Genomic DNA, 52,602 nt, shown 5'->3' on the forward strand with positions numbered 1-52,602 from the left:
GAGTTCGAGCATGCCTTCGCTTGGTCGAATCTCAGCTACATCCAACCCGACGCCTCCAACTGCGGCGGGGTCACAGGCTGGCTGCGCGTGGCGGCGCTCTCACGCAAGGCTGGCATTCCGGTCTGCAGTCACGGGATGCAGGAACTTCATGTCAGTCTCGTTGCAGGTCAGACAAATGCCGGCTGGGTGGAGGCGCATAGTTTCGATATTGACCTTTACACCACCGAGCCGCTTAGGCTTCAGGATGGTTTGGCGATAGCACCCGACGAGCCTGGAGTGGGCGTTGTCTTCGACTGGCGCAAATTGGCGGATTTTCGCCAATAGCGCCCCCTGAACGGCGGCACGGCCGCATGCATTTTGTCCGGATCCTGATTCCTCGTTCCGGCAACGCGGAGAGCCCTTCGACAGGAAGACTTCGACCGTCTGAAGAACGAATTCGCCGCCGCCGCAACCAGCGGGCATACCGCTTATCGGATGCCACACTTACATTTGTAATTGCAGCGACGCTTCACCGGCTTTAACTCACGCGATCATAGCAGCGACACGACAAATGCAGGCGGCCGCCCGAACACCGGCAGAAGCTGCAAGCATTGGGTGCGCCTGCAGGGAGGCGGCGATGGTTGCAACGCGTACGGACACTGCGCATGCGGTTATGGAGGACTTCATTCTATCGCGGCACCGCTCACTGGTCCGCGAAGTTGGATTTTACGAGGCTATGAGTCAAACCCGACAAGCGATCGCCGCATCGCGCGAGGTGCTGAGGCGCTTTCGCGAACGTCAGGGCGACGACACTGCTCGAGCAAAGAATGCAGACCGTGGTCCTGTCGCCGTGTCAGCCTTCGATGCCGACATCATACGCGCTGCATGCCGAGATCTGATCGCGGAGATGAACGTGCCCGAGTGTCAATGGCGCGAGCTGGCGCGAAGTCTGGTGCGCGAATTCGTGGCCTGCGAGGAGACCGAAGCCGGTTTGGTGGATTGGATCGTCCGCCGGCCAGCGATGACGAAGACGGACGAGGCCGGCCGACCGGAGCCAGCCGGCGAGGCGGCGAATGAGCCAGGAGTCAGTCGACCGCAATCAACGCGAGCAAGCAGATCTCCCGGCGACTTGTTGCGCCGAACTGCGGTGGTCCCAGGATCGGAAACTTTGGCGAGCGGCTTGGACACATCTGATCCTCCTCGTTTTTAGGCGTCCGGCCCCGTGTCCGCATTCGGAGACGAATGCGTCCAGCCGACTGTCTAAGGCAGACGGCGACGGCCATGTCGCGTTGCTCCCGGCCTTCGCTCACAAAGGAGCCCAAGCCGGACGCCAACCAGGCTGCATTAGGCCAATGGGAACAATTTGCGCGGGCCGAGCTTGGGCTAGCGTCGTACAGAGGTGCAAGTATGCAAGATAATTTTGACCGAGCTTCATCCGTCGCGGAGGTTGCGGAATCATTCGTGAGATCCCGGAGGCCGTTCTCTGTCGTATCGACCCGGGATGCGGTCACGATTGTCAGGAAACAGGCAGCTTTTTGCGAGCATACGGATGGCGAGCTTGCGGAGTTGGTGGCGGCAATTGCGGTCAGGCATGGTCGATTGGTCGCGTTCGATCTTGATCTCGACGACACAGGCTTGGAGATCGGTCGCGCAGCATAGCCAACGCCTCACGCAATGAGATAGCCACCGTCAACCGGCAGAATTGCCCCAGTGATGAACCCCGCGAGCGGAGAACACAAGAACAAGGCGGGGCCGGTCAGGTCGCCCGGCGTACCCCAGCGACCCATCGGAGTGCGTTTCATCAATTCCGCGTTGCGAACTGGATCGGCCCGTGGCGCGGCGGTCATGGCGGTCTCGATCCAGCCAGGCGCCAATGCGTTTACGCGGATGCCATCCCCGGCATAGGCGATGGCGAGCGACTTGGTAAGTTGCACGATGGCGCCCTTGGATGCGGCGTAAGCCGGGGCATGAGCCGCGCCGAAAAACGCGAACATCGAGGCGATGTTGACGATGGCGCCCCCGTTCGAGAGTGCCCCTCGGAACGCGCTCGCACTCCGCATGGAGCCGGTGAGATTGATATCGACCACCGTTTCGAAACCCTGGACAGTGAATTCGGCGGCGCGCAGGTTTACCCCTGCGCAATTTACGAGCGCTGCAACGGATGTGAACTGACTGGAATATCCTTCGACCGCAGTCATGTCCCGGACGTCGAGTACTGAATACGAGACGGCGGTGCCGTATGCACGAGCGGCCGCTACCTCGGCGGCCGTGGCCCCCGTCGCGTGGACAATTGCCCCGGCCTCGGCGAACGCCATGGCGATGCCGTTTCCGATACCTGTCGTGCCTCCGGTAATGACGACGGTCTTGCCCGCGAAGAAGGGCATGGCCCATATGGAGTCGGTCACCAATATCTCCTCGTTTCGCCTCTGTGGCGGACCGCGAACTCACCGCAGCGGAAGGCAAACGGGCGGATGTCTACCGTACGAATTGATCGACGAAATCGTCACCGAGACCCACGCTCGCATAGTGATTTCTGCACATGTCGATCTTGGTGAAAACGTCCTCGAAACCAATCTGCTTGTTATCCTTGTCCAGGTAAACCATGCAGCCGGAAATGTTGAAGAAGGTGATCATCTCGGGCACGTCGCTTGGAACTGTGAGCGTGTGGATTTCACCGGGCGGCTCGAAAACGTAAGATCCCGTCTCTGCCACCCAGTCGTGTTCAAGATAGTGCCAACGCCCCTTGATCACATAGCCATGCACGGGGGCCGGATGCAGATGACGGCTTAATATCCCGGCCCGGCGTACGCGGAGCAGATTGCACCACTGCCCTTGCATTGTGTTGAGCATAAGTGGTCGGAACCAGACGCCCTTAGCCTGTGGGACCCAGACACGCTCGTCTTCGGGGACGGCAGCGATCGCGATCTCTTTCGGTGCCAGGGGATGGGCGGAGCCGTTGAAGGATTGATACATAGGAACCTCTGTCGCCAATTCATTGGAGCGTCCATATCAGCGCGATCCTAACAACTGGGCCGAGTTCTGCCGAGGCGCAATCGGGCGCCCACGCATTGGGAAAGTTGTCGGCGCGCGCCCGCCCGCTGCCGCGACCGCAAGCGGGAAGGGTTTCGGGATGGTCCGTTGGGCGTCGAAGACGATCAGTGGGTTCCTTCTTGCCTCATCATGCGGCTATCCGGGAGTGCACCGGGCTGGTCCTGGTCTGGAAGCCCCGGTTTCGGGCTTCCAAGGCCAGCAAAGCGAGTTGGACCTCGTCCAATCGCGACGGGCGTGCATTTTCCGGCATGCCTTCGGCGGTGGCCAGGTCGATCAGGTACTCGTTCCAGGCCCAGTTCTTGAGCACAGCGCGTTTCTCGTCGGGTGCGAGCACCGGGTCATCCACAACCTCCATCGGAGAGGCGTAGAATGTCTCCGGCTCGGAAAGCGCCGTCTGTATGTGCGCTGCCTGTGCGCCGGCGCCATAGCCGTGGCTTGCCTGGAGCTAAGCCAACTGCAGCCGCTGCCAAACCAGGTCGGAAAAGGCCTGTTTCTCCTCCGATGCATGCTGGCGCGTGACCTTGGCCTGGGAAGCAGGAGGTGCAGCCTGCACGACATAGTTGAGGCCTTGACGCTCGGCATAACGGATCGCCGCTTCCAGCGTCGGAAAGTTCAGTTCAACCTGGGTCAGGGTGTCCCGGCCACCGGTATAGCCCATCAGCGGCTCGATGAACGGGGCTGTGCGGCGTTCGAAGACCAATCGCCAGGCCTTGCGGGGCTTTGCCGAGGTCATGGCCGGGCGGCATGGCTGGTAGATCCGCGCCGTTTGCCGTCCGGAAACACTGACCGTCCCATTGACAAAGCCGGCCCGTCTAGACGAGGCCGATTGTCATTGTCCGGCCGGACGGACGTCTTGGTTAGGTTTCTGTTGTCGCTGCTTTGAACTGTCTCCATTGCCTGTCCTTCCCGTTATGAAGGGTCGCACGGGCAGCGGCCGTAAGGGCCGCCACCCATACTGCATCCGTCAGTTCTTCCCGTTGATTGCGATCCGCTTAGCCTTCGCCTGCGCCCGCTCGGTCTTGGGCAACGTCACGGTCAGCACCCCGTTCTTGAAGGCGGCGTTGACCTTGTCTTCTTCAACCTCGTAGCCGAGCGGAATGAGGCGCTCGAAGCGACCGTAGAAGCGCTCGGAGAACTGCCGGTCCTTGTCCTCGGTCTCGGAACGCTTCTCGCCTTTAAGCTTGAGCGCCCCATTTTCCAGCAGGACTTCTATGTCGCTCTCGTCCAGGCCAGGTATTTCCGCCGTGACGCGGACTTCCTTGTCCGTGTCGGAGATTTCGACACTCGGCCAACTGGCGGCGAAAGAGGGACCGAAGGCCGGCAGTCTGGCGCCAAAGCTGCGGAAGGCGTCATCGAACAGCCGGTTTACCTCCCGGTGGAGGGAGACGAAGGGGTCTCGATCTCCGTCGGGGAAGAGACTGGGCGCCGAGTTTCCGTTGCCCCGGCCCCATGGGATCAAGTCACGTACGCTCATTGTCTTTCTCCTTTTGTAGGTCTCTGAGTCGGGCGGGACGCCCGGCTCAAGCGAAAGCCTTCATGGTGGATTGCTCAGGCGGCCAGCTTGTCGGTCTCGACCTTGGGCGCCTCGATCTTCGGCATGGGAGCCCCGCTGGAGATTTCGATCTTGCGCGGTTTCATCTCCTGGGGAACCTCGCGCTTGAGATCGATGCTCAGCAGCCCGTTCTCAAGGCTGGCGCCCTCGACCTTGACATGATCGGCCAGTTCGAACCGACGCTCGAAAGCGCGCCCGTTGATGCCGCGGTACAGATACCGGCCGTTCTCATCGCCGGATTGCGACCCGCTCACAACCAGCATGTTGGGCTGGTGGGTGACGGTCAACTGGTCCTGCGAGAAACCGGCGACCGCCATCGTGATGCGATACTGATCATCATCAACCTTGGCGATATCGTAGGGCGGCCAGTTGTCGAACGAGGCCACACGGCTCGCACTTTCAAGCATGTCGACCATGCGGTCGAAGCCGATGCTGGACCGGTATAGAGGGGTAAAATCGAGGTTTGTCTTCATAGCCACATCCTCCTTGAGCAACATGGACAACAGAAGGCGCCAAGAGCCTTGCCGCCTCCTGGTGTTGCCGGCCCCATTGGGCGGCCGGCGACCATCATTTAGAATCGCGACGTGCACCTTCAAGAGGAAGAATAGGAAAATTTTCATCGGCAATCTGGGCGAACGCACCGATGCCACACCCCTCCCGCCGGCGGGGTCACTCGCCGACGGGTCCATGGTGCAAGAACAACTACGTCGCCCTTAAATCCGATCGACGAATGGTACGAACGCGGCCACTGCCGCGCTGTCACTGCAGTCAGGACCGGCACGCTCATCCGATTGATCCAACTGTTGCAACGCATCCATGATCGTGTCGAAGCTGACCGGTTCACCCGCTCCCGGCAGCATGCGAAGCGCTGGCACGGATTCTACGGCGCAGGCATCCGACGCCCATGACGAAAGAATGGCGCGCTACTCCTGAACAGCCAGGGCAACGTCGGCCAAAACGTCGTGGGGATGTTTGAAATGCCGCGCCGGATGCAGCAAGCGGTCCAGAAAACGTCGGGGGCCACGGGTTCAATCGATGCAAAATAGGTCGAAATGGGTCCTTCCATGGATGGTCCTCCGCTTCAGACAATCTCATGCGAGTTTGGCGGCTCTCGCCAGCGGCTGTCGCGATCACGACCAGGCAGATCATCCAGGAACGACGCTCAACGACTTTCCCTAGGTGATGTCGATACCGAGACTCATCGTCCGGCACCCTGGGCGGCTCGATCACGACCGAAGCGAACGAGCCGTTCGCGATCGAGGGTGGCGATGCTGCACTTCCCCAGATGTTCGGAGCATAGCGAGGGCTGCGGCCTTGGAGCGGCGAGGGGACTTGCCTACATCGCACATGTCGTCGATATGGAGGTCGATGAGTTCGCCGAAGGCTTCAGGCGCGCTAACAGGGCTTTGTCGGCGTCTCACTGCGATCGACTTGGTGTCGGTGCCCCGGCGCCGCGCAACGTCGCGTTGCAGGAAGGTCTTGCTGACGCAGCGTGTGCGGCAGGTTCTAAGGTTCTGATGTTAAACAGATGCTGAAAATCAAATCAAATGTTTATGAGGGTTCGTGTGCAAATACTGCACACGCAAGTTCCGCTTCTCTTCTTTTTTCGTTCCTACGAGGGAGCTGCCGAAAGGCCTTTTCGGACCCTCTTTTGCCGACGATACTATCCGCTCCAATGCGAATGCTCACCAGGATGTCCGTGAACCTGATTGTTGTCTGCGGCGTCCAGTTTGCGTCGTTTGCGTCGTCCAGTTTGCTGGGGTTCCTGGAAGCTTTTCGAACTTTCTGCGTCGCGGGTCAGCCCGAATTGCGCTTGCTTATGGACTCGTTAAGCCTGTGGTCGGGAGGCTCGGACCTCACCGGCCCACGATATCGCGTCGGCGGCGCCGCACCTATTAGATCGCTTATGGCTGGCTGCTGCTCAACAGGGCGAACGTCTACGACGCCCGCCTTCCGCATGAGCCAGGCAGGACACAGTTCCTTCAGTACCGATTTGAGATAGTCGACCATGCAAAGGCAACGCGCGTTGCCGCCTGCCGGTTCCGCCGCCGACTTGGCGCTCACATACCGAGCGTTTGAGTGCTTCCGACAGGTCGAGCCGCCTCAGCGAACAACTCAGCCGCTGCTTGCACCTTATCGGCAGCCTCTTCGACCCGATCGAAGCGCGTCAACACACGACATTGGAGCATCGACAACCGCGCCGCATGGTAAAGCTCGCTGCGCTTGTGACCGTCCAAGTCCAAGGATTGAAACAGCATCGTCATGGCGAAACCCCTCCCTCCGGTGCCCGGCTCTCGTCGAAGGCCGGGCGGTTAGACTGCGATCAATAGTCGGTGTCATAATCGCTGTTGTCGTCCTGCTGAATGACGACGTGACGGCGGTGATGCATCGGACGGTTGATCGATCCGGTGACCACAAAGTCGCTGGACCGGTGATGATGCCGGCGCCAGGCGCGCTCGCCATTGTCGTAAAACGCCTGCTCGCCATGATGGCGGCGATGGAGACGGTGTCCGTTCCGATAGATGACCACACGGTCGTTATTGTTGTCGTCCCAATAATGGCGGTGGTGATGTCGCTGGGTCTGGACGACGATGCCTTCTTCTGCGGACGCGACCGCAGGCGCAGCCAAGCAAAGCGCCAATGCGCCAAGGATGATGGTCTTCATTTCGAGTTCTCCAAAAACCTAAAACGCCCTTCGGTAAGGAAACTTTGCTCAACGACTTTGGTTCCGGCATCGGTCGAGACGTGCCCATGAGCACCGTGCGCAAACTCGCAGCGATCAGACGCCAACTCGCGCAAATAGCGGCGCTCGTCGCTGAGATCGAAACGGAGTTCGAGGATCGGAGTTCTGGAGATTGGGTCGAGACGGCGGTTGCCGCCGAGGCTCTCGGCCAGAAGATCGGAAAGGTTTCGGCCGGCGCGTCGGCGGCAGATGGAAAGCCGAGGTAGCGGCTAGGCGGGAATATTTTCGGCAAACGTGACAAACGCGACGGGACGCATCGCGTTTGCGATGGACATAATGCCTACCGCAAAGAACCGACGCTCGGCGGAGTCTGAGCGGCAGGCTCGAAGCACTGAAGATCGAAGCCAACATCGACAACCCTTCCACGGCGAAGATTCCGACGCCCGGCACCGATTCCTTCAAGGACCAGACCGGCGGCGGCCGGCACTTCGAGAAGATTGGGGTCACCAGTGCGCAGCCGGCCGTTACAACTGCAGGTCCAATCAGCCGGACATGCGCCGATTTCAACGGCATCACCAGCCAACTGATAGGCGCGAGCATCTCCAATTTCGTGAGGCTGTCGTCCGGCTTTGTGATCTGTTCGGGCTACATCGATGCCATCAACACCAACAACACCAACAACACTGGCGCAGGCAACGCCGCTAACAATGACATCCTGTGGGGTGACGACGCTGGTTATTTGCAAATGGCACTTCTATCCCGGGGCCCATTGGCCAAGGATCGAATTTCGTGTCGTACCCTTGGCAGGTTCCCAGTACTGCCATTTCGACCGGCGTGCCTGTGGTGACGACATGGCGCCACGAAGGCGGGAGCCTCTATTCTCCGTCTATGGCGGCATCGAGGCGTCCGTTGCGTCGGGTAATACCATCAACGATTTGACGACGCGCAAGATGTGCCTCGGCAAATCGGTTGGCGGCTATCTCGACCGCAAAATTTTTGAGCTTGCAACGTTCTCGACGGTACCGAGCGCACCCGAGAGGGACACCGTCATTGCCGATTTCATGGCCCAGATCGGTGCAGTCTGATGGTTGCGGCAACCTTCTGGCCATGATGTGCAACCAATCGCGATGCGCTAGTTTATGAGTTTGAAGCCTGCGACTAGACCCACGCTGCGTTCAATCTGGGCAGTGTACAGCCCTTTGTTCGCCACGTTGTCCCAGATGTAGAACACGGCGACAGCGGCAAGGATCAACAGAAATATTCGCATGATCTGCGCCTCGGTAACGTGGTTTGCCCACGGCGCCTTAGGCGAGTTGAAGGTTTCGGCCTGAGTCCGCGCGCATCCTCAACACCAGCAGGCGCCTCGCTGCGAATGGCGTCAAAACAATAAGCGCCATCGTGGTGTTGACTAAGAGCGACAGCAAACAGATCGAGCTTTGGGCGTAGCAAACGGATTCCATGACGTTCCCCTTTTCCATCGTTACTGGTGGCCTCCGTGCGGCAAGAATGATCCTGGTTCATGAGAAATACAAGCAGTTGCTAATACGTTGATATTTCCCCTAGGGTTGGGGCAACGATGCGAAATCGACGCCGGTCAGTTGTTTGGATAGCGATTGCCCTTGTCCTGGCGGCGTTGGCGATCACGGCGGCGATCATTGGCTTTCAGAATTTACAGCGCTCGTCACCGATCATGGTCTCGGCTGTCTCGGCCTTTAATAGTGGGGGGCTCGTCCCTGGCCCCACGGTTAAGGCGCCCTCGAAAAACCTTGGTGCTGTTGCTACCGGTAGGGATATCTGGCTCGAAGTCTCATGGAAGTTTTTCGGGGAGTTGCGGACGCTGGATACCGTAACTGTCGGCGACCTTCGGGCAAGGCGCCTGGTGCGCAGTCATGATGTGCCCTCAAGCGCCAATTCCGAGATCTGGTTCATATCAGCCGGCAGCGGCGACATATTGGAAAACACAACGTCGACCGACATCGGGTTCACTTTTGATGGCGGCAACCCGTCTGTCACGGCGCAGATTTACAGAGTGGTTGGAGCTTCTGAGATACCTGCCGCGATAGCTGCAGAAAGCGGCGACAGGATTACCATCACCATTCCAGCCGATGGCATCGCTTTTATCTCGCTCATCGCTTCCGGCACCACCTCCGGGTCCATGAGCAATGTCACCGAAGATTTTAGTGCCCTTTGTGGAAAGGATTTCCTTGGCATCCATGCATCAACAAGTTCGACCTCCGCTGAATCAGAGACTGCTACGTTTTCGGGAAACTCAACGGCAGATTTTGCTGCTGTCGCACTTCAGTCGGCCGCAGCGAGATAGCTAACCAGCCAGCGCCATTCCAAAGCAAACGCCTAGGCCGACAGCGAGGCCAAGGAACAGCTTGGCGGCAAGATCGAGGGCGAAGGCGCGGACTGGGCGCCACACGTCTGAGCGGGGCTCTCTGAGGGCGTTGGCGATATCATCGAACACCGTTTCCATGGAATGATTCTAGATCGGAACTCCGGGAATGTGAATCCCCTGTTTGTTCCACTTTCGCCCCATTGGGCAACCTGCACGGTTCGCCCGAAACCGTGCAGGCAGCAAAGGTGGCTTAACGCACCACTCTTAAGCCACTCGACTCCAGCCACGCTAGTGCCGTCTCTGCAAAGGTCGCGCAATTGTCCAAAGGATCATTGTTTTCATAGAGCGTGGCTTGATAGGCTGCTGCTATGCCTTCAAAAATGGCGGTTAGAACTTGGTCGCGGCCTCTGGCAGCGTCAGCGGCCGGTTCAACAGTCATCTTTGGTGTTTCTGGGTGTTTGCCTTCCATGAGGAAGTCGAGGAGCGCCGACACCAGCCACTCGGCGCTGTCCCTGTCCAGTTCGAGGAAGGTTGTGTGGTCGTCATCGGTCACCAGTTCCAGTGCGCCTCGCAACGGATTCCGCGATACCACCGTCACGTCACTATCCTGATATTCGACAATTTTGGTCATCACTTTGCTCCATGTTTTTTAGTGGCCGCAACGCCGCCATGGGCGCGGAAGCCGGATTGTTGTTGTTTGGAGTTGTGCTTGGGCAGCCGTGCTGCTCGTTGTCTACGACGTAAGGGCTCCCCCATCGTCGGTTATCACGCGGCTTGATTTCCAAAGGTGCCCGGGCCGCTTCTCTCAAGGCACGCAGTGAAGGTACCTAACCCACTCGGGCAGTCAAGAGGGCGGAGGGGGCAAGCCATGCGGCTGGCACCAACCGCTAGCTAGGCTGCCTCGTTATTCTCACCCTTGGAACATTGTGGCCTCGAACACTTCGGGCGTTGCACTGCCCCATCAGTGCACGTTCCCTTGTTCTGTTGGAACTGGCCGGCTGCCGAAAGGAGGCCGGCTTTTTTGTATATAAGCGGAACCTGAAATTTGGGGGCTTTGTTGATAGAACGGCAGCGAGTGGGTGTTCGCTGCTGGTCGAGGTCCCGCAAGACTCGGCCGGGCTCGCGTCACCTCGCCGGGCGGTGCGAGCCCACAATCGCGGGCCATCCGGTCCGCTGCTTCAGCTTGGGCTTCATCAGAATGAAGGGCGACATGGTTCATCCGAATGTAGAAATTTGCGTTGGGGGGAGGTGAGAATGAGGCTACCAGGAAATGTGTTGGCTGGGAGAACGCCGAGGTGCAGTGCGGTCCGCGAAAGCGATCAATGAGGTTGAATACACAGAACGTGCCGCCAAGACAGCCAGGTTGAAATCGCTACGCTTGGCTCAGATCTTGCCAGAGGCCGACCCGCACTTTTCGTTCAACGAGGAACTCGACTGCTCGGTACTTGTCGCCGTGCTGGCTCGGGAACCGCATAATAATCCAAAGCGGCCCGAATCCCATTCTTTCCGGCGGCTGCCCCTGCGACGAGGCCTTTGATCTCCTCAAGCAGCGCCGTTAGGCTTTGTCAACAATCGGCTTTTTTCGCCGTGGCGACCCCACATGGCTCTCAACAACGCGCACGTGCTCGGCGTCGACAGTCACCAGTGGCCGCAGGCTGACGGTTACCTTGTCGCCGTCGATGCGCGTGACCGGGCCGACTAATTCCATATGCTGGCCGATCACGGCCTTCGAAGTCGAATCGACAACCGAATGCGGGAAGTCATAGGAGGGAATCGTCACGCTTATGCGATCGGGTATCACCCGGCCCGGGGCGGGTGCGGCGTCAAGGATGAGAGGTTGCTAATAAATGAGCGTCCGTGGCCTGAAGTTTCTCGACAAGTGGGTAGCCAAACAACTGCCCATTGTGGGGCGGGGAGACCCCATCTCGGTTGGCCACTTGAAAGACCAGTTGATGACAGCTGCCGAGAAGGCCGGCATTCCTGCCGACCAGATCAACCGCGAGCTTGAAAGCGTCTTCGAATTGATTATCGAAGTGAATCGTCGTGGCGCCGAAAGGGCGGACTTAGCCTGAAGGCTTCCCCGACGTGCCGGTCATGTTCTACATGCCGGACTGCCTGACAAGGGGCTCGCTTACCTAACCGGCCAGCGCCACGCCAATGCCATCTCAGAGCAAATGTAGATCGAAACCGCGAATCCGTGAATCCCCGGTTTGTTCTGGTCATGGCTTCTGCGCCGGTCCGGTCACACAGCGCTGGTGCGTTCACCCCTCCGGCTGGGTAGGTCCGGTTCTTGGTGCCGCTCTCGTTCTTTTTCGAGGAACAGCTTGGCGAGTTCGCCCCACTCAGGATGATCCGTGGTTTTATGCTCTTCTACGAACTCGAGGAAAGCCTTGCGCAAAGCGTCAAGGTCGAAAACCCCAAGATGCTCGCCCATACCGTCGTCCATGCCCGCGACTCTCAACGGTATTAGCTTGTCCTCTCGTTTGAGCCTTCAAGAGGGATTCCCTGCGTTTTGGCTTGGGAGCGCCTACATGGTTAATGGCGTGATTGCTAATATGACTATATCTAGGCAGCGCGGGGGCTCTATCTTCGCGCGCGGTGGCCGGTGCGGCCCCACACCCGAAGACTGCAGCGACCATTTCTGTGGATGGGTAGTGCTAGCCGATGCGACATCATGCTGCAGCGATATTTTAGAATCGGCTAATTGCGCAATCGCTAAATTAATGAAACGCGGAGGAATGTATTTTCCACAGTTTCTGGTCGGCATGTCTGCCACTGCGATCATTGTGGCGATCTGGACCTACATCGAAGCCGGTTCAATTTGGACCGCGCTCGGCTGTGCGGTCCTTGCGCTGATCGTTCTGCAAGTCGGGTACGCCGGGCTGGTCGTTTGCTTGATATACTGGCGATCATCGGAAGCGGCTGACTCGACTAGCCGAATTTCGGTCGCGGCTCAAGAGAACGTCGACGGCATCTGATAGCCCGCGATCGTCTCGGCACGGTCACGTGACCCTGGGGCAGCAGTTTTGCCTCGCAGTGCCGCCAGCAAGTGGGCCTACAACGTGTTTGCGGTGACAGACACCTACCCCGAGCTTCGGGCTGAAAGCCTTATCATTGATCCAGACGCGGAACTGGAGGACGGGTGCGTTGTGGTCGCCATGTTTGGAGGCGGTCATCCGCAAACCATGAGCTGGCGCAACAATCACGGGCGAGGCTATGGGGGCCGCTTTGCCGCCAAGGGAAGTCTGCACGAGACGTTCCTTCTCGATTCCATGGTGTGCGGACGAGGGCCATCTTCTTGCATTCGCATCCTCGGCCGGGTGTTCGGCTACCGGCGGCGCTTCCCGCGCTACAGAACCTGGAACGATCCAGTTTGCTTCTCGAATAATTTGGCTCGCTCCCTCACGGTGGCGGGCTTTTTTGTTGCTCAGCCCCAACGTCTCGACGCCGGGCTGCGGAACGCAAACGTCGTGATGTCGTCACGGGAAATCCCGATGTCGCTGAGCATGTCGTCTGGTGACTTGCTCAACTCGTCCGTCGCCTTCAACAGCGCCTTCTGCTCGGCTCGATGACGGACCCAATCGGCAAGGGGACCAACTGCGACAAGACGAAGATTCACAAGCATAGGAAGGTTCACAAGCATCGGGACCACTCCCTTTACCCCTGCAGGAAACTGCACGTAGCCTACGCCGATACGTCGATTCGTCCGTGACAAACCTCACAGTCCGATCCGACGGGGCAAAAACTCCCCGGATGCCTGACGGTGGCGGGCCTTTTATATATTAGCAATGCATAAAATTCGAGAAGGTTCATGGCATGGTTGTTAGCAAACTCGCTGCTATCGTGCGACGCAGGTCTCGGTGGATGGTGTGCTGGAATGCGCGGGGCTGGATGGATCAGGGGTCTGATGGAAGCTGACGCTCGCGATCTGCGGAGCGAGATCAGTCGGCTCCAAATAGACTTGATCGCTGCCGCCAACTCTCAGGGTAAATCCAGGCTGCATGACGTCGCGCACACACTGCGATGCCAGAAGGCGCGGCTGGAACGTCTGGAAGAGTGCCTCGCTTCAATGACGTCGAATGTCCGGCCAGAGGCATCTGCAACCCCGCCCCATGAAGGCCGGCCGTAAAAGGCAGCTCATCATTTCCGAAAGAGAACCCGCTGCCTCACGGTGGCGGGCTTTTTATTGCTCAGCCCCTTGCCGGCAGCGTCTTGTCCGTGTTGCGGCGGAAGGTCATGCGAAGCCGGAAATTTTTTTGCCAGGAATGGTCGCCTCCGCGCCGATCGCCGGCTCCCGAGGCAGATCATCACCAGCCGACTCCTGCAAAAGCAGATAGTTTGGGAGACTGTGTGCAGAAAGCGCACACGAAACTTCTTCTTCTCTTCCTTTTTTCGGTCTGGAACCTGCCATTAAAGCAACCTTCGATGATCGTGCCAATGTCGTTAGGAGCGCTGGGGAACGCATGGCACGCTGTGCAGGCGCGAACTGAGGCGGGGCGGCGGGCGCGGCCGCGAGCAGGAGACCCTGGCGGTCTTCGCCGCACGGGTCGGCGAAACCATGCCGCGTTATGAACTCGCCGGTGACGATTCCGAAGTCGGTGAGCGCACCATCGACTCCAGATCAACCCCCTGCACCGCAGGATCGAGCGCGATCCGTCCAATCCGGCCTGGCTGCAGACGGTGCGCGGTATTGGGGACAGGCACCACTGATCGCTATGTACGGCGCCATTTTCGGACGAACGTCTTTTTGATGATTGGGAGCGGTGGCGGTTCGGCGCTGATAATTGTTGGTGTCGCCGGTTTGTTGACGACAGCCGCAAACGGGAACGCCACGGCACCAACAATCAATCCAGCCGCCAACCAGGCAACTGTCGACCGGTAATCCTGTATCATAGCGCACCCTCAATAGGCAGATAGACTGCCAGTTCGGCACTAAGCAAAGATTACGTCGGTGCGCGCTTCGTGCAGCAAAGCGGACTGCCGAGGTTCAATTAAGCTGATCCAGGATTCCTGAGCTGCTCGCCACCACCCAACTCCCGTAAATCTGGAAACCGATAGCGCCAATCGCAGCTGCCGAAATTGGCACGCCAAAAGGAACGACGCCCTTCCTGTCCATATGCTGGACATAGACGCGAAACGCGCCCGCCGGCAGCAGGAACGGGTTTTTCATGACCGCCACCGTGGCGACGGCGAAAACCAATAGGAGCACCGAGAACATGGCGAGACCGCTTCCACCGGTCAGAAACGGGACGACCGCAATCAGCTTGACGTCTCCGGCTCCGACCTTGCGCAAAATCCAGAACGGGAAGAGCGCGACGAACAGCAAAATTCCGGCGATCACGCTCAATCCCATATCCCACCACGATCGGCTTGCTATGGAAACAAGCTGAAGCGATCCCAGCCCGAGACACAAAAGCAGCAGCACATGACGGTTGGATATCTTCTGGGACGAGAAGTCTATCCAGGCGACCCATGCCAGCAGAGGGATCGCAAACGCCTTCAGCAGCAGCGAAGCGGCAAACAACATACAGGCGCTCTACCGTTCGACGTTCTGCACGCTGGACGATAGCAGCTTCAGATTGTTGACCACGGTCGGATCATTGGGCGCCAGTTCGTAGGCCTTGAGGAAATTGCTGCGCGCGTCCTGCAGCTTGCCGCGCAGCAGATAGGAATAGCCGATATTGTTGTAATATTCGGGCGTCGCACCCAACAGCTTGAAGGCCCGGCCATAGGCCCGATCGGCAAGGTCGAAGCGATGGATCCGGTCGCAGGAGGCGGCCAGTCCCATCCAGGCGCCACCATCATTGCGGGCAAGCTGCGTCGCCTTGAAGAACAGGGCGCCGGCATTGCCGTAATTTTCCGCGCGGAACTGGTTCTTGGCCTCGGCAACAGCCTGATCCGAGGCATAATATTCGACGTCACCAACTGTCTTCAATCCGTCGAAAGCGTCGCCAAATGACGTCAAGTCGCCTTTCGACGGCTCGTTGGTTCGAACGACACCGTCCGCCCCGTTCGTCTGGCAGCCGGCAAGTGCCGCCATGAACAGGCAGGCCACGACTGCAATTGGCCTTTTCATACAATCTCCCCGTGAGTCCCCCGACCCATATTAGGACCAAAGCATGTGCGCAACTAGAAGAAAATCCCCTTCATGCGAATGACCACCGGCAGCATGATTACCATCATCACCACAGGAAAGATGCAGAGTCCCAGTGGGATCATCATTTTGACAGGCAAGGAATTGGCGCGCTCTTCCGCCTGCAGAATCCTCTGGCTGCGCATCTCCGCGCTGTAGACGCGCAGGGCGTCGGTAAGGCTGGTGCCGAGTTCTTCCGATTGACGGAACAGGACAGCCAGTGCCCGCGCCTCGTCAAGTCCGATGCGATCGGAGAGTTCGCGTAGCGCTTCCCGCAAGGGTTTGCCGGCGCGCAGTTGCAAATTCATGATCGACAGCTGTATTCCCAGCCATTTGTGGGTGGCGGCCATTTCATGGCTGACGCGTTCGACCGCCCCCTCCAGGCTCATGCCGGCATCGGCGCAGGTGATCATCATATCCATGAAGTCGGGGAAGGCTCGACGATAGATCTGTTTCTGGCTGTTCTCGAAACGGTCGAGCAGAATGGCGGGAATTACCATGCAGGCCAGGCCGAAGAGGGCAGAGCCAGCAAGGGTGATAAAACCTGGCAGGTGCGGCGGCAGAACCCGTGACAGGAGTGCATACATTGCCAGAAAACCGACGCAGACTGCGACAAGACGGGATAGCGTATAAATCAGCGGCGCGCTTGATTGGTAAAAGCCGGCGCGAAACAGCTTCGCTTCCAAGGCGTTTGGCTCTTCCCGCTCCCTCTCGATCGATTTGAAGTAGGCATCGACCGGCCGTTGCGCCGCAAGCTTGGCAAGCTGGTCTTGTCCGAGCATCGATCGGCGGTCTGTAATCCTTTCGCCCATCAGGCTCTGCGCAACGAGCTTTCGTGTCTGCAGAGCCGGCAAGAAGACAAGCGCACCGAACAGGAAGAAGGACACCGCCGCCACAAAGACGGCAATAGACACCAAGAAGCCCAGGTCCTGAATGTTCGAAAACAATTTCTTTCGTCGCCCCCAGTCAAAAATCGAAAGTAACCATCCGGTACATGATGAAGTCGCCAAGCAGCGCCCACAACCCAAAAAGCAGGAATACCGGGAAGATGAGCGGGTCGCCCCAGACGGCGCCGTAATAGGCTGGGGAAAGGATTTGAAGCGTGAAGAACATCACAATAGGAAACAAGGAGATGATCCACGCGGAGACACGACCTTCGGCCGAAAGCGCCCTGATTTTCATTCGCAATTTCTGCCGTTCACGCATAACCGAGGAAAGATTGGCCAGAATTTCAGTAAGATTGCCACCCGTCTTGGCCTGGATCGACAGCGATACCGACAGCAGCTGAAGGCCCTCGAAGCCCACACGCTGCGAAAGCTTTCGCACGGCCTGCTCGATGCTGAGACCAAAGGTGATCTCGTCGGAGACGATGCCGAACTCGGTGCCGAGCGGATCGGGCATTTCGCGCGCGACCAGACCGATCGCGACCGAAGCAGGGTGTCCGGCCCGCAGCGAGCGAACAATCATGTCGAGTGCATCCGGCAGCTGTTTAGCGAACTTCCGGATTCGTTTGTTGCGGGCACGCCGGAGGACGAGAAGCGGCAGGACAAGCCCTATGACCAGAAAGATAATGAGCGATGCCAAGGCGGAAAAATTGAAGAGAACCAGCAGCAACGCCATCGCCAGCCCTGCAAGCAGAAATGTTGCGGCGAAGGTCAACGGATTTCCGGTAATGCCGGACTGGGTATAGAGCCTGTTCAGCCAGACCATTCCAAAAAGAAAGTCGCCGGATTCAGTGAGACCGCGCTCTCGCAGCAACCCCTGTAGCGTTTGTTCGGCCGGAACGTCGCCAGCGAGTCGCTTCAGCCGGCGATTGACTGCCATAGACCGGGAGCGGCGGCCGGCAAAGGAAAGATAAAGGGCTTCACCGGCGAGAATGACCGAGGCCGCCGCCAGCATATAGATGAAATACAGCAGAGCTTGACCCGTTAGCATCAGAGGGCAACCTGCGGGTTGAAGGCGTCCTTGGCAAAATGGTACCCCAGGGTTGCGGCCTCCGGAGCGAACCGCGGGCGGACGCCGGTTGCGCGAAAGTCTCCGATGACCTTGCCCTCGGCTGTGACCTCACGGCGGACGAAATGATAGATTTCCTGAAGCTGGACGACATTACCCTCCATGCCAGTCAGCTCCGATATGGAGGTGACACGCCGGCCGCCGTCCGAAAGACGCTGTGTCTGGACGATGATGTCAATGGCGGAGGCAATCTGCGCCCGGATTGAATCATGCGTCATCGGCATGCCGGCCATGCCGACCATCTGTTCAAGCCGCGAGATCGCGTCGCGCGGCGTGTTGGCATGGATGGTGGTCATCGACCCCTCATGGCCGGTGTTCATCGCCTGCAGCATGTCGAAGGCTTCCTCGCCGCGCACCTCGCCGACGATGATGCGGTCCGGCCGCATGCGCAACGCGTTCTTCAGCAATTCGCGCTGGCGCACCTCGCCCTTGCCCTCGACATTGGGGGGGCGCGTCTCCAGCCGGCCGACATGCGGCTGCTGCAGCTGCAACTCGGCCGCATCCTCGATGGTGATCAGTCGTTCCTTCGATGGTATGTAACTCGACAGCGCATTGAGCAAGGTGGTCTTGCCGCTGCCGGTGCCGCCCGAAACCAGGATCGATTTGCGCGCCTGGACGGCGATCCGTAGCAGCTCGATCATCGGCGGCCGGATCGAATTAAATGCCATCAAACGCTCGAGCGAATAAGGGTTCTTGGAGAATTTGCGGATCGATACCAGCGGACCGTCCACCGAGATCGGCCGCACCGCGATGTTGACGCGCGAGCCGTCCGCCAGGCGGGCGTCAACCATCGGCGACGATTCATCGACACGCCTGCCGATAGCCGAAACGATCTTGTTGATGACGCGCAGCAGATGCGCCTCGTCACGAAACCGGATGGCCGTCTCTTCAACCAGGCCACGCCGCTCAATGAAGACACGCTTGTGGGTATTGATCAGGATGTCGGTAATGGAGTCGTCCTTGAGCAGCGGCTCGATCGGCCCGAGCCCGAGCATCTCGTCGGCCGTGTCACTGGTCAACTGGTCGAGTTCACGCGCATTCAGCGGCACACTTCGGCCGCGCACGAATTCGCGCACAATCGGCCGAATTTCGTTCAGGATCTCATCTTTCGATGCCGTTTCAAGCGCGGCAAGATTGAACCGGTCGATCAGGTGACTGTGGATCTCGACCTTGAGCGTCAGGAAATCGTCGCCGCGGGATTCAACATCAGCGGCCGGCGAAAGGGCCGGAGCGGCAGGCAGCACCGTCGGCTGCTCCGCCCTTACCGCGGCCTGCTGCTCGCTTGGTCCCTTGATAAACCGCCCCAGCATAATCCCTTATACCCCGCTAGCCCTTATTAGCGGAAACTAACCGTTAACCAAGCGAGGCACAAGCGCTGGAGGGTCTCACGTGAGGCCAATGCTTTCAACATAGTTAAGGAGGACGCCAGAAAAATATCGTTTTATTTCGACGCCGCGCGCTTAGCCCTCTCCCAAACTTCCGGCTCACGGGACCTTTCAATACCGCAACAAATGAGATGCGGGTGAAAGATCCCCGTAAACCGTTAGATATAAAGGAATATGCAGTTTTGCTAATACGACTGTCGTTTTGCGTTGGCTGCGGCCAAATTGTGAACGAATGGTTAAGGACGGTTGAAAATCCAGCCGAATCAAGCTCTTGTTATAATTCAAATGGCTCTTGCGTTCGCAAGTTCAGGTATTGGAAGGTTAAGGAACCGTTAATCCGTTTGACTCTGCTTTTTCGTGCGACCTAGGATCGAGGTGACGGGGGATGCTTGGGTATGGGGTTCATCCTTGGCTCTGTCTCGTCGGGTTCCAACCTCCACAGGGAGAAATTGACATGAAGAAGCTCATGACGATGACCCGGCAGTTCCGCGACGACGAAAACGGCGCTGCCATGGTCGAATATTCCATCCTCATCGGCATCATCGCCGTGGCATCGATCCTGACTGTCCTCGCCATCGGCGGATGGGTGAACGGTCGTTTCTCGGCGCTCTGCACCGCCCTCGACGGGCACCCGACTGGCACCTGCAACGCGGCCGCCGGCACAGGCAGCTGATCGCCTGACTACATTCAGGCCCGGATCGTTCGAGCCGGGCCTGAATCCGATCGCAGCGGGCGAATCCCGCATCGGGGCTTGGGGCTTGGGACATGCGCGCCAACACGCTTATCATGATCGTACTCGCTGGCGTATTCGGCGTGCTGGCGGTGGTTCTTGTAAACTTCTGGCTGGCCAGTCAGCGTAGCGCGCTGGCTGAGGCTAATGGCCTGCAGCGCGACACTGTGGTGGTAGCCGCAGTGTCTTTGAAATTCGGCGATACGCTGTCGGCTGACAAGTTGCGCGAAATCGCGTGGCCGGCTGGCGCGGTTCCGGCCGGTGCCTTCAGGACAACGAAAGAGATTTTGGCCGGCGAAGCTCCGAAGCAGGCACTGCAGGCGATCGGCGCCAACGAGCCCGTACTTTCCTCCAAGGTCACCGGCCCAGGCCAGCGCGCCACACTTTCGGCGGTGCTTGGTGAGGGCATGAAAGCCGTTTCCATCAGGGTCAATGATGTGCTCGGGGTAGCTGGTTTCGTTTTCCCCGGAGACCGGGTCGATGTGCTGCTGACGCGCACGGTGCGCGGCGATGGCGGCGCGGACCAGAGTTTTGTCGACGTGCTGCTGCAGAGCATGAAGGTGCTCGCCATCGACCAGGTGGCGGATGAAAGCAAGGACAGCCCGACGGTTGTGAAGTCGGTGACGCTAGAGGCCAGCACCAAGGACGCCCAGAAGCTGACATTAGCGGCCGGGGCAGGCCAATTGTCGCTGGCCCTTCGCCAGGCTGCCGCAAGCAAAGGCGAGGCGACCGAACGCGTGACATTGTCTGACCTGAGCGGCGAGACGCCTGCGGATGTCGCGAAGAGGCAGGCCGAACTCGATAAGCAGGCGGCGGTCGACGCTGCGGCCGCGGCTGAGCGCAAGCGCGCCGACGACACGATTGCCGGATTGACCCAGGCGGTGGACAGAGTGGGAAGCCGCCTCGACGAGTTGGGCAAAGTGAAGCCGGCTCCGGCCGTGGCGTCCGCGCCGGAAGTCCGGGAAGTCGTTAAGGAAGTGGTAAAATACGTACAGCCGGAACCGCCGAAGAATGTTACAGTGGGCGTGTTTCGCGGCGTGAAGCTCGAATCCTACGATGTGCCGCGACAACCATAGCAGACACGCGGCAATCGAGGGCTGCCGGCGGCAGTGATTGGGGAGATAGGATGCAGGGGATTTGGGCTAGGATGGGGGCGGCCGCGTTGTCCGGTCTGGCTGCGCTGGTGCTATCGGGCCTTGCGGCCGATGCGGCTGACCGTTTCATCGACGTGTCGAACCCCAGCGTCCATCGCGTCTTCCTGCCGATGTCACAGTCGGTGACGCTCCAGGTGAGCGCCAATCTCGGCGATATCGTCGTCGGCGACGAAAAGATCGCCGATGCCCAGCCGATGACCGACCGGACGCTTTATGTCATAGGCAAGAGCGCCGGCACCACCACGGTCAATCTCTTCTCCCCGGAAAAGCGTTCGCTGGGCGTCGTCCAGATCGAAGTCGGTGTCGATGTCAGCGACATGGCGCAGGCGATCCGTCAGGTGGCGCCTCGGGCGCGCATCGAGATCGGTTCGATCAACGGCAAGGTGAGGCTTGGCGGCCATGTCAAGGACGGCGCCACGCTGGCATCGATCCTTGAGGTGGTGCAGCAATATGGCCCCGACGCCATCATAAATTCCGTCATCGTCGACGACAGCCAGCAGGTGAATCTCGAGGTGCGTGTGCTCGAGGCAAAGCGCAATACCGGGCGCGACCTCGGTGTGTCGATCAGGAGCACAAACGGTAGCGGCACGTCACGCACCGGAACCGGCATTGCCGCTGTCGACGAAGACGATGTGGTGCTTGGACCGGGCGGTCTGCTTAGCGGTCTACTGTCGAACAGTAGTCCCTTCGCGGCGCTGATCACCCGCGTCATCGACAGCAACATCAAGGTCGACCTGATCATTGAAGCGCTTGAGGCCAAGGGGGCTGTGCGCACGCTGGCTGAGCCCAATCTCACCACGCTGTCCGGTGAGCCGGCCAGCTTCAACGCCGGGGGCGAAGTGCCTATCCGTGTCGTCGGCACCGATGGTGAGGTAACCATCACGTACAAGCAATTCGGCGTCAATCTGCTGTTCACGCCGGTCGTACTCGACGACGGCAAGATCCATATGAAGCTGGCGCCGGAGGTGAGCGACCTGACCGGTTTCACCACCGCCGGCGACCCGATCTTCACCAACCGCAAGCTGGCGACCGTCGTCGAACTGCGCGACGGCCAGAGTTTCGCTGTCGGCGGGTTGTTGTCCAGCAAGACCACCAAGCTGCAGAACCAGGTGCCGTGGCTCGGCCAGGTTCCGGTCATCGGCTCACTGTTCCGCAATTCGAGCAACCAGAAGGAAGAGACCGAACTCGTCGTGATCGTCACGCCGCATATCGTCCGGCCGGTGAAACCCGGCGAGCAACTGGCGACGCCTTTCGACAAGACGAGGCCGGCCAACGATCCGGAGTTCTTCATCCTCGGTCAGCTCGAGGTGAACAAGGATATGATCCGCAAATATGAAACAGGAGACGGTGTGACCGGCCCCTATGGCCACATGCTGGACTTCAAATCGAAGGACAAGATGCTCTATGTCAAGAAATAGCGCCTTGGTCCTGTTGCTGTGCGCCGGTGCGCTATCGGGCTGCGCCGCCGACTATCTGAACCACTACGATTCGGTGACCCTGGCCGCCGGCGATACGCAGAAATACAATTCGCTGCTGCAGGCGGTCGATCCGTTCAATCCGAACGCGAAGAACACACATATCGAAGGCGACGGCGCCCGAGCAGCCGCTGTTGCACAGGGCTACAAATTTCCACCGCCACCACCGCCACCGCCTGCGATAACGGTGAATGTCGGCGGGCCGGGTGTGACCAACGGAGCGAATTGAACAGAAGGATGCGGTCGCACTGCGCCGGGTGAGCGAGGGACCTGGTGCAAGGAAGCAGAGAGTAAGGTCATGTTGGGGACCATTAGGGCGTTCTGGGACGATCAACGCGGCATAGCGATGATCCTTGTCGCAATCATGCTGCCTGTGATCGTTGGTTTTGCGTTGCTTGTGATCGACATGAGCCGGGCGAACAGTCTGCACAACGACTTGCAGAAGGGCGCCGATGCTTTCGCGTTGGCCACCGCAGCGGAGCTCGATGGCAAGTCGGACGCGATCACCCGCGGCAATAACGCCCTCGCAACGCTTGTCTTCAACACGTACCGTTTCGCTGAGCCAGCTGCCGGCGATCCGCCTGGCGCGGAAGCGCTAGCAGCAGCTGGAGTGACATGGCGCTACCTGAGTAGCCTCCCAACTAATGACAGCGATCCCATCGTTCCCGCGAATGTGACTACCGATCCGACCGCAGCCAAATTCGTTGAGGTGACCGTCACACCGGTTGGTTTCGCGGCAATGTTCCCCGCCACTTTTGTCGGTAGCTCAACAAACGGCTTCGATATCGGTGCGGTTTCGGTCGCAGGCTTCAAGAGTGCCGTATGCCACTTCACCCCAGTATTTATGTGCAACCCGTACGAACTCGCACCGGGCGGCGTAACCCTGCAGCAAGCCGCAGCCGATCGGAACCTGCGCCGCCGACTGATCGAACTCCGCAAAGTCGGGAATGGCGCCGCCGCCGGGCCGGGCAATTTCGGTTTCCTGGAGCCTCCCCAAGGCATCGGCAACGGTGCGCAGGCGCTCGCCCAAACCATTGCGACATCAAATCCGATAGGCTGCTACGGAAACAACAACGTCACCACCAAAACCGGGCAGAACGCTGGCCCAGTACAGGACGCATTCAACGTCCGGTTTGGCATAAGGACGACCGGCGGTCACTTCAACACTGCAGAATACGGTCCTGCCGCCAACGTCCGAAAGGGCGCCCTAAAGACTCAGGGAGGCGCGGGCCAGTGCCCCAGCTTTAACCAGTTGACCTTCAATCTGCCCGGCACTCAGGGGCTGCCTCGGGATGCCGGGCAGATCAATTCTCGGCTAGGTGACGGGAACTGGGATCTAAACACTTACTGGAGCACCAATTTCGGAGCCGCCGCCAAGCCGGCCAGTTGGGCAACAACCAAGCCGACACGCTATGAGGTCTATCGCTACGAGATTTCGGCAGGCCTTGTTGGAACCGCATCGACCGGAGGGGAGAGGGGAACGCCTGTGAATTCGTGTCAAGCCCCGATAACGACAGTCGACCGCAGGTTACTCTATGGGGCAATTCTCAACTGCCAAGCTCTTTCAGCATTGGGCAATGACCTGTCTGGCCACAGCGAGAATCTTCCCGTCGAATCGTTCGCCAGCTTCTTCCTGACCGAGCCTGTCCTATCGGCATCGGACGATGCCTCCGTCATGGTCGAGTTGGTCGACATCGCCGCAGGCGGACAGGGAACGCTCGACAATTTCGTGCGTGACGAACCGCAGCTTTACAGGTGATGTGATGCTGACTTCGCTGAGGTCTATTTTACGCAGTTTTGGCCTCGAGGAGCGAGGCACGGTTCTCGTCGAAATGACCTTGATCACGCCATTGATGATCAGCCTTTCGGCGGGCGTCTTCGAGTTCGGCAATCTTCTCCATCAAAAGCTGCTAATCGAAGCTGGCCTCAATGACGGGGCTCGCTACGCCGCACGCTGTAATCAAACGTTTAACACGGCGCTCAACTGTGTCACCTATGCGCGGAACATCGCCGCCACAGGATCGTACAACTGTGGTGGAAATTGCAATGTTGCAAGCCGGGTCACCGGTTGGCTGCCGGCGGCTGTCACGGTCGATCTCAATCACCTCGTCATACCGGTGACTATCGACCCCAATACTGGCTTGGCCAACTACCACAGCGCGACAGCCAATGTCCGGGTAGTGCGACTTGAGACCTCTTTCACATATACCGGCGCCTCCCTTCTCACTTTTCTCGGCCTGGGGCCTGTTACCTTTTCCGCCGCCCACGAAGAACGTTACAACGGGTGGTGAAATGCGCGCATTAGCCCTGTTCAGGAAAGATGAGACTGGCGCTGTGATGGTGGAGTTCGCCATCAGCATGACCCTGCTCCTGACACTTACCCTCGGCTTCGTAGACTTTGGATATGCATGGTACCAATGGAATGCCGCGACCAAAGCCGTCGAGATCGGCGCACGCCTAGCGTCGATTTCGACGCCGATTGCGCCAACGATTGCGGCAGCAGGAACCGCGACGACGCCAGGCGATCCGATTCCCGTCGGCAACTACGACTACACGTGCAATGGCGCCACCAGCGTGTGCAGTTGCTCCGGTTCGGGATGCGTGGCCGGAACTTTTACTGCCGCCAACTTCAATCGCATTTTTCGAGGCGACGCGACGGGCGCGGGCACCTGCCCGCCGCTTAGTGCGGGACGACGGCCAGGCATGTGTCATTTCTTTCCAATGCTCCAGCCAGCCAATGTGATCGTCAGATATACGGCCACCGGGCTTGGTTACCAGACCCGCCCAGGCGGACCGGTACCGACAATCACCGTCAGCTTGCAGAACGTGACCTTCCAGTTCTTCTTCCTCGGCGGACTGCTAGGTTTCGACAATCTCACCATGCCCTCGATGCTGAGCACGGTTACGGGCGAAGACATGAAGAGTAGCTACCCATGAACGCCATCAACACCAAGGTTACACCGACCAAACGCAAGCAGGTCGCCCTGTTCTCGTCGGATGCGAATTTCAAGCGCGATGTGGCGACGCGGCTCGACGCGCTGGCGATCTATGATGTCCGGATTTCCGAGACCGGTGACTTCCTTAAAGGGCCGCCCGCGGACACGCGCCCCGGCATCGTCATCCTCGACCTCGGCAATGGCGAGTTGCTCGGCAGGCCGGGCATCGTCGAACTGCGCGCCCTTTGGGCAACCGTGCCGCTTATCGCGGTCTCGGACGAACTGTCGTCGGAGCAGACGCGTGTGCTGGTGCGCATGAACGCTTCGGACTGGCTGCACAAGCCGCTCGACGGCAAGGAACTGCTCAATGCGGTGACCTTCCACGACACCGGCAACCAGGGAACCAAAAGCCGTATCATCACCTTCATCAGTGCGAGCGGCGGCGCCGGCGCGACGACGCTCGCTCTCTCGGCGGCCGAATTCCTGTCATCGAAGTCGAAAGAGCGGGCGGCTTCCACCTGTCTGGTCGACCTAGATTTCCAGAGCGCCAATTGCGGCGCCTATCTCAACCAGTTCAACCAGTTCGACCTCGGCGGCATCATCGGCCAGCCGGAGAGGCTCGACGTCGAGCTGATGGATGTCATCAAGCTCTCGCGCCCGTCCGGGCTGACGCTCTATTCCTTCGAGAGGCCGCAATTGCCTTTCGAACCGCAGGGCAGTGATTTTGTCTTCCGGCTGCTGGACCTCGTCGCCTACCGGTTTGACGACATCGTCATCGACCTGCCGAACATCGAGACGCCTTGGCACAATTCCGTGCTGTCGACGAGCGATGAGATATTCATCGTCTTCGAACTCAACGTCGCCTCGCTGCGGCAAGGCAAACGGCTCTACAAGAAGATCCGTGAGTTGCGCGGCAATGCTGTCAGCATCACGCTGGTCGCCAACAAGCACAAGCGCAAATGGTTCGGCAACCATTTTTCGCGCAGCGAACTCGAAAAGATCTTCAAGGCGCCTCACATCAAGTCGGTCGCGCTGGACAATGCGCTTCTCACCGATGCGTTGAACCGTGCTATCCTGCCTGCCGAGGTGGATGGGCGTGCGCGCTTCAACAAGGACCTCAAGCGGATGTTCAAAGAGCGGCTCGATGACGCTGCCAAATAGGGGGCGGCCAAATAGGTATCGGATTGGCCCGGGATTGGCCGTCATGAGCATTGCGCTGATGATGTTGGTCCAGGATTTCGCCAGCGCACGATCGGCACTTTCGGATCGGCCGCCGCTGCCGGCAATGGGACCCAGCCTGCGCAAGACTGTTGCCTTCGAGACGACAGAACAGCCCGGAACAATCGTTATCCGCAAGGGCGAGAAAGCGCTTTATCTGGTGACCCGACAAGGCCAGGCGCTTCGCTATCAGATCAGCGTCGGACGCGACGGATTTGGCTGGACCGGGGTCGTCAAGGTGGGGGCGAAGACCGAATGGCCGGAATGGCGCCCACCCCGCGAAATGCGCGCCCGCCAGCCGGACCTGCCGCAAATGGTGCCTGCCGGTCCATACAATCCACTCGGCGCCAGGGCGCTCTATCTGCTTCGGAACGGGCGTGACACGCTCTATCGGATACACGGAACCAACGATCCCAAGGGTGTTGGCTTCGATGGAACATCGGGGTGTTTTCGCCTTACCAACACCGATGTGATCGATCTCTTCAGGCGCGTCGCGATCGGCGCAAAGGTGGTGGTTCAATGACGATGATCAGCGAACCGGACATGCCGGCAATCGAGATTGGGACAGCAACCCACATTGGAGAGCAAGCTGCCGTTGTGAAACCGAGCGACAAAAGCATTGTCGGCGCCGTCATCATCGGCACGTCCCTGCTCACCTTGGTGAACATAATAGCCGCGGTCTATCTCTACCGCGGCATCAGCGATATGCGCTTTCTGGAAGGGCGCCTGGAACAACTCGGGACGTTTGAACAACGAATCGGCAGCCAGTTGGATACGGTCAACAACGGTTTTCAGAGCCGATTTGAAAAACTGGACAGTCAGCTGCAGAGCAGCTTTGGCGAAATCAACCGGAGCATGGCCCGGCTGGCACAGAACCAGCCTCTTGCACGTGACGAAGTCATGTCGAGCCCAACGGAACCTTCGATGGTCGCGACCGGCAGCATGGCGGAGGCGCCTGCTGTTCTCGATGGTGAAGACGCGACCGAGCCCAGCGTCGTCGATACACCGCGTCCGCCCAAAAGGAGGATTGCAGCTGCAGCGCCTGCCCCAAGCCCCGACTACCAGCGCATAGAGCAGGCCGACGGCAAGGTTTACTACCGGAAGATCAACTAACGCCGGAAAAAGGTGGGGCTATCCTAGAGATCTCGCTGCAGAGCAACGAGCCTAGCGGCCAGCGCTTCGGACCGCTCTCGGGTTTCGCTGAGGAAGATGACATGGCAGTAGGCGCATGCCGTCAGGCCCAGAAACAGCACAAGACTGTTCTTCAAGGTGAAATCGACCGTTAGTTGGAACGGAAGGCCGCCGGGTACCGTGAAAGAGGCGATCGTGCTGGCTGTTTCGGAATGGCTGGTGACAGCGATCATCAACCCGGCGAAAAGCAGGGCGACGTGGTTGGCAAGGAAGAAGAACGCGGCCGACCTTCTTGTGCGGCACGCCATCCAGCAAGCGGTCGACGCGGCGGCCAGCATCAAGGCATCAAGGACCATCGATGACCCGAGATAAAGATCGACCTGTTGCCAGAACATCGTCGACAGCGGCCTTAGTTCAAGCCAGATCCGCCACATTGCGGGACTGGCCGGATATGCTCCCAGCAAGAAAGTCGCCATGCGCTCCCCTGCCAAGATCAGCAGGATCAGAGCTGGGAAGGCAAAGAGCATTATCGACTTGCGCTTCATGTCACCTCGACAAACTGGCGACAAGATAGCTTGCAGAGATTGAGCGAGGCTTAACGGAGCGTTGGTGGTGCCGCGGCAGCGCAGCCAGCGGCGCAAGCCAGCTGCATATCAGAAAGCGCCATGCGCCATTAGTTGTTTTGGCTGAGCACGAGCGTCACCACCTTCGGCTCGACCCGGTGCAAACATCGTTCAGGAATATTGGGCCACATCGCCTTGGCACATCCCTCGTCGTCCTTTGGCGTTAAGGCAATCCAGCGTTTTGAGTTACGGGCTTCCTCGCCGGTCGTAAGGAAGACCTGTGTAGCCAGCGCGGTCGCCATGGATACCTGGACGAGGATAAGAGCGTAAGCGAAACTTCTGATCATCCGCTCGCAACGCCGAATTCGCGAACTGGTTCCAATGGCCTGGCCACCGGGTAACCACGATCGCGATTCTTGGCTCCTCGCAGTGAATTTTGCCATTCAATACCGGCGGATGTTGAACGAAGTACGCGTCTTGTCCTTGGCCGCCTTTCCAGAATACGACGCGTACTCGCGAAAGGTGCCGATGCTCGTCCCTTTTTCGCGAAGGTTGACGCTAGCCGCGCATTGATGGCCAGCAGTCGGGGTCGGTTCCGGTAGCGCGCGCGCCGGCATTCATCGCTGATCCGGTGCCGCTTGAACGTCCGCTCTTGACACCCTTGAAACTAGAGGCCCCCGAATTCGCCTCCGAATGTCAGTAATTACGAGAGCGCTTCGGGCAATCCCGGAAAGAGCAATCCCACTTCAATCGCGATTACCGCGAGGACTTGGAGCAGGACGATGCGAGCGAGGCTGGAGCGGAACGGCTCCTTGCGCGTCTTGTGCCGGATCGTCTTTTGCGCGATCACAGTCCCGATGCTACCGCCAATGATGGCGAGTGTAAGAAGCGTCGACTCTGGAATGCGTTGGGCACCGTTTCTGGCCATAGCCTTGTCGAACGACATGGTGGCGTAAGCCAGCAAGTTTACCGCGACAGCGTAGCCGATGACCCCGATTGCAAACTGCCCCGGCATGCGCTCCTCCACCTTCGGGCCAGTATAACCTAAGCCCGCTAAATCATCGGATGGCAACGGGCCCATCTAAATGGGCTATCTGAGACGTCGTCATGGTGACACGAAGTGACCGATGAGCCTGTCGAGTTCATCCTGCGTCGGGCGCCTGTCGCGCTGATGGCCTTTCCAACCACGCGAAGCCTCTTCAGGGCAATACGCGCGAGATCAACCGGTTCGACCTTGACGGGCAGACCGTGCACCGCAGCGGCATGAGCCAGAATGAGTGTTACAAAGCCAATGTCGATGCCGAGCGTCATCGGTCCGGCACCTTGGGCGGCCCGGTCGCGACCAAAACGAATGAGCCGTTCGCGATCAAGGGCAGCTAGGTTGCACTTCCCAAATGCCGTTGGAGCATATCGAGGGCCGCGGCCTTGGAGCGGCGAGGGGACTTGCCTACATCGCACATGTCGTCGATATGAAGGTTTATCAGTTCGCCGAAGGTTTTAAGGCGCGCTATGCGGGACTTGGTCGGCGTCTCACCTCGATCGACCTGGCGCTCGGTTTCGGTGGCCCAACGCCGGGCGTCGTCTCGGCGCAGGAAGGTCTCGCTGACGTAGCGACCTTTGCGGCGGACTTGCACACGCCAGGAGCCGGACGAGAGTTTTGTGTAGGTGGCCATTTTTTCGTGTGCGCTCCGTGTGCACTGAGAGATCGAAACGTGGCGAAAAGGGTCGTATTCTGGCGTAAATTCGCGTGCACTCGGGCTGCTCTAACGATTTGATGTTAAAGAAAAAATGCTGAAAAATCAAGATCATAGACTGGCTATTGCACCCATGATGGACTGGACCGACCGGCATTGCCGGTTCTTCCACCGCCAGTTGACGCAGCGTGCGCTGCTCTACACCGAAATGGTGGTGGCGGACGCTGTCATCCATGGCGCGCGCGAGCGGCTGCTTGGTTTTGACGAGACCGAACATCCGGTGGCACTGCAGCTCGGCGGCTCCGATCCGCAAAAGCTGGCCGAGGCGGCGCGCATCGGCGAGGGCTTCGGTTACGACGAAATCAATCTCAATGTCGGCTGTCCGTCCGACCGCGTCCAGTCCGGCACGTTCGGCGCCTGCCTGATGAAAGTGCCTGACCTCGTCGCCAATTGTGTGGCGGCGATGAAGGCGGCGGTGAAAATCCCGGTGACGGTCAAATGCCGCATCGGCGTCGACGAGCAGGATCCGGAGCCCGCGCTCGACGCGCTGGCCGACGGCGTTTTCGCGGCCGGCGCCGACGCGCTGTGGGTGCATGCGCGCAAGGCCTGGCTGGAGGGGCTGAGCCCGAAGGAAAATCGCGACATCCCGCCGCTCGACTATGACAGGGTCTATCGCCTCAAGGCGGGAAAATCGAACAAATTCATCGGCATCAATGGCGGCGTTCAATCGCTCGAAGAGGCGGCTCGCCACCTCGATCATGTCGATGGCGCCATGCTTGGCCGCGCCGCCTACCACACGCCAGGCATCCTGGCCGGCATCGACGCGGCATTCTACGGCGGCAAGGCCGGCACCTACGATTTTGCCGCGCTGATCGACGCGATGGCCGACTATGCGGCGCGGCATATCGAGCAGGGCGGGCGGCTCGGCCACGTCACTCGCCACATGGTCGGGCTGTTCCACGGCCTGCCCGGCGCGCGCCGCTTCCGGCAGATACTGTCCACCGACGCGACGAAACCCGGCGCCGGACCGGATGTGCTGAAGGCAGCGTTCGCTGCCGTCGATTTCGACCGTGTTGAAAAGGCCGCTTAAGCAGTTCAGTCGCGCAGAATCATCCGGTCGCCGCGCACGTCGAAACCCGACAGGGAACCGATGAAGTTCATGCCGAGCAGGCTCTGGCTGAGCGCGCCGGGCGCGGCGACCATCACCTGCATGTTCTTGCGCACGATGCCGCCGATCGCCAGTTCGTCGGTGCGCACCGAAGCGGCGCGTGCCATGCCATTGGCGGTCGAGACCGGGACGGTGAAGCTCAGCGCGGCCGGATTGAAGCCGGCCGCCTGCGCGTCTTCGGCGGTGAGCACTGTACTGGTCGCGCCGGTATCGACGACGGTGCGGATCGGCGCGCCGTTGATCGTGATGCGGGCCTCGAAATGGCCGCTGTCGGCCTTGTCCAGGGTCACGGTGGCATGGCCGTCCTCGACGCCGAGCGCCAGCGGGCTGCCGGGAACGAGGCCCGCCGTCACCCGGCTGGCGAAATCCTGCAACTCGTAGCGGTACTGGTAGCCGGCGACGAGCGCCAGCACGATCAGGGCCCACGTGCCGAGATTGCGGGCCATGACGCCGAGCGGCCTGCCGGACCGGACAAGGCCGGCGCTGACCAGCAAGCCGATCGCCCCCAGCCAGACCAGACGGCTGAAATCGTAATTCTCGATGCCGAACGTGCTGCCGGCGTCGTTGTTGATCATCAGCAGCACCAGCCCGAGGCCGATTGCCGCCATCACGATCCAGAACAGTCGGTTCATTGGACCTGCCGTTTCAAGAGAGGACGTCGCGCTCGCGCGCCATGCGGCTGCGGCGTGTTTCCCGGCGCGGCCGGCGCTCGACCGTTTCCAATCGGGCCGGCAACTCGGCCATGACGCTGCGGCGTACCTCCGGCGTCATCCCCATCCAGGCGCCGATTTCATCGCGCGTGCGGCCGCAGCCGAAGCAGAAGCCGGTTTTCATGTCGATCGAACAGACCAGGATGCACGGGGATTCGATGGCCGTCATGACTTTCTCTTGAAGGTTCCGTCCGGAATCCCTCGTTCCATCTCCACATGGTGCAACGGCAAAGCCAATGCAAGCCCTTCGGAATGCGGCGCGGGCAACCGCTTTCGCGCCAATGTCGAGGGGAGTTGTGCCGGCCGGGCAAGGCGGTTATGCCGCTGATCAACCACAGGGAATGATCAGGACCGACATGACCAGCGCGCTGCCCTTCGACGACTTTCGCAATCTGCTGGCGAGCCTGCCGCCTGCCGATACAGTCGCGGAAAACAGGGTGCGCACCCTGTTTTCCAAGGCCGACAAGCCGAAAGCCTCGCTTGGCCGCATCGAGGACATCGCCGCCTGGCTTGCTGCCTGGAGCGGGCGCGCCCCGCCGGCGGTGAACCGGCCCCTGGTGGCGATCTTCGCCGGTAACCATGGCGTGACCCGCCACGGCATCTCGCCGCGCCCTGTCGCTGCGACCGCCAACGCCGTTGAGCTGTGCGCCGCCGGCGGTGCGGCAATCAACCAGATATGCGTCGCCAACAATCTTGGCCTCAAGGTGTTCGACCTGGCGCTGCACATTGCGACCGCCGACATCACCGAGGACGCCGCCCTCGACGAACGCGGCTGCGCCGCCACCATGGCCTTCGGCATGGAAGCCATCGCCGGTGGCGCCGATCTGATTTGCCTTGGCGATCTCGGCGTCGGCAACTCCACCGTTGCGGCGGCCTTGTGCGCTGCCCTGTTCGGTGGCAGCGGCGCCGACTGGGTCGGCCCCGCCTCGGGCGCCGACGCGGCCATGCAGGCGCGCAAGGCTGATGTAGTCGATAAAGCCGTCGCCTTGCATGGTGCGGCTCTGAAGGACCCGTTGGAGGCACTGCGCCGGGTCGGCGGCCGCGAATTCGCGGCCATTGCCGGCGCCATCATCGCCGCGCGGATGCAAAAAATCCCGGTGCTGCTCGACGGCTTCGCCGCGACCGCCGCCGCTGCCGTGCTGCATGCCGCCAAACCGGGTGCGCTCGACCATTGCCTGCTGGCCAGTCTGTCGCCGGAGCCCGGCCAAAGGCTTGCCGCTGTGCGGCTCGGCCTCAGGCCGCTGTTCGATCTCCGCATCAGCCACGGCGAAGGGGCAGGGGCCGCCCTTGCCGCCGGTCTGGTCAAGGCGGCGGCGCTTACCAGTTCGGGCATGGCGGCGGCGGTCAAAGCCTAGAACAAGCTGTCAGCGTCGGCGAGCCGCCGCGACCGCCTTTGTCGGCAGCGCCGGCAGTTCCTCCATCACTCGGGCGAGCGGGAAGATGGCGATTGCCTCGGTGCCTTCGCGCAATTTCGACTGAAGTTCGAATTCGCCGCCATGCATGGCGAGCAGGCCCTGAACGATCGGCAGCCCGAGCCCGGTGCCCTGTTCGGCGCTCTTGATGGCGATCGAGCCCTGGCCGAAGGCGGACAGCACGATCGGGATTTCGTCCTCCGGTATGCCCGGCCCATTGTCCTTGACCGAAATGTACTGGCCACCGCCCGCCGTCCAGCCGACGCGCACGCGAACTTCGCCGCCGGTGGCGGTGAATTTGATGGCGTTGGACAGGAGGTTGAGCGTGATCTGCCGCACCGCGCGCTCGTCGGCGAACAGCCGCGGCAGGGCACTTTCGAAATCCTGGACGATGCGGATGTCCTTGTTGCGCGCCTTCAATTCCATCATGTGGCAGCAATCTTCGGCGATGTTGAGCAGCATCACCGGCTCTTCGTTGAGCTGATAGCGGCCGGCCTCGATGCGCGACAGATCGAGGATTTCGTTGATCAGGTCGAGCAGATGCTGGCCGGAATCGTGCACGTCGCGGGCGTAGTCGCGATAGGTCGGGTTGCTCATCGGCCCGAGCACCTCATTGGCCATCACCTCGGAAAAACCGAGAATGGCGTTGAGGGGCGTCCTGAGCTCATGGCTCATAGAAGCAAGGAAGCGCGACTTCGCCAGATTGGCGTCTTCGGCCCGCCGACGAGCTTCGTCCGACATCGATTTCGCGGTCTCCACCTCGGCGAGCAGCGCATCCTTTTCGGAGCGGAAGGACAGAAGTATCAGCGACGAGCGGTTGAGATGGCGCGCGATATAGGCAAAGAACGGCAATGCCGCGACCAGCAGGGCGACCATGATCGTCCCGACCGGCACCCAAAATTTCGTTTCGGCATAGGCATAGACCGCCACCGGAACGACGAAGGTGGCAAGCAGCGAGCCGCGCAAGGACGACGCCATGATAGCGGTCGCCGCCATGGCCAGCAGCAGCACCACCGCCTTGGCCACCTGGAACTGGTCGATCTGGCAGGTGGCGCAGCCGAGCCAGGCGAACCACGCCCAGCCGAGGCCGCACAGCGAATGGCCGATCAGGAATTCCCTGCGGGTGCGAACAGGGTTGAGTTCGGCGGCTTCGGTGCGTTCGACGCGGTGCGCCATGAAGGCGACGATCGAATAGCAGATCAGGGTGAACAGCGCCCAGACGCTGATCTGTTTGTCCACACCAGCCAGCAGCCCGGCCGCCGCGACCGCCAACACCAGCAGTGGGATGATGGCTGCGCCGCGCACCATGGTCCCGGCATGCAGCTTCAGCAGCTCGCGGTCGAAGTCGAGATTGCCGACCTGCTGCGAAAGACGGTCGCGCGTCTTGCGCACCGCGCGCGCCACATCGCTGTTGCGGTGCGGTTTCCGGCGGTCCACAATGAATTTATCCGCTGTGTTCGAGCGTAGCAGAGGCATGGAAACTTCGATTTATGCGCGCAGCGATCTCAATTCGTTAAGCTACGTTCGAATGATTAAGAGACTGTTTGCCATATGAGCCGTTCGTGGTCGCCAAGGCCGCGCCGGCGATACTATCCGCCGCCGCCGCGAAGCCTGTGGCGCAAGCTGCTGGATTACGCGCTGACGGTCATTCTGCTCGGCCTGCTGATCCTGCTCGCCGCACGCCTCGACCGTTTCGAGACGCGCAAGGCGCAAGGGGCGGCGATCGTCAACGATGGCGATTCACTCACTCTTGGCACCGAACGTGTCCGCATGCGCGGCATCGACGCTCCGGAATACCAGCAGATCTGCCGTAGGGATGGCGCAGACTACGCCTGCGGCAGGCTGGCGCGCCAGGCGCTGGTGCGGCTGATATCAGGAAATCCGGTGACCTGCAGCGGCTGGCAGCGCGACCGCTACGGCCGCCTGCTCGGCGATTGCAAGGCCGGTGGAAAGGATCTCAACCGGGCCCAGGTTGAGGCCGGCTGGGCCATTGCCTATGGCGATTTCGACACCGAGCAGGCCATTGCCCGCGCCGGCAAGGTTGGCATCTGGGCCGGCACTTTCGATCAGCCGCAAGACTGGCGCGAAAGCCACCACGGCGGCCCGCTCGAAAGAAAGCACGGCACCCTGGCTTCGGTCGGTGACGCCTTGCGAGAGATGTTTCGCTTCTGGTGACGAGCACTATAGTTGAAGGACCAGATCGGGAGGATAAGCATGAAACTGTTCGACGGCGGCCGCGCCCCCAACCCGCGGCGAGTACGGGTTTTCCTCGCCGAAAAGGGCATCGCAGTGCCGCTGGTGCCGGTCGATATGAGTGCGATGGGGCACAAACAGGAGCCGGTCAGGTCGCGCAACCCGCTGCAGCGGCTGCCGGTGCTGGAGCTCGACGACGGCACCATCCTCACCGAATCCGTCGCCATCTGCCGCTATTTCGAGGAACTGCATCCCGAACCGGCGCTGTTCGGGCAAGGCGCGCTCGGCAAGGCCAAGGTCGAGATGTGGCAAAGGCGCATGGAGTTCAATCTGCTCAGCTGCGTCGCCCAGGCTTTTCGCCACATCCATCCGGCGATGAAGGAATGGGAAATTCCGCAGATCCCCGAATGGGGCGAGGCCAACAAGGCGAAAGCGGTCGAATTCCTGAAACTGCTCGACCCCGAACTGGCAAACTGCGAATTCGCCGCCGGCGACGCCTATTCGATCGCCGATATCACCGGCATGATCGCCATGGATTTCATGAAACCGGCGCGCATCAAAGTGCCGGACGAGTGCACAAACGTGCTGCGCTGGTACAGTGCCGTCTCCAGTCGCCCGAGCGCTTCCGCCTGATGGAGGCGGAACTCGAACGCCTGACGGCAAAGGTCCGCGCCTGCCGCATCTGCGTCGACACTCCAGTCGGCAGGCCACTGCCGCACGAGCCGCGCCCGGTGCTGCTGCCATCATCCAGCGCCCGCATCCTGCTCGCCGGCCAGGCGCCAGGCACAAAGGTGCATTTGTCGGGCATGCCGTTCACCGACGCGTCCGGCGACCGCTTGCGAAGCTGGCTGGGCGTAACCAGCGAGGAATTCTACGACACGGAAAAATTCGCCATCGTGCCGATGGGGTTCTGCTTCCCCGGCCAGGACGCAAAGGGCGGCGACCTGCCGCCGCGCCGAGAATGCGCGCTGGCCTGGCGCGCGCCGCTGTTGGCGCTGATGCCGCAGATCGACCTCGTCTTGACAATCGGCTCCTACGCGCAATCCTGGCATATGGGCGCCACGCGCCGGCCGTCGCTGACCGAAACCGTGAAGGACTGGCGCACCATCTGGGATGCGCTGGCCAGCCCGAAAGTGCTGCCGCTGCCACACCCGTCATGGCGCAACTCAGGATGGCTGAAGCAGAATCCATGGTTTGAAATGGATTTGCTGCCGTTTCTGAGATCGGAAATCCGCTATCGCATAGATTAGACTTTAAGCAAGATATCACTCGCTTTTGTGCCATCCGGCAGAATTTCTTTCTTGTGAAAGGTCGAAATAAGAGGGAGTATAGCCAATCTATTCCCAAAGCGCGTCGCGCCCGAGGGAACGCGGCCTGCACCAGGAGCACCTTAATGGATCGCCTCGACAGAAAAATTCTCCGCCTCCTGCAGGAGGACGCGACGCTCGCGGTTGCCGATGTCGCCAAGAAAGTCGGCCTGTCGACGACGCCGTGCTGGCGCCGCATCCAGAAGCTGGAGGAAGAGGGCGTCATCAAGCGGCGCGTCGCCATCCTCGACCACGAAAAGGTCAATGTGCGCGTCACCGTCTTCGTGTCGATCCGCACCAATTCGCACAGCCATGAATGGCTGCGGCGTTTCTCGGAAGTCATCCAGGAATTTCCCGAAGTGGTCGAATTCTACCGCATGAGCGGCGACGTCGACTATCTCCTGCGCGTCGTGGTGCCCGATATCGCCGCCTATGACGCCTTCTACAAGCGGCTGATCGCCAAGATCGAGATCCGCGACGTGTCGTCGTCCTTCGCCATGGAGCAGATCAAGTACACAACCGAAATGCCGCTCGACTACATGCTGCTGGACAAGGAATCCGGCGCCAACGCGGCCTGAGCGCGGTTGTCTTTGACCGGGCGGTGACGCTGCACAAGCAGGCGCCGCTTAGTTCTTCTTTTTGTTGAGGAAACTCCAGGGCGAGTTGACCGGCAGCGCGATCGTGTCCGGCACCGTGTCGACTGCCACCACATCGGCTTTGCGCACGGTGTAGCCGGACTGGATGATGCTGACGCCGTCGAGAATGAACAGCTGGCTGTTCTCCAAGCCGGGCCGCAAGGCGCCGGTCACGGCAACCGACTCATAGGCCTGCGACATCTTGTAGGGACGGGCCGGCGTCACCAGCACGATCTGGTTGGGCGGCGGCGTCGGCATGTGGCTGCAAGCGCCTGTCCACGGCACCAGCAGGAACTGGTAGACTAGATCGCCATCACGGTCGACCGGCAATGCATAGCCGGCTAATTGTACCGTCTTGTCCTGCAGGTTGAGCGACAATGTCTCGCCACGATCGGGCAGTTTTGCCGCAATCATCGGCAGGCCGGCATCTTCGGCCACTGCCTGCGTCGCCGGGCGGAGATCCTTCCAAAAGATATGCGCGGTTTGCGCTGAGGCGTCGAAGGTACCGGCTGTCAACAACGCGGCTGCAAGCGCGAGGGTCGATTGGAGATGTTTGGTCATAGGCCGAGTAAAGACGTCCTGGCCAATTGCGTCAACGCTTGAGCCGCATCATATGTCTGCGAGAGCCGGCGGCCAGGTTGCGTTGGCAAACGGGTTGCTAGGTCAGCCTTTTCTGGCGGCGATCCGCTCGATGATCTTGGCATTGGTGAGTTCCCGTACGGCGTCCTTGCCAATCCAGCGCGCCGTCTTGTCGGCCGACTGGGCCAGTCGTTCGGCGACGGCAAGGGCAGCGCCGTGCATCTCCAACGATCGCTTGCCGATCGAACGAAGCGCCCAGTTTACCGCCTTCTTCACGAAATTGCGGCTGTCGGTGGCATGCGCTTCGATGATCGGCAGGAAGCCGAGGAAAGTCGCCACCGGCTCCTGCTTCCGGTGCACGACGGACCACGCCATCATCGCAAAGGCCGTGCGTCGAACAAACTCGCGCTCGTCCGCCGCGAACTCTTCGATCAGCTCCTTCCAGGCGTTCGTGTCGACGAAGAGATCGGAGACGCCGTCGACGATATCCCAGGAATCGAAGGCCGCGGCCCATTGTCGTGCATCCGCGGCTGAGAAGCGCTTCGGGTCGGCCGTGACGGAAGCGATGAACTGCGCCTCCATGATGCCGGTCTGCCAAAGCTCGAAAGCACGCTCGTGGTTGCGCTTGATCTCTTTGGCGACCTGCCGCTGCATGCCATGCGAGATGCCGAGCGCGCGCTCGGTCTTGATACCGTAGCGCAACATGCCGCGGCGATTGTCCTCCGAGCCGATCGAGCGCAAATGGGCGACGATCTCATCGGCGCTCGATTGGGGCGAAAGCTCGGCCATTGCGAACGCCTATTTTTCCAGGCGCGCCAGCAGGGACGAGGTGTCCCAGCGCTTGCCGCCCATCGCCTGCACATCCTTGTAGAACTGGTCGACAAGGGCGGTCACCGGCAGTCTGGCGCCATTGCGGTCGGCTTCATCGAGGCAGATGCCGAGATCCTTGCGCATCCAGTCGACGGCAAAGCCGAAATCATATTTACCGGCATTCATCGTCTTGTGTCGGTTCTCCATCTGCCATGACCCGGCAGCGCCCTTGGAAATCACCTCGATGACCTTCTCGATGTCGAGCCCGGCCTTCTTGCCGAAATGGATGCCTTCGGCCAGTCCCTGAACCAGCCCGGCAATGGTGATCTGATTGATCATCTTCGTGAGCTGGCCGGCGCCCGACGGACCCATCAGCCCGACCATGCGGGCAAAGGCGTCGATGACCGGCCTGGCCTTGTCGAAGGCAGCCTGCTCGCCGCCGACCATCACCGTCAGCACGCCGTTCTCGGCGCCCGCCTGGCCGCCGGAAACCGGCGCGTCGAGGAAGGAAAAGCCGGCCTTTTCGGCGGCGTCGGCCAGTTCGCGCGCCACTTCGGCCGAAGCGGTGGTGTTGTCGATGAAGACGGAGCCTTTTTTCATCGCGGCGAAGGCGCCATTGGCCCCGGTCGTCACCGAGCGCAGATCGTCGTCATTGCCGACGCAGGAGAAGACGAAATCCTGGCCCTCTGCGGCGTCCGCCGGCGTCGCGGCAAACTTGCCGCCATGCTGGGCCACCCATTGTTCCGCCTTCGCCGCGGTGCGGTTGTAGACGGTGACGTCGTGGCCGCCTTTGTTCCTGAGGTGCCCGGCCATGGGATAGCCCATTACGCCAAGACCGAGAAATGCCACAGATGCCATGAGTTTGCCCTTCAGACGGAACGGAATTGTCAGCGCAAGCTCTAGGCACTGCACTCAATTCGTCAAGACGCGCATGAGCCGATCGACTGGTACAGCCGAACGCTCAGCGCATCAGATGAATGGTGATCCGCCGCTCGATCCATTCGACGCCGTGGCGCAGGATCTCGACCATCACCAGATAGACGATGGCGACCCAGACATAGGCCTGGAAGTCGAAGGACTTGGCGTAGGCCAGCTTCGCGTTGCCCATCAAATCATAGACGGTGATGATGGCAACGATCGCAGAGGCCTTGATCATCAGGACGAGTTCGTTGCCATAGGGCCGGAGCGCGACGATAAACGCCTGCGGCAGGATGACCTTGCGCAGCGTCTGCAATTTGTGCAGGCCGAGCGAAGCAGCGCCCTCCCATTGACCCCTCGGAACACTCTCTATGGCGCCGCGCAGGATTTCGGCCTGGTAGGCGGCGGTGTTGAGCGCGAAGGCGAACACACCGCAATTGAAGGCGTCGCGGAAGAACCACCACAGTCCGACGGATTCGAGCTGCACCCGGAATGAGCCCAGGCCGTAATAGACGAGATAGACCTGGACCAGCAGCGGCGTGCCGCGGAAGAAATAGACATAGCAATAGGCCAGGACGGACAGATAGCGGTTCTTCGACATGCGGGCATAGGTGACGGGCAGCGAAAACAGCGCGCCGAGCACCATCGAGATAGCCACCAGCGCAAGCGTGGTTCCCAAGCCCTGCAGATAGGCCGGCGCGTATCTGGCGAAGAATTCGCCATTCCAGGCGTAAACCAGATAGACGGCGATGCCGATGCCGAACAGGATCCAGAAGCCGACCAGTGCGTAGCCGACGATACGGGCCCGCGGCCAGCCCCGCGCCCGTGGTGGTGGCTTCTCGATGTCGACGGCGGCGCGCGTCACGACGCTCATCGTGCCTCCCTCCGCCCGAGCGAACGCAGGATGAAGCCGGTGGCGATCGACGACAGGATGGCAAGGATGAGAAACACCATCGCCGCGACGCTGTAGAACAGGAAGGAATGTTTGGTGACACGGGCCGCCACGCCGGCGTTGCGCAAGGTTTCAGCCAGGTTGACGACCGACACCAGGGCGGTGTCCTTGAGCAGGCTCAGCCAGCAATTCTCGAGGCCGGGGAAGGCGATGCGCAGCAGCTGCGGCAGGATCACCTTGCGCATCGTCTGCCATTTCGACAGCCCGATGGCATAGCCGCCTTCATACTGGCCCTTCGGAATGGCGCGAAAGGCCGAAAGGAAGACTTCGCTGGAATAGGACGAAAAGATAAGCGACAGCACGATCATGCCGGCGAGGAAGCTGTCGACATCGACCGTCGCTTCCGGCCTGAACAGACGGATGACATACTGCAAGAGGATCGGCATGCCGAAGAAGAACAGGAAAAGCGTCACCAGTTCCGGCAGTCCGCGAAACACCGTGGTGTAGATGTTGGCAGCCACGCGAAGCGACGGCTCTTCGGATTGTTTCGCCCAGGCGACGAAAAAACCGATCGTCAGGCCGATCGGCAGTGTCGCCAGCGCGAGCGCAATGGTGACCAGTGCGCCATAGGCAATATCGTCAATCCAGCCATCGGGTCCCCAAGTGAGAAGTATCCATATGTTCTGGCTTGGCATTGACGGGTCTTGTCTCCACTTCTGTCAGGCCAAGGCGGCAGCAGGAAACTTCCCCTGCCGCCTTGTTTCAGACGATCAGGACTCGGCGCCGAAGACGTCGAACTTGAAGTACTTGTCGTTGATTTCCTTGTACTTTCCGTTGGCGCGGATTGCGTCGATGGCGCTGTTCAACTTGTTGACCAGATCCGTCTCGCCCTTGCGCACGGCGATGCCGGCGCCCGGTCCAAAGATATCGACCGGCTGCGGCGAGGGCTGGCCGAGAATCTTGCAGCAGGCGCCATCAGGCGAATCCAGGAACTGCTGCAACACGACGATATCGTCCTCGATCGCGTCGAGACGCCCGTTGGCGAGATCGGCCTGCTCTTCGGGGCTGCTCGGATAGCCCTTGACCGTGCTGTCCGTATAGGTTTTCGAGGCGTAATTGAAATGCGTCGTCGTGGTTGCGACGCCGATGGTCTTGCCGGCCAGGTCTTCCTTGGTCACGCCCTTGAGGGTCGAATCCTTGGGTACCGCGATCGCCGACGGCGTGTTGTAGTATTTGTGGGTGAAGTCGACCTTCTCGGCGCGCTCCGGCGTGATCGACATCGAGGCGACGATGGCGTCGAACTTGCCGGCCTGCAGAGCCGGAATGATGCCGTCCCAATCCTGGGCGACGAAGGTGCACTTGACCTTCATCTCGTCGCAGAGCGCCTTGGCGATGTCGATGTCGAAGCCCACGAGCTGGCCGTCGGAGGTCAGGTTGTTGAATGGGGGGTAGGCGCCTTCGGTGCCGATTCTCAGGGTCGTTTCCTGAGCCTGGGCGACGCCGAGCGTCAGCAGCGCAGCCGATGCGGCGAGCGCGATACGCAGTGCAATACGCATGATAGTCCTCTCTTTATGGCTCCCGGCCGTCGTTCCGGAACGGCTCTGTGGGGCGGTGCTTTTGACCGCCCGCTGGCGCGATACTCCCACTGTTTTCGGGAGAAAAGCAACTGTAAAACCGTTGCTTGCGGGATTTGCGGGTCCAGCCAATGCCGACGCCGGGTTAATGCATGTCGCCCAAAAGTGCGCAGCGGTTTTGGGACGACGACATGCATAAATAAAACAACCTGAAGCGCGTCGCATGAGGCCGTTCAGGCGCGACGCGCTTAGACAATGCAACGGCTGAAGAGGGCGGCTGACCCGGGCGAGGGCAGGGGCCTCAAGGTTTGAGGCCGGTCATGCGCTCGATGAAGTCGGCTATCCCTCCCGTGTCGTCGAGATCGAACACAGGCAGGCTTTCGCCGGTAACCGCGAAGTCGGCGGCAATCGCCACGATATGTCCGTCGTTCGCCGACAGCGGCGAGCGGTCCTTGGCCTCCCGCCGCCGGGTCTCGATCTTTTTGTGCGCCTCGCGCTTGTAGCCTTCGACCAGCACGATGTCGCACGGCGCCAACCGCGACAGGACCGTCTCCAGCGTCGGCTCGTCCTCACCGCGCAATTCATGCATCAGCGCCCAGCGTTTGCCCGACACCACCGCGACTTCGGTGGCGCCCGCCTGGCGGTGACGAAAGCTGTCGGCGCCAGGCTTGTCGATGTCGAACTCATGATGGGCGTGTTTGACCGTCGACACTGTCCAGCCGCGCCGGACGAGCTCTGTGACCAGCTTCTCGGTCAGTGTGGTCTTGCCGGAATTCTTCCAGCCGGTGATGCCGAAGATGTTCATGGGCCGATGCTCTGCAACAGACGCTCGGCCACCGCAAGGTCGTGCGGTGTGTTGATGTTGAAGAACGGGTCGATCTCGTCACTGCCGTGGGTCAGCAACGGAAATTCCACTTCGACACAGTCGTGCCGCTCGATGAAGGCGGAGACGCGCCTGTTGTCCTCGTGGATCAGAAAGTGGCGGAGTGCCTGGCCTAGCCCAAGCGGCCACAGCGCGAAGGTCGGATGCTGCCGGCCGCCGGAACTGGCAACCGCAATCGAGCCTGGTCGCTCGTCAACAGCCGCAGCCAGCCTCACGACCAGGTCCACCGGCAGGAACGGCGTGTCGCCGGCGGCCGTCGCCAATGCCTTGAAAGCGGTATTCGCTGCCGCCCATTCGAGGCCGGTGAGGATTCCGGCAAGCGGTCCGGCATAGCCTTCGACCATATCGGCGAGAACCGGAAGACCGGCCGCGGCGAAGCGCGCCGGGTCACCATTGGCGCTAAGCGCCAGCGATCCGACCTGCGGCGCCAGGAGGGCAACGACATGGTCGAGAAGCCGACGCCCGCCAAGCGCCAGCAAAGTCTTGTCGCCGCCGCCCATGCGCCGTGACAGGCCTCCGGCCAGGATAATTCCTGCAATGTCTTGGCTCATGGCGAAGCTATATGCCGTCCGGCGCCATGTCGGGTCCAGCGCTTTCGGCTGCGGGTTTCTGCCGGCCAACGACCCGCTCGCGATAGAGCGCGTAGAGGCCGGAGCCGATGATGATGGCGGAGCCGAAGATCATCGGCAGGTCGGGGACATCGCCGAAGATGATGAGGCCAAGCAGCATCGACCAAAAGAGGGCGGTGTAGCGGAATGGCGCAATGAAGGAGATGTCGCCGGCCCGCATTGCCATGATGATGAACTGGTAGCCGATCAGCACCAGCACCGCCGCCAATGCCAAAAGTGCCGTGCCTTTGCCGGACATCGGCGTCCAGCCGCCCATCGGCGACAGCAGCACGGCGCCAACGATGGTCATGGCGATTGCCGTTGCCGTCGACACCAGCAAGGTCGGGATAGCCCTCGGGATGCGCTTGGTGGCGAGGTCACGAACTGCGCAACAGGCGACGCTGACGAGTGCGTACAGCGAATAGATGCTGAAGCCTTCGAAGCCTGGCCGCACGATGATCAGCACGCCGCCAAAGCCGACCGCGATCGCCAGCCAGCGCCGCCAGCCGACCGCTTCGCTGAATACGAGTGCCGCCCCCATCGTCACCGCCAGCGGCAGCGCCTGCAGCACCGCCGAGACATTGGCGATCGGCAGATGCGCTAATGCCACAAGGAAGGCGACGGTGGCGCCGGCCTCGGCGACCACGCGAAGCGCTACCAGCGGCTGCAGCATCGACCTCGGTCGCGCGAGCGCGCCTTGCTGCCAGGCGAGCAGGCCGACGAGCAGCGACGCAAAGGCGCCGCGCACCAGCATCACCTGCGCCATGTTCATCGATTCCGACGAGAACTTGGTGATGGCGTCGTTGAGGGTGAAGCCGATCATGGCCACCATCATGCACAGCGCGCCGCGAATGTTTGGGGAAAGAGGCAAGGGCGTTACCGGTTTTGCAAGAGCAATTCCAGGAAAAGTGTGAAACGGTTTTCCGTCCGGAATTGCGTGAAAACAAAGAATAAAGCGGTTCGACGTTTCGGCGAAACGGTGAACCGCCCAAGCCTGTAGCAGCCGGCGGCAAGACAGCAACGTCAAAGAAATAGGCCACGGATTTTCACCCGTGGCCCACAACATCGCTAAGAGGCTGGTCAGCCGACCAGCAGGCTCATTTCGGCGTCAGCACCTCGGTGCCGCTGCCGTTCTTGCCGGCGATGGTCCACAGGCCGTGCAGCGAGCCGTCATCTTCTACCTTGTAGACGACGAGACCGATTTCCTTGCCCATGACATAGCCGGCGGAAAAGGCATCGTCGTTGCGCATGCAGATGCCGTCCGACGATGATCCGCCCGTCTCCCAATGGATGGTACAGGTGGTCTCGCTGGTCAGCGTGATGGTGGCTTCGCCGCCATATTTCGAGCCGTCGAAATTGGTGCCCGCGACGGTGTAGCTGCCACCGATGGACTGTGCTGCTGCCGGCGCGGCGGCAAACCCAAGCATTGCAAGAGAAAGTAAGAATGTGCGCATGTCGTATTCCCTCAAACCGAGCGACGAGCCGCTATAGGCCGAAATTTAGGGCGGAACGCGATGGCGGCAAATCGGGTTTGCAGCGTCGAGAGCGATTTATTCCCAGTGTTGCTCAGCCCCATGCAGGCTGTCGCCGATAGCGCCGACCAGTGGGTCGTACTTGGCCTTGAGCGAGGCGGGATATTCGATCCAGACTGTATGGATTGCATCCTCTTTTTCGAAGACGATTCGGGTATAGAAGATCTTGTCGCCTTTGGTGCCTGAGACCACTGCCCAGTTCTTACCGGTTTTGCTGTAAGTGACCTTTTCCCCAGAGTCAGGGTCGGCTTTTTCCTTTTCAACCAGACTGTCGGGCGTATCTTCCGTCAGCTTGTATCCGCCGTAACAGGACAAGCTCGCACCATCGGGGCTAAGCCATTTTCGACCGTCGCCATTGAGGGACTCAGGCATCGGCTTGCTGAAAATCTGGCTCGGGAACGTGCACACCGTGCCATAGCGCGCATTGATGTAGGTGAACGGCTTTGCGAGCGCCACTGTGGTCGCCAATGATAGGGCCACGACCAGCGCTGACAGCCCGGTTTGGCAAACACGCTGCATGGAAATCCCCCTCGCTTCCAACGGAAGCATTCTGCACCAATCGCGGAGAAAATCAGCCGCCGGTGACGCTCATATGTCTCGACACCGACGGGCGGCTGGTGCGGCGGTCGATGATGAAATTATGGCCCTTCGGCTTGCGGCCGATCGCTTCGTCGATGGCAGCAGCGACCAGTTCGTTGCCTTCGGACGCACGCAACGGCGCGCGCAGGTCGGCGGCATCCTCCTGACCCAGGCACATGTAGAGCGTGCCGGTGCAGGTCAGCCGCACGCGGTTGCAGCTTTCGCAGAAATTATGCGTCATCGGCGTGATGAAGCCCAGCCTGCCGCCGGTCTCTGCGACATGGACGTAGCGGGCCGGACCGCCGGTCTTGTAGGGGATGTCGCTCAGCGTGAACTGGCGCTCGAGCGAAGCGCGCAGCAGCGACAGCGGCAGATACTGGTCGGTGCGGTCGGCGTCGATCTCGCCCATCGGCATGGTCTCGATGACGGTCAAGTCCATGCCGCGGCCATGCGCCCAGCGCATCATCTCCGGCAGCTCGACGTCGTTGAAGTCCTTCAGCGCAACGGCGTTGAGCTTCACCTTCAGCCCCGCCGCCTGCGCGGCATCGATGCCTTGCATGACCTTGTCGAGATGGCCCCAGCGGGTGATGGCGTGGAACTTGTCGGCATCGAGCGTGTCGAGCGAGACATTGATGCGCTCGACACCGCAATCGGCAAGCTCGGCGGCAAAGCGCGACAGCTGCGAGCCATTGGTGGTCAGCGTCAACTCTTCCAGCGCGCCGCTCTTCAAGTGCCGCGACAGCTGCCGCACCAGATGCATGATGTTCTTGCGCACCAGCGGCTCGCCGCCGGTGAGGCGCAGTTTGCGCACGCCCTTTTCGATGAAGACGGTGCAGAGCCGGTCGAGTTCCTCGAGCGACAGCAGGTCCTTCTTGGGCAGGAACGCCATGTCCTCGGCCATGCAATAGGTGCAGCGGAAATCGCAGCGGTCGGTGACCGACACGCGCAAGTAACTGATCGTGCGACCGAAGGGATCGATCATGTCCATGCGTTCAAGCGTTTCCAATGCTGCGAGTGGTGCCGTTATATACGGCTATGTGATACGATCCAACCCGCCATTCAAGATAGCCGCTCTCGATCTTTGGTGACATTCCCTGGCCGACATCCGATGTCGGCCGGGTCCAAATGGCCTTTTCCGCTCGCGCGAAGCAGCGTAGGGAAGGGCGGATTGATGCGGGATGCAGAACAATGACGGCGCCGAAGGAACTCAGGGTCTCGAAGGACAGAAAACTGCTGTCCGTCACCTTTCCCGATCATCGGCCGTTCGAACTGCCGGCCGAACTGCTGCGCGTCGCTTCACCCTCGGCCGAGGTGCAGGGCCATTCGCCGGACCAGCGGGTGACGGTTCCCGGCAAGCGCAACGTGGCCATCCTCAAGATCGAGCCGGTCGGCAACTACGCCGTGCGCATCACCTTCGACGATTTTCACGACACCGGCATCTTCACCTGGAATTACCTGCACACGCTTGGCCACGAAAAGGACGCGCGCTGGAATGCCTATCTCGCCGAGCTCCAGGAGAAGGGACTGAGCCGCGACCGCTAGTTCGGCACTGTCGGCAAAACGTCATTGACTGGGGGTAAACGCTGGCAACGGTTCGGAGACGGGAAATGTCTGAGATCACATCGGTTGAACAACTTGAAGCGCTCTACGGCTTGCCCGGCGAAGCGTCGACGGTCAAGGAACTCGACCACGTCATTCCCGAATATGCCGCCTTCATCGAAGCCTCGCCTTTTGTCGCTCTGGCGACGAGCGGGCCGGAAGGGCTGGACTGCTCGCCGCGCGGCGATCTCGCCGGCTTTGTGCGCATGCATGACCCGAGAACGCTGATGATGCCGGACCGACGCGGCAACAACCGCGCCGATTCGCTTAAGAACATCATCCGCAATCCTCGCGTCGGGCTGCTGTTTCTTGTGCCGGGTTCGGGCACGACGCTGCGCGTCAACGGCCGCGCCCGCATCACCACCGACGCCGCGCTTTGCGCCTCCTTCGCCGTCGAAGGCAAGCCGGCGCGCTCGGTCACCGTGGTCGATGTCGATCGGTCTATTTCCAGTGCGCCCGCGCCATCGTTCGCTCGGAGCTGTGGAACCCGGCAAAGCACGTCGACCCGAAATCGCTGCCGACACCCGGAACAATCCTGGAAGTCACCAGCCGCAAGAACATCGATGCCGGTACTTACGACAAGGAATGGCCGGAGCGGGCGAAGAAGACGATGTGGTGAGGTGGGAGGCGCGTGGATCGAACGGCTCAGGTATCCTTCAGCACGTCATAGATCTTGCGCATCTGTTCGCCGATCATGTCGCACTGTTCCGCTGTCGACTGGCTCATCGCCTTTTCGATCAGCGCCATATGCACCTTCAGCGCTTTCATCAGGAGCTCCGTGCCGGCCTCGGTAAGCGTCAGCCGCAGCACGCGCTTGTCCTTCTCGTCGCCTTCGCGGCGCAGCAGGCCGCGCGCCTCGAGCTGCGGCAACAGCATGGTGATGTTGGAGCGGCCGACCAGCAGTTTGCGGGCGAGATCGTGCTGCGACATGCCGGGATGGCGATAGAGGTTCATCAGCACGTCGAGCTGCGCCGGCTTGAGATCCAGCGGCGCCAGCTTTACCGCCAGCGTACGCTCCAGCACATGGCAGGCGCGCGCCACCGCGACCCAGTTGCGAAAGCGCGGGTTGTCCCAGGGCAGCTCTTGTTTAATGTTCATGTTTGAACTATTATGTTCATGCTTGAACGGAATGGATGGATCGCCACTATGGCATCATTTGGACTGAAGGTCATCCGGGGCGTGTTCCGCGCCGCCGAGCATGTGGCGCCCCGCCTGAGCGGGCGCGCCGCCTTCGAACTGTTCTGCCGCACGCCCAGCGTCAAGGCGCTCAGCGACGGTGAACGGCGTGCGGTCGACCGCGCCGCCGGCTTCATGGCCGAGGCGCGCCATCATCGGCTGCCGACCAAGGCCGGCTGCGTCATGGTGCACGAATTCCGGCCCGAGCCGGGCAGGGCGTCCGCCGGCACGGTGCTGGTGGTCCATGGCTGGCGTTCGCGCACGGAATATATGCGGGCGCTGATCGAAGGCTTTCGCGATGCGGGCTACCGGGTCGCCTCGCTCGACCTGCCGGGCCATGGCCAGTCGCTGGGCCGTCATCTCAATATGGTCAATGCGGTCGAGGCGGTCAGGGTCGCCGGCGAATGGTTCGGTCCGTTCAAGGCGATCGTCGGCCATTCCTTCGGTGGCGCCGTCGCCGCCAATGCCATTGCCGGTTCGATCAGGGGTATCCACCCCGTGGCGGCCGAGCGGCTGGTGCTGGTCGCAGCACCCAGTTCCCTGCCGGCGATCTTCGCCGACTTCAGCCGCATGCTCAATGTCGGCCCGCGTTCGCAGGTTTCCATGGCCGATCAGGTGAGAAGGTTGTCGGGCCGGCCGCTGCATGAATTCACCGGCGATCGCCAGCTGGCCGAAGCGCCGGTGCCGACGCTGGTCATCCACGCGCCGGACGACCGCGAAGTCCCCGCCGATCATGCCACACGTTATGCCGGCGCCGGCAGCCATGTGCGGCTGCACTGGGCCGATGGGCTCGGCCACCGTCGCATTCTCGCCGACAAAGGTGTTGTCGAACGCGCTGTGACTTTTGTCAAAAACGAGCGCGAGCCGATACTGCATTGATTCCAATGGGCGTATTGTCGACTCCGACAACGCCGGAGCGGTGAGCTAACCGTTCTTCTTGCCGCCCGGCTCGACGGGCAATCCGGCCGCCTTCCAGGCGGTATAGCCGCCAAGGATGTGCTTGACCGGCGACAGCCCCATATCCTGCGCCGTCTTGGTGGCCAGCGCCGAGCGCCAGCCGCCGGCGCAAAAGAAGACGAAGCTTTTGCCCGAGGCGAAGAACGGCTTGTGGTAGGGGCTTTCGGGATCGATCCAGAATTCCAGCATGCCGCGAGTGACATGTTTGGCGCCGGGGATCTGGCCGTCCCGCTCGATCTCGCGTGGATCGCGCAGGTCGACGAAGATGGTGTCCTCGTCGTCGAGCAGCCCGGCCGCTTCCTCGGGCGAGACCACCTCGATCTCGGCATTGGCCTCGTCGAGCAACTCGCGATACCCTTTTTTCACGGATGATCCCTCCCGGCGCATTTCGCCGCCGACTGGATTTCCAGCACAAGCTCCGCGCTTTGTCACGCTGTTCCGACCAGCCCCTGCCACGCCGCCATCGCTCCGGCCACTGTGGCCATGAGCGCGTCGCACGAGGCGCCGTCGCGGGCCTGAATCGACATGCCGTGCTGGACCGTCGCATAGAAGGTCGCAGCCGCGTTGCTGTCGAAGCCCGCCGGCAATTCGCCTTCCGCCACACCGCGTTCCAGCCGTCTCAGCAAGAGGGTGTGGTTTTCGGCGCGGCGGCGGCGCAAATCATCGCAGATCGCGCCGCTGCTTGAATCCTGGTGCAGTGCGCCCAGTGCGATGAGACAGCCCTGCGGGCGGTCGTCCTGAGAGTACGCTTTTGCCGTCTGACGCAGGAAATTCTCGATCGCCTGGCATGCCGTCGGCGCTTCGTCCAGCGCGCTCCAGATCTCGGTGCCTTCGTTGCGGGTGTAATACTCGGTCGCTTCCAGAAACAGCGCCTCCTTGCTGCCGAAGGCGGCATAGAGGCTGGGCGAGCTGATCCCCATCGCCGCGGTCAGGTCTGCGATCGAGGTGCCCTCATAGCCTTTGGCCCAGAACAGCTCCATCGCCTGCCGCAAGGCGGCGGTTCGATCGAAGGTGCGGGGGCGGCCTCTTTCCGGCATGACGATCTTTCTGTGTTGATCGATACATAATTCACTTGACGTCGCCAGGCAAGGTTGCCAGATATTTATGTATCGATCGTTACATAACGGGGAAATGACATGTCAGCGAACGGATTGAACGGCAAGGCAGCACTGGTCACCGGCGGCAGCCGCGGCATAGGTGCTGCGATAGCAAAACGGCTTGCGGCCGATGGCGCCGACGTCGCCATCACCTACGTCAACAGCTCGGCGCCGGCCCAAGCTGTCGTCGCCGAGATTATAGCGGCAGGTGGTCGCGCGATCGCCATCCAAGCCGACAATCGCGACGCTGCCGCCATCGAAGGCTCGGTCACCGAGGCGGTGAATGCCTTCGGCCGGCTCGACATCCTGGTCAACAGCGCCGGCATCTGGCGCGCGGCGCCCATCGAACAGATGTCGCTGGCCGACTTTGACGAGACCATTGAGGTCAATCTGAGAGCGCCGTTCGTAGCCTCGAAGGCGGCAGCGGCTCACATGGGCGAGGGCGGCCGCATCATTTCGATCGGCAGCAATCTGGCCGAGCGCGTCACCGACACCAGCCTCAGCGCCTATTCGACCAGCAAGGCTGCGCTGGTCGGCCTGACCAAGGCGCTGGCGCGAGACCTCGGTCCGCGCGGCATCACCGCCAACGTCGTTCATCCCGGTTCGACCGACACCGACATGAACCCGGCCGAAGGCCCGCATGCCGAACACCAGCGGCGGAAGATGGCGACGCCCCGCTTCGGCAAGGCTGACGAGATCGCCGGCATGGTTGCCTGGCTCGCCGGTCCGGAAGGGCGCTTCGTCACCGGCGCCGCGCTCACCATCGACGGTGGCGCCAACGCCTGAAGCAGCGGCCGCTTTGACCGGTCTGGAGCGGCAACGCCGCTCCAGACGTCACGATGTTGTGAAACCGTTCTGCAACAGGCCTGCGGAAATTTATGGAAGCTTAACGAAATCGGTATGAATCGGTATAGTAGCGCCTTACATCCGCCATGCGGTTGGCAAGATCGTCTAGCGGCGCGGAACGGGAGCCGGCTTGCAGCCGGAGCGGGTGATTAATGAAATTCCTCGGAAATAAAGCCACCGTGATGCCGCTTGCAGTGGCGGCAGCACTGGCCTTCGGTGTGCCGCAGGCAAGCGCGCAAGGCCTGTTCGACATGCTGTTCGGCGGTGGCGTCAAGCACAGGCCGCAAGGCGAATTCCCGCCGCCGCCGAAGCGCAAGCCGAAGCCCGCCGTATCGGGCGGTGGCGGCACCAGGATCAGCAGCCCGTCCTACTACACCTACAAGGCCGACCGGCTGGTGCGCGTCGACTTTACCGCATTGGTGGCAGCACCTCCCCAGGTGGCAACAGCTGAAGACGCCGCCTTTGTTCCGTCGGCGACCAGCACCGCCTTCCGCGAAGCCGTTGCAGGCCTCAGCGACTATGAACTCTATGCCGAGCCCGATATCGCCAAGGCACTGATTGCCTATTACTCTGCCAATCCTGATTTCATCTGGGTGAACGAGGGCAATCCCAATGCCCGCGCCCAGGATGCGGTGCGGGTGCTTGGCGAAGCCGCAAGCTATGGTCTCACGTCGGCCGACTACACGGTCGAGGTGCCGGCAGCCAACGCATCGGCAGTCGATGCCGACGCCCATCTGAAGGAACTCGTCCGCTTCGAGATGGCGCTGTCGGCGCGCGTACTGCGCTATGCCCGTGACGCCCAGAGCGGGCGCGTCGATCCCAATCGCATCACCGGCTACTATGAATTTCCGCCGAAGCCGGTCGACATGGAAGGCGCGCTCAAGACGCTGGCCCACACCCAGGAAGTGCGCACCTACCTCGAATCGCGGCACCCGCAGAACGCGGAATATCAGGCGCTGCGCGTCGAACTTGAATCGCTGCAGGCGAGCGCCGAAAACGAAATCGTCGTCGATCCCAAGCTGTTGCTGAAGCCCGGCGAGACCAGCGCCGAACTGCCGAAGCTGCTGACGCTGATCGCGCGCAATCTCG

68 protein-coding genes and 2 pseudogenes (2 of these 70 cut by a window edge) are annotated in these 52,602 nt (G+C 60.9%); 30 read left to right on the forward strand and 40 right to left on the reverse strand.

The genetic code is table 11. The features are described 5' to 3' along the window. Positions 1-324, forward strand: partial view of a mandelate racemase/muconate lactonizing enzyme family protein gene (locus NKJ88_RS12940; RefSeq protein ID WP_352444220.1) — the end only. 771 nt of this gene lie to the left of the window's left edge; only the last 324 of its 1,095 coding nucleotides appear in the window; its start codon lies beyond the left edge, outside the window; its stop codon occupies positions 322-324. A 292-nt stretch (positions 325-616) separates the two neighbouring features. Next, entirely contained in the window at positions 617-1,189 is a 573-nt protein-coding gene (locus NKJ88_RS12945) for a hypothetical protein (RefSeq protein ID WP_196814988.1), read from the forward strand. Positions 1,190-1,646: 457 nt separating this feature from the next. Here NKJ88_RS12945 and NKJ88_RS12950 read toward each other — a convergent pair whose 3' ends face one another. The 8 genes from NKJ88_RS12950 to NKJ88_RS12990 all read right to left on the reverse strand — a co-directional run bounded on the left by NKJ88_RS12950 (position 1,647) and on the right by NKJ88_RS12990 (position 7,247). Then, positions 1,647-2,384: an SDR family oxidoreductase gene (locus tag NKJ88_RS12950; protein WP_245263955.1), complete on the reverse strand. Its 738-nt coding sequence runs from the start codon at positions 2,382-2,384 to the stop codon at positions 1,647-1,649. Between the two features lie 70 nt (positions 2,385-2,454). Further along, a complete protein-coding gene (locus NKJ88_RS12955) occupies positions 2,455-2,952 on the reverse strand; it encodes a 2,4'-dihydroxyacetophenone dioxygenase family protein (protein ID WP_031243423.1) in 498 nt (165 codons plus the stop codon). Between the two features lie 205 nt (positions 2,953-3,157). Beyond that, a complete protein-coding gene (locus NKJ88_RS12960; RefSeq protein WP_352444223.1) occupies positions 3,158-3,364 on the reverse strand; it encodes a hypothetical protein in 207 nt (68 codons plus the stop codon). Positions 3,365-3,475: 111 nt separating this feature from the next. Further along, positions 3,476-3,763 carry an NADH dehydrogenase ubiquinone Fe-S protein 4 gene (locus NKJ88_RS12965; RefSeq protein WP_352444224.1) on the reverse strand — a complete coding sequence of 96 codons (288 nt, stop codon included), beginning with the start codon at positions 3,761-3,763 and terminating at the stop codon, positions 3,476-3,478. A gap of 231 nt (positions 3,764-3,994) precedes the next feature. Further along, a complete protein-coding gene (locus NKJ88_RS12970; RefSeq protein ID WP_023696160.1) occupies positions 3,995-4,504 on the reverse strand; it encodes an Hsp20/alpha crystallin family protein in 510 nt (169 codons plus the stop codon). Between the two features lie 74 nt (positions 4,505-4,578). Beyond that, positions 4,579-5,055 carry an Hsp20 family protein gene (locus tag NKJ88_RS12975; RefSeq protein ID WP_023824891.1) on the reverse strand — a complete coding sequence of 159 codons (477 nt, stop codon included), beginning with the start codon at positions 5,053-5,055 and terminating at the stop codon, positions 4,579-4,581. A 1,587-nt stretch (positions 5,056-6,642) separates the two neighbouring features. Beyond that, a complete protein-coding gene (locus NKJ88_RS12985) occupies positions 6,643-6,846 on the reverse strand; it encodes a hypothetical protein (protein WP_023706890.1) in 204 nt (67 codons plus the stop codon). Between the two features lie 59 nt (positions 6,847-6,905). Continuing rightward, positions 6,906-7,247, reverse strand: a complete 342-nt coding sequence (locus NKJ88_RS12990; protein ID WP_023706891.1) for a hypothetical protein — start codon at positions 7,245-7,247, stop codon at positions 6,906-6,908. 86 nt (positions 7,248-7,333) lie between these two features. Here NKJ88_RS12990 and NKJ88_RS12995 point away from each other — a divergent pair, with 86 nt between their 5' ends. The 3 genes from NKJ88_RS12995 (at position 7,334) to NKJ88_RS13005 (ending at position 9,585) form a co-directional block, all read left to right on the forward strand. Beyond that, positions 7,334-7,531, forward strand: coding sequence for a hypothetical protein (locus NKJ88_RS12995; RefSeq protein WP_023707506.1), 198 nt, complete (start codon positions 7,334-7,336; stop codon positions 7,529-7,531). Positions 7,532-7,918: 387 nt separating this feature from the next. Continuing rightward, positions 7,919-8,350 (forward strand): hypothetical protein, encoded by a 432-nt coding sequence (locus NKJ88_RS13000; RefSeq protein ID WP_352444227.1) that lies wholly within the window; start codon positions 7,919-7,921, stop codon positions 8,348-8,350. Positions 8,351-8,841: 491 nt separating this feature from the next. Then, the gene (locus NKJ88_RS13005; RefSeq protein ID WP_023824898.1) at positions 8,842-9,585 is read left to right on the forward strand and encodes a hypothetical protein; all 744 of its coding nucleotides are present in this window, start codon (positions 8,842-8,844) and stop codon (positions 9,583-9,585) included. 271 nt (positions 9,586-9,856) lie between these two features. Here NKJ88_RS13005 and NKJ88_RS13010 read toward each other — a convergent pair whose 3' ends face one another. Together NKJ88_RS13010 and NKJ88_RS13015 are read right to left on the reverse strand one after the other, a co-directional pair. Then, on the reverse strand, positions 9,857-10,237 hold the full coding sequence (locus tag NKJ88_RS13010; RefSeq protein WP_352444229.1) for a hypothetical protein: 381 nt from the start codon (positions 10,235-10,237) through the stop codon (positions 9,857-9,859). Between the two features lie 924 nt (positions 10,238-11,161). Then, a complete protein-coding gene (locus tag NKJ88_RS13015; protein WP_352444231.1) occupies positions 11,162-11,386 on the reverse strand; it encodes a hypothetical protein in 225 nt (74 codons plus the stop codon). Positions 11,387-11,453: 67 nt separating this feature from the next. Here NKJ88_RS13015 and NKJ88_RS13020 point away from each other — a divergent pair, with 67 nt between their 5' ends. After that, complete coding sequence (locus NKJ88_RS13020; RefSeq protein WP_352444233.1) at positions 11,454-11,678, forward strand: hypothetical protein; 225 nt, start codon at positions 11,454-11,456, stop codon at positions 11,676-11,678. 170 nt (positions 11,679-11,848) lie between these two features. Here NKJ88_RS13020 and NKJ88_RS13025 read toward each other — a convergent pair whose 3' ends face one another. Beyond that, complete coding sequence (locus NKJ88_RS13025) at positions 11,849-12,052, reverse strand: hypothetical protein (protein ID WP_352444235.1); 204 nt, start codon at positions 12,050-12,052, stop codon at positions 11,849-11,851. A gap of 85 nt (positions 12,053-12,137) precedes the next feature. On the opposite strand from NKJ88_RS13025, the gene NKJ88_RS13030 reads away from it, so the two are divergent. Together NKJ88_RS13030 and NKJ88_RS13035 are read left to right on the forward strand one after the other, a co-directional pair. Next, complete coding sequence (locus NKJ88_RS13030; RefSeq protein ID WP_352444236.1) at positions 12,138-12,584, forward strand: exopolysaccharide production repressor protein; 447 nt, start codon at positions 12,138-12,140, stop codon at positions 12,582-12,584. A gap of 93 nt (positions 12,585-12,677) precedes the next feature. Then, a complete protein-coding gene (locus tag NKJ88_RS13035) occupies positions 12,678-13,178 on the forward strand; it encodes a hypothetical protein (RefSeq protein ID WP_155923321.1) in 501 nt (166 codons plus the stop codon). A 662-nt stretch (positions 13,179-13,840) separates the two neighbouring features. On the opposite strand, the gene NKJ88_RS13040 is transcribed toward NKJ88_RS13035, so the two are convergent. Then, positions 13,841-14,017: a hypothetical protein gene (locus NKJ88_RS13040; RefSeq protein ID WP_196813631.1), complete on the reverse strand. Its 177-nt coding sequence runs from the start codon at positions 14,015-14,017 to the stop codon at positions 13,841-13,843. Between the two features lie 60 nt (positions 14,018-14,077). Between NKJ88_RS13040 and NKJ88_RS13045 the strand changes: the two are divergent. Next, positions 14,078-14,316: pseudogene (locus NKJ88_RS13045) on the forward strand (winged helix-turn-helix domain-containing protein); the annotation flags it as partial. 277 nt (positions 14,317-14,593) lie between these two features. Here NKJ88_RS13045 and NKJ88_RS13050 read toward each other — a convergent pair. Genes NKJ88_RS13050 through NKJ88_RS13070 form a run of 5 tightly spaced genes read right to left on the reverse strand, consistent with a single transcriptional unit; the run spans position 14,594 to position 19,062 of the window. Beyond that, on the reverse strand, positions 14,594-15,133 hold the full coding sequence (locus NKJ88_RS13050; RefSeq protein ID WP_023824901.1) for a prepilin peptidase: 540 nt from the start codon (positions 15,131-15,133) through the stop codon (positions 14,594-14,596). Between the two features lie 9 nt (positions 15,134-15,142). Then, positions 15,143-15,682 carry a tetratricopeptide repeat protein gene (locus tag NKJ88_RS13055; RefSeq protein ID WP_023734681.1) on the reverse strand — a complete coding sequence of 180 codons (540 nt, stop codon included), beginning with the start codon at positions 15,680-15,682 and terminating at the stop codon, positions 15,143-15,145. A 53-nt stretch (positions 15,683-15,735) separates the two neighbouring features. Beyond that, positions 15,736-16,686, reverse strand: coding sequence for a type II secretion system F family protein (locus tag NKJ88_RS13060; protein ID WP_023734682.1), 951 nt, complete (start codon positions 16,684-16,686; stop codon positions 15,736-15,738). 19 nt (positions 16,687-16,705) lie between these two features. Beyond that, complete coding sequence (locus NKJ88_RS13065; protein WP_023734683.1) at positions 16,706-17,674, reverse strand: type II secretion system F family protein; 969 nt, start codon at positions 17,672-17,674, stop codon at positions 16,706-16,708. Next, positions 17,674-19,062, reverse strand: coding sequence for a TadA family conjugal transfer-associated ATPase (locus NKJ88_RS13070; protein WP_352444239.1), 1,389 nt, complete (start codon positions 19,060-19,062; stop codon positions 17,674-17,676). The genes NKJ88_RS13065 and NKJ88_RS13070 overlap by 1 nt, the downstream gene beginning before the upstream one ends. Positions 19,063-19,591: 529 nt before the next feature. Between NKJ88_RS13070 and NKJ88_RS13075 the strand changes: the two genes are divergently transcribed. The 10 genes from NKJ88_RS13075 (at position 19,592) to NKJ88_RS13120 (ending at position 27,763) form a co-directional block, all read left to right on the forward strand. Beyond that, positions 19,592-19,810: a Flp family type IVb pilin gene (locus tag NKJ88_RS13075; RefSeq protein ID WP_023824902.1), complete on the forward strand. Its 219-nt coding sequence runs from the start codon at positions 19,592-19,594 to the stop codon at positions 19,808-19,810. Between the two features lie 92 nt (positions 19,811-19,902). Further along, positions 19,903-20,943: a Flp pilus assembly protein CpaB gene (cpaB, locus tag NKJ88_RS13080; protein ID WP_023824903.1), complete on the forward strand. Its 1,041-nt coding sequence runs from the start codon at positions 19,903-19,905 to the stop codon at positions 20,941-20,943. A gap of 50 nt (positions 20,944-20,993) precedes the next feature. Then, on the forward strand, positions 20,994-22,439 hold the full coding sequence (locus NKJ88_RS13085) for a type II and III secretion system protein family protein (RefSeq protein WP_023824904.1): 1,446 nt from the start codon (positions 20,994-20,996) through the stop codon (positions 22,437-22,439). After that, positions 22,426-22,725 carry a hypothetical protein gene (locus NKJ88_RS13090; RefSeq protein WP_023824905.1) on the forward strand — a complete coding sequence of 100 codons (300 nt, stop codon included), beginning with the start codon at positions 22,426-22,428 and terminating at the stop codon, positions 22,723-22,725. Before NKJ88_RS13085 ends, NKJ88_RS13090 begins: the two co-directional genes overlap by 14 nt. Before the next feature lie 69 nt (positions 22,726-22,794). Beyond that, the gene (locus tag NKJ88_RS13095; protein WP_023824906.1) at positions 22,795-24,255 is read left to right on the forward strand and encodes a pilus assembly protein TadG-related protein; all 1,461 of its coding nucleotides are present in this window, start codon (positions 22,795-22,797) and stop codon (positions 24,253-24,255) included. Between the two features lie 4 nt (positions 24,256-24,259). Further along, the gene (locus NKJ88_RS13100; RefSeq protein ID WP_023824907.1) at positions 24,260-24,787 is read left to right on the forward strand and encodes a TadE/TadG family type IV pilus assembly protein; all 528 of its coding nucleotides are present in this window, start codon (positions 24,260-24,262) and stop codon (positions 24,785-24,787) included. Between the two features lies 1 nt (position 24,788). Beyond that, the gene (locus NKJ88_RS13105; RefSeq protein WP_023824908.1) at positions 24,789-25,433 is read left to right on the forward strand and encodes a TadE/TadG family type IV pilus assembly protein; all 645 of its coding nucleotides are present in this window, start codon (positions 24,789-24,791) and stop codon (positions 25,431-25,433) included. After that, positions 25,430-26,593 carry a CpaE/TadZ family protein gene (locus NKJ88_RS13110; RefSeq protein WP_352444243.1) on the forward strand — a complete coding sequence of 388 codons (1,164 nt, stop codon included), beginning with the start codon at positions 25,430-25,432 and terminating at the stop codon, positions 26,591-26,593. Before NKJ88_RS13105 ends, NKJ88_RS13110 begins: the two co-directional genes overlap by 4 nt. Further along, a complete protein-coding gene (locus NKJ88_RS13115; RefSeq protein WP_352444245.1) occupies positions 26,577-27,173 on the forward strand; it encodes a L,D-transpeptidase in 597 nt (198 codons plus the stop codon). The genes NKJ88_RS13110 and NKJ88_RS13115 overlap by 17 nt, the downstream gene beginning before the upstream one ends. Next, positions 27,170-27,763 (forward strand): hypothetical protein, encoded by a 594-nt coding sequence (locus tag NKJ88_RS13120; RefSeq protein ID WP_352444247.1) that lies wholly within the window; start codon positions 27,170-27,172, stop codon positions 27,761-27,763. The genes NKJ88_RS13115 and NKJ88_RS13120 overlap by 4 nt, the downstream gene beginning before the upstream one ends. Before the next feature lie 23 nt (positions 27,764-27,786). Here the strand turns inward: NKJ88_RS13120 and NKJ88_RS13125 are convergent, their stop codons facing one another. From NKJ88_RS13125 to NKJ88_RS13145, 5 genes are all read right to left on the reverse strand, one after another. Next, positions 27,787-28,326, reverse strand: coding sequence for a hypothetical protein (locus NKJ88_RS13125; protein ID WP_352444248.1), 540 nt, complete (start codon positions 28,324-28,326; stop codon positions 27,787-27,789). A gap of 128 nt (positions 28,327-28,454) precedes the next feature. Beyond that, positions 28,455-28,646 (reverse strand): hypothetical protein, encoded by a 192-nt coding sequence (locus tag NKJ88_RS13130; protein ID WP_352444250.1) that lies wholly within the window; start codon positions 28,644-28,646, stop codon positions 28,455-28,457. Positions 28,647-29,047: 401 nt separating this feature from the next. Next, positions 29,048-29,359, reverse strand: a complete 312-nt coding sequence (locus tag NKJ88_RS13135; RefSeq protein WP_352444252.1) for a DUF1294 domain-containing protein — start codon at positions 29,357-29,359, stop codon at positions 29,048-29,050. A gap of 38 nt (positions 29,360-29,397) precedes the next feature. After that, positions 29,398-29,655 carry a hypothetical protein gene (locus tag NKJ88_RS13140; protein WP_352444254.1) on the reverse strand — a complete coding sequence of 86 codons (258 nt, stop codon included), beginning with the start codon at positions 29,653-29,655 and terminating at the stop codon, positions 29,398-29,400. A gap of 65 nt (positions 29,656-29,720) precedes the next feature. Then, on the reverse strand, positions 29,721-30,017 hold the full coding sequence (locus NKJ88_RS13145; protein ID WP_352444256.1) for a hypothetical protein: 297 nt from the start codon (positions 30,015-30,017) through the stop codon (positions 29,721-29,723). A 115-nt stretch (positions 30,018-30,132) separates the two neighbouring features. Between NKJ88_RS13145 and dusA the strand changes: the two genes are divergently transcribed. After that, complete coding sequence (gene dusA / locus NKJ88_RS13150; protein WP_352444258.1) at positions 30,133-31,128, forward strand: tRNA dihydrouridine(20/20a) synthase DusA; 996 nt, start codon at positions 30,133-30,135, stop codon at positions 31,126-31,128. 5 nt (positions 31,129-31,133) lie between these two features. Here dusA and NKJ88_RS13155 read toward each other — a convergent pair whose 3' ends face one another. Next, positions 31,134-31,838 carry a TIGR02281 family clan AA aspartic protease gene (locus NKJ88_RS13155; RefSeq protein WP_023726599.1) on the reverse strand — a complete coding sequence of 235 codons (705 nt, stop codon included), beginning with the start codon at positions 31,836-31,838 and terminating at the stop codon, positions 31,134-31,136. A gap of 13 nt (positions 31,839-31,851) precedes the next feature. Next, positions 31,852-32,085, reverse strand: a complete 234-nt coding sequence (locus NKJ88_RS13160) for a DUF1289 domain-containing protein (RefSeq protein ID WP_023824914.1) — start codon at positions 32,083-32,085, stop codon at positions 31,852-31,854. Positions 32,086-32,272: 187 nt separating this feature from the next. Here NKJ88_RS13160 and NKJ88_RS13165 point away from each other — a divergent pair, with 187 nt between their 5' ends. Further along, positions 32,273-33,271 carry a nicotinate-nucleotide--dimethylbenzimidazole phosphoribosyltransferase gene (locus tag NKJ88_RS13165; RefSeq protein ID WP_352444260.1) on the forward strand — a complete coding sequence of 333 codons (999 nt, stop codon included), beginning with the start codon at positions 32,273-32,275 and terminating at the stop codon, positions 33,269-33,271. 9 nt (positions 33,272-33,280) lie between these two features. Here NKJ88_RS13165 and NKJ88_RS13170 read toward each other — a convergent pair whose 3' ends face one another. After that, a complete protein-coding gene (locus NKJ88_RS13170; protein WP_352444262.1) occupies positions 33,281-34,804 on the reverse strand; it encodes a sensor histidine kinase in 1,524 nt (507 codons plus the stop codon). 75 nt (positions 34,805-34,879) lie between these two features. On the opposite strand from NKJ88_RS13170, the gene NKJ88_RS13175 reads away from it, so the two are divergent. The 4 genes from NKJ88_RS13175 (at position 34,880) to NKJ88_RS13190 (ending at position 37,406) form a co-directional block, all read left to right on the forward strand. After that, positions 34,880-35,503, forward strand: a complete 624-nt coding sequence (locus NKJ88_RS13175) for a thermonuclease family protein (protein WP_352444264.1) — start codon at positions 34,880-34,882, stop codon at positions 35,501-35,503. 39 nt (positions 35,504-35,542) lie between these two features. Further along, positions 35,543-36,154 carry a glutathione S-transferase gene (locus tag NKJ88_RS13180; protein WP_352444266.1) on the forward strand — a complete coding sequence of 204 codons (612 nt, stop codon included), beginning with the start codon at positions 35,543-35,545 and terminating at the stop codon, positions 36,152-36,154. After that, positions 36,154-36,771 carry a uracil-DNA glycosylase family protein gene (locus NKJ88_RS13185; protein WP_352444393.1) on the forward strand — a complete coding sequence of 206 codons (618 nt, stop codon included), beginning with the start codon at positions 36,154-36,156 and terminating at the stop codon, positions 36,769-36,771. Before NKJ88_RS13180 ends, NKJ88_RS13185 begins: the two co-directional genes overlap by 1 nt. 143 nt (positions 36,772-36,914) lie before the next feature. Then, positions 36,915-37,406, forward strand: a complete 492-nt coding sequence (locus tag NKJ88_RS13190; RefSeq protein ID WP_023669013.1) for an Lrp/AsnC family transcriptional regulator — start codon at positions 36,915-36,917, stop codon at positions 37,404-37,406. Between the two features lie 48 nt (positions 37,407-37,454). Here NKJ88_RS13190 and NKJ88_RS13195 read toward each other — a convergent pair whose 3' ends face one another. From NKJ88_RS13195 to moaA, 12 genes are all read right to left on the reverse strand, one after another. Next, positions 37,455-38,024 carry a DUF3299 domain-containing protein gene (locus NKJ88_RS13195; RefSeq protein ID WP_352444268.1) on the reverse strand — a complete coding sequence of 190 codons (570 nt, stop codon included), beginning with the start codon at positions 38,022-38,024 and terminating at the stop codon, positions 37,455-37,457. A 102-nt stretch (positions 38,025-38,126) separates the two neighbouring features. Continuing rightward, on the reverse strand, positions 38,127-38,831 hold the full coding sequence (locus tag NKJ88_RS13200; protein WP_352444270.1) for a DNA alkylation repair protein: 705 nt from the start codon (positions 38,829-38,831) through the stop codon (positions 38,127-38,129). A gap of 9 nt (positions 38,832-38,840) precedes the next feature. Beyond that, complete coding sequence (locus NKJ88_RS13205; protein WP_352444271.1) at positions 38,841-39,710, reverse strand: NAD(P)-dependent oxidoreductase; 870 nt, start codon at positions 39,708-39,710, stop codon at positions 38,841-38,843. A gap of 103 nt (positions 39,711-39,813) precedes the next feature. Continuing rightward, entirely contained in the window at positions 39,814-40,644 is an 831-nt protein-coding gene (locus tag NKJ88_RS13210) for an ABC transporter permease (RefSeq protein WP_352444273.1), read from the reverse strand. Beyond that, positions 40,641-41,357 carry an ABC transporter permease gene (locus NKJ88_RS13215; protein ID WP_023669007.1) on the reverse strand — a complete coding sequence of 239 codons (717 nt, stop codon included), beginning with the start codon at positions 41,355-41,357 and terminating at the stop codon, positions 40,641-40,643. The genes NKJ88_RS13210 and NKJ88_RS13215 overlap by 4 nt, the downstream gene beginning before the upstream one ends. Positions 41,358-41,432: 75 nt before the next feature. Then, on the reverse strand, positions 41,433-42,218 hold the full coding sequence (locus tag NKJ88_RS13220; protein ID WP_023688509.1) for an ABC transporter substrate-binding protein: 786 nt from the start codon (positions 42,216-42,218) through the stop codon (positions 41,433-41,435). A gap of 319 nt (positions 42,219-42,537) precedes the next feature. Then, positions 42,538-43,041, reverse strand: coding sequence for a molybdopterin-guanine dinucleotide biosynthesis protein B (gene mobB / locus NKJ88_RS13225; RefSeq protein WP_023690740.1), 504 nt, complete (start codon positions 43,039-43,041; stop codon positions 42,538-42,540). After that, positions 43,038-43,670, reverse strand: coding sequence for a molybdenum cofactor guanylyltransferase MobA (gene mobA, locus NKJ88_RS13230; RefSeq protein WP_352444276.1), 633 nt, complete (start codon positions 43,668-43,670; stop codon positions 43,038-43,040). The genes mobB and mobA overlap by 4 nt, the downstream gene beginning before the upstream one ends. A 7-nt stretch (positions 43,671-43,677) precedes the next feature. Further along, a complete protein-coding gene (locus NKJ88_RS13235; protein WP_352444278.1) occupies positions 43,678-44,598 on the reverse strand; it encodes a DMT family transporter in 921 nt (306 codons plus the stop codon). Positions 44,599-44,824: 226 nt separating this feature from the next. Beyond that, the gene (locus NKJ88_RS13240) at positions 44,825-45,181 is read right to left on the reverse strand and encodes a hypothetical protein (protein WP_023669002.1); all 357 of its coding nucleotides are present in this window, start codon (positions 45,179-45,181) and stop codon (positions 44,825-44,827) included. 96 nt (positions 45,182-45,277) lie between these two features. Next, positions 45,278-45,778 carry a hypothetical protein gene (locus NKJ88_RS13245; RefSeq protein ID WP_023820731.1) on the reverse strand — a complete coding sequence of 167 codons (501 nt, stop codon included), beginning with the start codon at positions 45,776-45,778 and terminating at the stop codon, positions 45,278-45,280. Between the two features lie 52 nt (positions 45,779-45,830). Next, on the reverse strand, positions 45,831-46,826 hold the full coding sequence (moaA, locus tag NKJ88_RS13250) for a GTP 3',8-cyclase MoaA (RefSeq protein ID WP_352444281.1): 996 nt from the start codon (positions 46,824-46,826) through the stop codon (positions 45,831-45,833). Between the two features lie 200 nt (positions 46,827-47,026). On the opposite strand from moaA, the gene NKJ88_RS13255 reads away from it, so the two are divergent. Together NKJ88_RS13255 and NKJ88_RS13260 are read left to right on the forward strand one after the other, a co-directional pair. After that, complete coding sequence (locus tag NKJ88_RS13255) at positions 47,027-47,380, forward strand: gamma-butyrobetaine hydroxylase family protein (protein WP_023668999.1); 354 nt, start codon at positions 47,027-47,029, stop codon at positions 47,378-47,380. Positions 47,381-47,445: 65 nt separating this feature from the next. Further along, positions 47,446-48,056, forward strand: a pseudogene (locus NKJ88_RS13260) (pyridoxamine 5'-phosphate oxidase family protein). Between the two features lie 26 nt (positions 48,057-48,082). On the opposite strand, the gene NKJ88_RS13265 reads toward NKJ88_RS13260, so the two are convergent. Further along, positions 48,083-48,535: a MarR family winged helix-turn-helix transcriptional regulator gene (locus NKJ88_RS13265; protein WP_023682500.1), complete on the reverse strand. Its 453-nt coding sequence runs from the start codon at positions 48,533-48,535 to the stop codon at positions 48,083-48,085. Between the two features lie 48 nt (positions 48,536-48,583). On the opposite strand from NKJ88_RS13265, the gene NKJ88_RS13270 reads away from it, so the two are divergent. Continuing rightward, positions 48,584-49,492 carry an alpha/beta hydrolase gene (locus tag NKJ88_RS13270; protein ID WP_352444283.1) on the forward strand — a complete coding sequence of 303 codons (909 nt, stop codon included), beginning with the start codon at positions 48,584-48,586 and terminating at the stop codon, positions 49,490-49,492. A gap of 45 nt (positions 49,493-49,537) precedes the next feature. Here NKJ88_RS13270 and NKJ88_RS13275 read toward each other — a convergent pair whose 3' ends face one another. After that, positions 49,538-49,936, reverse strand: coding sequence for a rhodanese-like domain-containing protein (locus NKJ88_RS13275; RefSeq protein ID WP_023688500.1), 399 nt, complete (start codon positions 49,934-49,936; stop codon positions 49,538-49,540). Between the two features lie 62 nt (positions 49,937-49,998). Then, a complete protein-coding gene (locus tag NKJ88_RS13280; protein WP_023668995.1) occupies positions 49,999-50,607 on the reverse strand; it encodes a TetR/AcrR family transcriptional regulator in 609 nt (202 codons plus the stop codon). A 99-nt stretch (positions 50,608-50,706) separates the two neighbouring features. Between NKJ88_RS13280 and NKJ88_RS13285 the strand changes: the two genes are divergently transcribed. After that, on the forward strand, positions 50,707-51,453 hold the full coding sequence (locus NKJ88_RS13285) for a 3-oxoacyl-ACP reductase family protein (RefSeq protein WP_023688499.1): 747 nt from the start codon (positions 50,707-50,709) through the stop codon (positions 51,451-51,453). A gap of 212 nt (positions 51,454-51,665) precedes the next feature. Then, positions 51,666-52,602: the start of a L,D-transpeptidase family protein gene (locus NKJ88_RS13290; RefSeq protein ID WP_023688498.1), read on the forward strand. The gene runs 944 nt beyond the window's last position; 937 of the gene's 1,881 nt are visible here — the first part of the coding sequence; its start codon is at positions 51,666-51,668; the stop codon falls past the right edge of the window.

The sequence above is a fragment of the Mesorhizobium sp. M0016 genome (assembly GCF_040324035.1).
Classification (GTDB): Bacteria; Pseudomonadota; Alphaproteobacteria; order Rhizobiales; family Rhizobiaceae; genus Mesorhizobium.

Excerpts from the sequence above, each read along its gene's own strand:
- NKJ88_RS12945 (WP_196814988.1), top strand. The coding sequence starts at position 617 with ATGGTTGCAACGCGTACGGACACTGCGCATGCGGTTATGGAGGACTTC.
- NKJ88_RS12955 (WP_031243423.1), bottom strand. The coding sequence starts at position 2,952 with ATGTATCAATCCTTCAACGGCTCCGCCCATCCCCTGGCACCGAAAGAG.
- NKJ88_RS12965 (WP_352444224.1), bottom strand. The coding sequence starts at position 3,763 with ATGACCTCGGCAAAGCCCCGCAAGGCCTGGCGATTGGTCTTCGAACGC.
- NKJ88_RS12970 (WP_023696160.1), bottom strand. The coding sequence starts at position 4,504 with ATGAGCGTACGTGACTTGATCCCATGGGGCCGGGGCAACGGAAACTCG.
- NKJ88_RS12975 (WP_023824891.1), bottom strand. The coding sequence starts at position 5,055 with ATGAAGACAAACCTCGATTTTACCCCTCTATACCGGTCCAGCATCGGC.
- NKJ88_RS12985 (WP_023706890.1), bottom strand. The coding sequence starts at position 6,846 with ATGACGATGCTGTTTCAATCCTTGGACTTGGACGGTCACAAGCGCAGC.
- NKJ88_RS12990 (WP_023706891.1), bottom strand. The coding sequence starts at position 7,247 with ATGAAGACCATCATCCTTGGCGCATTGGCGCTTTGCTTGGCTGCGCCT.
- NKJ88_RS12995 (WP_023707506.1), top strand. The coding sequence starts at position 7,334 with ATGAGCACCGTGCGCAAACTCGCAGCGATCAGACGCCAACTCGCGCAA.
- NKJ88_RS13000 (WP_352444227.1), top strand. The coding sequence starts at position 7,919 with ATGCCATCAACACCAACAACACCAACAACACTGGCGCAGGCAACGCCG.
- NKJ88_RS13005 (WP_023824898.1), top strand. The coding sequence starts at position 8,842 with ATGCGAAATCGACGCCGGTCAGTTGTTTGGATAGCGATTGCCCTTGTC.
- NKJ88_RS13010 (WP_352444229.1), bottom strand. The coding sequence starts at position 10,237 with ATGACCAAAATTGTCGAATATCAGGATAGTGACGTGACGGTGGTATCG.
- NKJ88_RS13020 (WP_352444233.1), top strand. The coding sequence starts at position 11,454 with ATGAGCGTCCGTGGCCTGAAGTTTCTCGACAAGTGGGTAGCCAAACAA.
- NKJ88_RS13025 (WP_352444235.1), bottom strand. The coding sequence starts at position 12,052 with ATGGACGACGGTATGGGCGAGCATCTTGGGGTTTTCGACCTTGACGCT.
- NKJ88_RS13030 (WP_352444236.1), top strand. The coding sequence starts at position 12,138 with ATGGTTAATGGCGTGATTGCTAATATGACTATATCTAGGCAGCGCGGG.
- NKJ88_RS13040 (WP_196813631.1), bottom strand. The coding sequence starts at position 14,017 with ATGGCAGGTTCCAGACCGAAAAAAGGAAGAGAAGAAGAAGTTTCGTGT.
- NKJ88_RS13050 (WP_023824901.1), bottom strand. The coding sequence starts at position 15,133 with ATGTTGTTTGCCGCTTCGCTGCTGCTGAAGGCGTTTGCGATCCCTCTG.
- NKJ88_RS13055 (WP_023734681.1), bottom strand. The coding sequence starts at position 15,682 with ATGAAAAGGCCAATTGCAGTCGTGGCCTGCCTGTTCATGGCGGCACTT.
- NKJ88_RS13065 (WP_023734683.1), bottom strand. The coding sequence starts at position 17,674 with ATGCTAACGGGTCAAGCTCTGCTGTATTTCATCTATATGCTGGCGGCG.
- NKJ88_RS13070 (WP_352444239.1), bottom strand. The coding sequence starts at position 19,062 with ATGCTGGGGCGGTTTATCAAGGGACCAAGCGAGCAGCAGGCCGCGGTA.
- NKJ88_RS13075 (WP_023824902.1), top strand. The coding sequence starts at position 19,592 with ATGAAGAAGCTCATGACGATGACCCGGCAGTTCCGCGACGACGAAAAC.
- cpaB (WP_023824903.1), top strand. The coding sequence starts at position 19,903 with ATGCGCGCCAACACGCTTATCATGATCGTACTCGCTGGCGTATTCGGC.
- NKJ88_RS13085 (WP_023824904.1), top strand. The coding sequence starts at position 20,994 with ATGCAGGGGATTTGGGCTAGGATGGGGGCGGCCGCGTTGTCCGGTCTG.
- NKJ88_RS13090 (WP_023824905.1), top strand. The coding sequence starts at position 22,426 with ATGTCAAGAAATAGCGCCTTGGTCCTGTTGCTGTGCGCCGGTGCGCTA.
- NKJ88_RS13095 (WP_023824906.1), top strand. The coding sequence starts at position 22,795 with ATGTTGGGGACCATTAGGGCGTTCTGGGACGATCAACGCGGCATAGCG.
- NKJ88_RS13100 (WP_023824907.1), top strand. The coding sequence starts at position 24,260 with ATGCTGACTTCGCTGAGGTCTATTTTACGCAGTTTTGGCCTCGAGGAG.
- NKJ88_RS13105 (WP_023824908.1), top strand. The coding sequence starts at position 24,789 with ATGCGCGCATTAGCCCTGTTCAGGAAAGATGAGACTGGCGCTGTGATG.
- NKJ88_RS13110 (WP_352444243.1), top strand. The coding sequence starts at position 25,430 with ATGAACGCCATCAACACCAAGGTTACACCGACCAAACGCAAGCAGGTC.
- NKJ88_RS13115 (WP_352444245.1), top strand. The coding sequence starts at position 26,577 with ATGACGCTGCCAAATAGGGGGCGGCCAAATAGGTATCGGATTGGCCCG.
- NKJ88_RS13120 (WP_352444247.1), top strand. The coding sequence starts at position 27,170 with ATGACGATGATCAGCGAACCGGACATGCCGGCAATCGAGATTGGGACA.
- NKJ88_RS13125 (WP_352444248.1), bottom strand. The coding sequence starts at position 28,326 with ATGAAGCGCAAGTCGATAATGCTCTTTGCCTTCCCAGCTCTGATCCTG.
- NKJ88_RS13130 (WP_352444250.1), bottom strand. The coding sequence starts at position 28,646 with ATGGCGACCGCGCTGGCTACACAGGTCTTCCTTACGACCGGCGAGGAA.
- NKJ88_RS13135 (WP_352444252.1), bottom strand. The coding sequence starts at position 29,359 with ATGCCGGGGCAGTTTGCAATCGGGGTCATCGGCTACGCTGTCGCGGTA.
- NKJ88_RS13140 (WP_352444254.1), bottom strand. The coding sequence starts at position 29,655 with ATGACGCTCGGCATCGACATTGGCTTTGTAACACTCATTCTGGCTCAT.
- NKJ88_RS13145 (WP_352444256.1), bottom strand. The coding sequence starts at position 30,017 with ATGGCCACCTACACAAAACTCTCGTCCGGCTCCTGGCGTGTGCAAGTC.
- dusA (WP_352444258.1), top strand. The coding sequence starts at position 30,133 with ATGCTGAAAAATCAAGATCATAGACTGGCTATTGCACCCATGATGGAC.
- NKJ88_RS13155 (WP_023726599.1), bottom strand. The coding sequence starts at position 31,838 with ATGAACCGACTGTTCTGGATCGTGATGGCGGCAATCGGCCTCGGGCTG.
- NKJ88_RS13160 (WP_023824914.1), bottom strand. The coding sequence starts at position 32,085 with ATGACGGCCATCGAATCCCCGTGCATCCTGGTCTGTTCGATCGACATG.
- NKJ88_RS13165 (WP_352444260.1), top strand. The coding sequence starts at position 32,273 with ATGACCAGCGCGCTGCCCTTCGACGACTTTCGCAATCTGCTGGCGAGC.
- NKJ88_RS13170 (WP_352444262.1), bottom strand. The coding sequence starts at position 34,804 with ATGCCTCTGCTACGCTCGAACACAGCGGATAAATTCATTGTGGACCGC.
- NKJ88_RS13175 (WP_352444264.1), top strand. The coding sequence starts at position 34,880 with ATGAGCCGTTCGTGGTCGCCAAGGCCGCGCCGGCGATACTATCCGCCG.
- NKJ88_RS13180 (WP_352444266.1), top strand. The coding sequence starts at position 35,543 with ATGAAACTGTTCGACGGCGGCCGCGCCCCCAACCCGCGGCGAGTACGG.
- NKJ88_RS13185 (WP_352444393.1), top strand. The coding sequence starts at position 36,154 with ATGGAGGCGGAACTCGAACGCCTGACGGCAAAGGTCCGCGCCTGCCGC.
- NKJ88_RS13190 (WP_023669013.1), top strand. The coding sequence starts at position 36,915 with ATGGATCGCCTCGACAGAAAAATTCTCCGCCTCCTGCAGGAGGACGCG.
- NKJ88_RS13195 (WP_352444268.1), bottom strand. The coding sequence starts at position 38,024 with ATGACCAAACATCTCCAATCGACCCTCGCGCTTGCAGCCGCGTTGTTG.
- NKJ88_RS13200 (WP_352444270.1), bottom strand. The coding sequence starts at position 38,831 with ATGGCCGAGCTTTCGCCCCAATCGAGCGCCGATGAGATCGTCGCCCAT.
- NKJ88_RS13205 (WP_352444271.1), bottom strand. The coding sequence starts at position 39,710 with ATGGCATCTGTGGCATTTCTCGGTCTTGGCGTAATGGGCTATCCCATG.
- NKJ88_RS13210 (WP_352444273.1), bottom strand. The coding sequence starts at position 40,644 with ATGAGCGTCGTGACGCGCGCCGCCGTCGACATCGAGAAGCCACCACCA.
- NKJ88_RS13215 (WP_023669007.1), bottom strand. The coding sequence starts at position 41,357 with ATGCCAAGCCAGAACATATGGATACTTCTCACTTGGGGACCCGATGGC.
- NKJ88_RS13220 (WP_023688509.1), bottom strand. The coding sequence starts at position 42,218 with ATGCGTATTGCACTGCGTATCGCGCTCGCCGCATCGGCTGCGCTGCTG.
- mobB (WP_023690740.1), bottom strand. The coding sequence starts at position 43,041 with ATGAACATCTTCGGCATCACCGGCTGGAAGAATTCCGGCAAGACCACA.
- mobA (WP_352444276.1), bottom strand. The coding sequence starts at position 43,670 with ATGAGCCAAGACATTGCAGGAATTATCCTGGCCGGAGGCCTGTCACGG.
- NKJ88_RS13240 (WP_023669002.1), bottom strand. The coding sequence starts at position 45,181 with ATGCGCACATTCTTACTTTCTCTTGCAATGCTTGGGTTTGCCGCCGCG.
- NKJ88_RS13245 (WP_023820731.1), bottom strand. The coding sequence starts at position 45,778 with ATGCAGCGTGTTTGCCAAACCGGGCTGTCAGCGCTGGTCGTGGCCCTA.
- moaA (WP_352444281.1), bottom strand. The coding sequence starts at position 46,826 with ATGGACATGATCGATCCCTTCGGTCGCACGATCAGTTACTTGCGCGTG.
- NKJ88_RS13255 (WP_023668999.1), top strand. The coding sequence starts at position 47,027 with ATGACGGCGCCGAAGGAACTCAGGGTCTCGAAGGACAGAAAACTGCTG.
- NKJ88_RS13265 (WP_023682500.1), bottom strand. The coding sequence starts at position 48,535 with ATGAACATTAAACAAGAGCTGCCCTGGGACAACCCGCGCTTTCGCAAC.
- NKJ88_RS13270 (WP_352444283.1), top strand. The coding sequence starts at position 48,584 with ATGGCATCATTTGGACTGAAGGTCATCCGGGGCGTGTTCCGCGCCGCC.
- NKJ88_RS13280 (WP_023668995.1), bottom strand. The coding sequence starts at position 50,607 with ATGCCGGAAAGAGGCCGCCCCCGCACCTTCGATCGAACCGCCGCCTTG.
- NKJ88_RS13285 (WP_023688499.1), top strand. The coding sequence starts at position 50,707 with ATGTCAGCGAACGGATTGAACGGCAAGGCAGCACTGGTCACCGGCGGC.